This is a genomic window from Mesorhizobium sp. WSM4808 (genome assembly GCF_055811675.1).
Genome location: NZ_JBVVQX010000018.1, coordinates 61,059 through 115,387, shown reverse-complemented (window position 1 = coordinate 115,387; position 54,329 = coordinate 61,059). Strand labels below are relative to the sequence as shown.

Below are 54,329 nucleotides of genomic sequence, written 5' to 3'. Positions count from 1 at the left end.
GTCCGGCAGGACATGAACCATGTGAGGTCACGTCAGGGCGGACGGCTGTTGCGTTCGACTGTGACTGTCGCCAGGCATGGCGCGGTGACCTTTCCGCTTGCGGGTTCGCGTTTTTACTATCTGCAAGCGGGCGCAACATAGGAGCGCGCCTTGCCGTGTCAATCGCGGTGAGGAGGGAAAATGCCGACGAGCGGCCAAGATCGCGAGACTGTGATCGCCGGCCGCCGTTCGCCTCGGCAGACCGGGGTGGAATAACCGTTATTTCTGCTTCAGCCGGCGCGAGAAACGCAGCCACTTGTCTTCGACCGGCCTTGGGACCGGCCTGGGCTGCACGAGAATGGTGGTGAGCTCGGCGGGCAGGGTCGGAACCAGCGGCTTCTTGGTGGCGACGCCGTCGGCGATCGCGACGATGCTGTGATAGAATTCGCTGCCGCTCATCGATCTCGGCGCAACCGCTTCGTGCATGACGCTGATCACCGTGACATCGGGGCAGTTGTCCTTGATGGCCTGGTGGAAGGCGACCTTGCCGTCGGGGTCGAGCGCGCCGGTCGCCTCGTCAAGGAACAGCAGCCCCGGCTGCTGCAGCACGATGCGAGCCACCACCAGCTTCTGCTTCTGGCCGCCCGACAGCACCTGGTCCCAGCTTTTGCCTTCGCGGCTTTCGTCGGCCATGTGCTCGATGAAGTCGCCAAGCCCGGCCTTGTGCAGCGCCGACGCCACCTGCGCGTCGCCATGGTCGTGCTCGGAGCCCGGCAGGCAGACCAGTTGCTTCAGCGACACAGGCTGCAGCTTAACCTCCTGGGCGGCATAGAAACTCTTCACGCCTTCGGGGAAGACGATGGTGCCGCGGCCATAGGGCCACAGGCCGTTGATCGCCTTGATCAGCGAGGTCTTGCCGCAGCCGGACTCGCCCTTCAGGAAAGTCCATTCGCCGCGCCGGAAGCGCAAATTGGCGGCGCTGAGGAAGGGCGTCGCATCCTCGCCTTGATGCGCCAGTTCGAGCTTCTGGATGGTCAGGCCGAAAACCGGGTTCTGGCTGGTGTAGTGGAAATCGGAGCGGCCGGTCTGGCTGTAGAATTCCTGCGGATGCTGGACATTCTCGATCGCGTTGGCCAACTCGGTGACACGCTGGCTGTTGGCGCGCAGCGTGGCGATGGCGGGCATGACGTGGATGAACCACGAACACTGGCCGATCAGAGAATTGACCAGCTCGGAGCCGGTTATATAGCCCTTCAGATCGAGGCGGTTGTGGATGAACGGCACGAGGCCCGGTCCATAGGCGACAATGCGGGCGCCGATGAAATTGTAGATCAGCTCGAACGACATATAGACGGTGTTGACGATGTTCAGCCGCGTCCAGGTGCCGTCGATATCGACATAGAGCCGGCCATGCATGGTCCTTTGCACGCCTTCGCCCTGAGACGCCGCGACATGGAAGGAGCGGCGCAGGAACGTCGTCAGTTCGCCGCGATAGCTGCCTTCGGCCTTCTGCATCCTGACGTTGAGGCGCTCGAGCAGGCCGCCGAGCTTGACGGCGATCCATGTGTTCAGCGGCACATAGGTGGCGACGGCCAGGAAGGCCAGGATGGCGCTGCCATAGCTGCCGAGGAACTCCAGCCCCTTCACCTCGACGGAGTTTTCGAGCAGCTTCTGGCCGACGAAGAAGAGCGAGGTGGCGACGGCCAGTACGCCCATGGCGAGCCCGATGGCGCCCCCGGTCATGTCCTTGATGGATTCCTGGACACGCTGGTCGATGTTGTCGGGGGCCGGTGCGCCGCTGCCGGTCGATGCATGCTGGGCATGGAAATGCGTATGGTTGCCATCCAGCAGCGCTTCATTGAAGCGGCTGTCCAACCAACCGCGCCATTTGCGGTGCAATGTCGCCGAGACAAGATTGCGGACGCCGGTGAAGCCAGCGTCCTTGAGTACCACCAGCAGCACGAGGACGCCGGCATTGATCAGCAGCGAGCGAAGCGGCGTGGTGTTGGCGGCGTCATGGAAGAAGGCGATCGAATTGACCAGTTCGCCGGAGGCTTCGGCGAACCAGACACCGGCCTTGCTGGACAGCGCCGTGAGCACCGCGATCACCAGCGTCAGCGTCCAGGCTTCCTTCCAGCGGTCGGAAACCCAGTAGGCCCGCATCAGGCCCCAGAAGCTGCGCATCGACGACACCGGCGTCAGAAGCGATCGCCCTGCGGCATCGCGAGGTGTTTTTTCCGGTACTGACTCTTGCGATGGTCTACCGACCCGAATCACGATCCCGCCCAAACCTTTTTTCTTTTGTTACGGATGGTAACACCAATTGATCATTTTCCATTAATTTAAAAACCGGCCCGACCGGATTGCCCCGGCAGCCGTTGCCGTGAGGCAACAGATTACACGCTGAAATGTAGCGACAACGGTCGGCAATAATCAGAATATCGATATTGATTTCAGATACTTGATCTTCAATAAAATGCCGTCGATGGAGCTTCCCCTGGGGAAGGCTTTCACACGGTTTCGTGAACTCGAAGTCGTGTCGAGCGATCGGTTTTCTCACTGCGGACGGCCCAGAGAGCTCGAAAATTTGCGGTTCGTGACTCGCCAGGAATGCCGTGGTCGTCCTTGCCAGGGGCAGGAAGTGACGGGAGAATCGATCGAGCGGCGCGTTCCGTCTTGTCCGGTCAGCTGAGGGACTGCGTTTGACAATTCATCCACCTGGGATTGAACCTTGCCCGGCATCGTCGACATTCATGCATATTCGGTTCTCCAACAAGGAAGCTCCCAATGCTTGCACGCGCGGCCGCAATCCTGTCCCTCTTCGCCTGGCTGCCCCTCGTACCTTTGGCGCATGCCGGCGCGCAGAGCATCCCGGCCAGCGCCGAAGGCCAGATCGAGTTCAACACGCCGTCCGGCAACATCGGCTGCATCACACGCCCAAAGGCGGCACCGGCACCTATGAGCCAAAGGATGGCGGCCCGGAGCTGAGTTGCTCGCGCGTCGAGCCGAGCTACGTCACGATTATCCTGGGTCCGAAGGGGCCAGCCACTCTGATCAAAAACCCAGGCGAGCAGGGCTGCTGCAGCGATGTCGACAAGCTTGGCTACGGCAACAGCTGGAGCGCCGGGCCGTTCTCGTGCCAGTCGTCAACCAAGGGACTGACCTGCACGGCCACGAACGGCCATGGATTTTTCATCAGCAAGGCCAAGGCGACGGTGAAGTAACGTTTGCTGCTGTCGCGGAGAGGAGAGGGCGGTCGGCTCAGCCGGCCTTGTCCAGTTCGCCGCGCGCCTTGGCGGCGGCCACCTGGCGAATGGCATCGGCCAGCGTGTCGGCATCCTGTGCGCCCATGACCGCGTACTTGTCCTCGAGCAGGAAGCACGGCACGCCAGAAATGCCCATGCGCGACGCGGTGGCGATCTCGGTGCGCACCGCCTCGACATCGGCCTCGGTCGGCAAAAGCGTGGCGACCACGGACGCATCCATGCCGGCCTCTCGCGCCGCCTCGACCAGCACGGCATGATCGCCAATGTTGGCGCCTTCCTCGAAATTCAGCTGGAACAGCCGGCGCACAAGCCTGTTCTGAATGGCTTCGCCGGCGGCACCTGCCCAGCGGATCAGCCGGTGCGCATCGAGCGTGTTCGGCGCCACCTTGATGGCGTCGAAGACAAAGGAAATGTCTTCCGCTTCGCCCAGCGGCTCGATGCGGGTGTGAATCTCGCGGATGCGCTCATCACTGCCGAATTTTGCCAGCATGTATTCGCGGCGGTCCTTGCCTTCAGGCGGAATGGTCGGATCGAGCTGGAACGGCCGCCAGCGGACATGCACGTCGACATCGCCGACGGCGGCAATCGCCCTGTCGAGCCGCTTCTGGCCGATGAAGCACCAGGGGCAGACGACATCGGACACCACATCGACGGTGATGGCGTTCAATTCGCTCATCTCGATCTCCTGATCCCTCAGTTGGGTTTGCGCCACCATGTTGGCAGTTGATACCCGAATATGGGCGTCTTTTGCGGATGTTCCAGGTAGTTCCAGTAGGCAATCCATTGCTGCGTGTTGTGCTGCATCGGCACCATGTAGTTGCCGGAGATCAGCAGCCGGTCGAGAACGCGAACGGCGGCAACATAATCCTCCTTGGAGCGGGCGCGCAGCATCGCCTCGATCGCCGCGTCCACAGCCGGATCGGCGACGCCTGCGAGATTGAACGAGCCTTCCGTCCTGGCCGCGGCGGAACTCCAGCGCCCGCTCTGCTCGATGCCGGGCGACAACGAATTGTTGAAGCCGCTCGATCCGATCAGGACCTCGAAATCGAAGCGCTGCTTGCGCGACTGGATCTGGTCGCCGTCGAGGCTGCGAATGGTGAGATCGATACCGATCTTCTCCAGCGTGCGCTGGTAGATGCCGGCAAGGCGCTCCTCGTCCTGCGATGCGGTCAGGATTTCGAAGCTGAAGGGTTTGCCTTCGGGATCGAGCATCGTTCCATTCTGCACGTGGTAGCCGACACTTTTCAAAAGATCGAAGGCTGCCTTCAGCACGCGGCGGTCCTGGCCCGATCCGTCGGTCACCGGCGGCCGCCATGTACCGTCCATGACATCGGCCGGGACGCGGCCGGGGTAGGGCGCCAGAAGCGCTTTCTCCCTGTCGTCGGCCGGATGGCCGATCGCGGAAAGCTCGGAATTCTGCCAGTAACTCATCGTGCGCGTGTATTTGCCGCCGAACAGGTTCTTGTTGGCCCATTCAAAGTCGTAGAGCATGCCGAGCGCGCGCCGCACGACAGGGTTGGCGAATTTCGGCAACCGCGTGTTGAACAGGAAACCGGTCACCACGGGCGGAATGCCGGTGTCGAAGGTTTCGGCGACGACGTCGCCCTTGTGGAAGGCCGGAAAATCGAGATCGCGCTCGCGCTTCACCGGATCACTGTCGTCGTCGATGGCGCAAAGGCCTTTCTTGAACGCTTCGAGCTTGGCGTTGGCGTTGAGGAAATACTCGATGGTGATCTGGTCGTAATTGTCGAAACCGCGCTTGGCCGGGACGTCCTTGCCCCAGTAGTCCGGGTTGCGCTTGAACACGATGCGCTGGCCGGGCTGCACCTGCGCGATCCTATAAGGGCCGCTGCCGATCACCGGCTTGAGCGTCGTCCTGTCGAAAGTCTCCTTGTCGAAGGCGTGCTTCGGGATGATCGGGGTCAGCGCGATGATCAGCGGGAATTCGCGATCGGCCTTGTCGTTGAAGGTGAAGCGCACGCTGTGATCGCCGGTCTTTTCGAGCTTGGCGACCCTGGCCATGCGATCGCTGTAAGGCGGGCGGCCTTTCTCGGTGTAGACGTCATAGCTGAACAGCACGTCCTCCGGCGTCACCGGCTGACCGTCCGACCATTTGGCCTTCGGATTGAGATGGAATTCGATGCTCTTGCGCTCCGGGTCCATGTCGGCGCTGTCGGCCAACAAACCGTAGAGCGTGAAAGCCTCGTCGGCATTGCGCTGCATCAACGGCTCGAAGACCAGATTGCCGAAGATCGTATCCATCATGCCGCGCGCCGTCGTGCGCAGGCTCTTGAGGATGAAAGGGTTCAGATTGTCGAAGCTGCCGACGACGCAATAGGTGATCGAGCCACCCTTCGGCGCGTCGGGATTGACGTAATCGAAATGCGTATAGCCGGGCGGTAGCGCCGGCTCGCCCTGCATGGCGATAGCGTGCTTCGGCTCCGATGCGGCCGGCTGATGCGAAAGGGCGAGAAACGATATCCCGGTGATCAGCCAAACAACAACGCGGCCCATGACCGTCTCCTTACTGGGTCGGCTTGATGATTCGGTGTGCACCCTAGCATGAGGCGGCTGCGCGCCGGCCAACCGCGCGTTCAACAATTGCTGACGCCGGGCTGGATTCGGCCTCGCTTGCAGTGTAACACGCCCTCCGAAGTCATTCTGTTGCCTCATTTCGGCAACAGGTAGCTGGACCACACGGCACGAAGAAGCCGGTCCCGGGATCATTTGAGAGGAAGTGCACGACATGACGAGCCTGAACAGCAACGCGTACCGCCTGTCGGTCATGGCCGCTGGCGTGGTCGGCTTTCTCGGCGCAGGACTTCCCGCTGCTTCCGCACAGCAGCAACAGCAGATTCCGCAAGGCTGGTTCAAGGCCTGCACCAAGCAGGAAGACGTCGACATCTGCAATGTCCAGAACATCACCACCGCCGGCAACGGCCAGCTGGTCACCGGCGTCAGCCTGATCGAGCTGAAGGGCAAGGTGAACCGCAAGGTGTTCCAGGTGACGGTCCCGACCGGCCGTCTGGTGCCTCCCGGCATCGGCCTGCAGATCGACACCGGCAAGGCGCAGAAGCTCGACTATGTGATCTGCTTCCCGGATCGTTGCGTGGCGGAAGTGCCGCTGACCGATCAGCTCGTCGCCGCGTTCAAGAAGGGCCAGGCGATCACTCTGACCTCCGTCAATTTCCAGAACCAGCCCAATCCGATCAAAGTCGCCCTGCAGGGCTTCAGCGGCGCCTATGACGGACCGGCGCTGCAGCAGTCGGACATCGAGGACCGGCAGAAGAAGCTTCAGGACTTCGTCGCCAAGAACAACCAGGATTTCGCCAAGAAGCTCAAGGAAGAGCAGGACAAGGCGAAGACCGCCAACTGATCGGCCGATATCGCCGAGCCACAAAAAAGCGGGGTCATGCCCCGCTTTTTTTGCGCCCATCTCTCCGCGGGTTAATGCCTCGACTGCCGTTTCGGCTGGTAGCGCCCGTCCGGCTTCTTGTCGAACATCTCCTTGATCTGCGGATGCCGGACCGGCTCCCCCGACTGATCCTCAAGCAAATTCTGCTCGGAGACGTAGGCGATGTACTCGGTCTCCGAATTTTCGGCGAGCAGATGATAGAAAGGCTGATCCTTGTGCGGCCGCACGTCGGCGGGGATGGCTTCGTACCATTCGTCGGTGTTGGCGAATTGCGGATCGACATCGAAAATGATGCCCCTGAATGGAAACAGCCGGTGGCGAACCACCTGTCCGATTGCGAATTTGGCTGTTTTCATCGTACTCACCACTGAATTCCTTGGGCTTATTTGGCGCAGACCGCGCATCAATTCAATCCCGAGGCGCTTGACGCCCTATTAAGCAACGGGCTAGCCCGGCGCCAGGGTTTCGGACCAGCATAAAAATGTCTGACGTCATCGGTCTTGTTCTTCCGTTCTTCGGCTTGATTTTTGTCGGGTTTCTGGTGGCGCGCATCACCAGGCAGCCGCTGGAGGCGCTCGGCTGGATGAACACGTTCATCGTCTATGTCGCGCTGCCGGCACTTTTCTTCCAACTGCTTGCCAAGACGCCGTTCGAAGACCTGACGGAATGGCGCTTCATCTTCGGTTCGGTCGTCTCGACCTTCATGATATTTTCCTTGATGTTCATGGGGTCGATCCTGACCTCGCGCGGCGAGATAGCGCAATCGACCATCAAGGCGCTCGCGGCCGCCTATGGCAATATCGGCTATATGGGACCGGGGCTGGCATTGCTGGCCTTCGGCGAGGAGGCGGCTGTGCCGGTCGCATTGATCTTCTGTTTCGAGAACATCATGCATTTCGCCATCGCGCCCATGATGATGGCGCTGTCGGGCGACGACAAGACCACGCCTCTCCGGCTTGCGCTCGGTGTCGTGCGCAAGATCGTGCTGCACCCGTTCATCATCGCAACCGCCCTGGGCGTCGGCGCCGCCTATATCGGCTTTCGACCGCCCGTGCCGGTGGAGCGATTTCTGGAATATCTTTCCCGGGCGGCCGCACCTTGCGCGCTGTTCGCCATGGGCGTCACGCTGGCGCTCAGGCCGCTCAATCGCGTCCCGCACGAGATGGTTCCGATTGCGGCGCTGAAACTGATCCTGCACCCGTTGCTCTGCTATGTCGTGCTGAGCTGGATCGGCAATTTCTCTGAGACATGGGTCTTCTCGGCGGTGCTTCTGGCGGCGTTGCCGACCGCCACCAACGTCTTCGTCATCGCCCAGCAGTATGGCGTCTGGGTACAGCGCGCGTCGGCCAGTGTGCTGATCACAACCTGCCTGTCGGTCGTGACCGTCACCGGGCTGCTCTACCTGATCCGGCACGATATCCTAGCGCCGGACCTGTTTCCCTAACCCGCCGGCAAGCGCGGCAAAACCGCTGCCGGGACGAAGCCCCTCGCGCATGAAAAAAGCCCGAAGCGGCGCGAAGCCACCGAGCACGCCGAGCCCGGCCACGCGGGCCATCTGGGCCGGCAGCATGTCGGAAAGCAGCGACATGTTGAGCAGGTTGACCGCGCCGCTACGCGCCAGAATATCGGGGCGGCGCTTGAAATCGTAAGCCGCAAGCGCCTTGGCTGCACCCGGGTCGGCTCGATTTTCACAAGCGATTCCAACCAGATCATCGACGTCCCTGATGCCGAGATTGAGGCCTTGCGCACCAATCGGCGGAAACACATGGGCGGCTTCGCCGACCAGCGCCACCCGATCTCGGGCGAAACGCAGTGGCGTCACCGCCGAAAGCGGATAGATCTGCCGGCCCGGCTCGACCGTCACCCGGCCCAGCATCGACTGCATCTGCTGTTCAACCCGCTGAGAAAGCGTCGTATCGTCCAGTGCGGCGAGGTCGGTCGCGGTCTCGGGCTTGACCACCCAGACCAGGCTGGAGCGATTGCCGGGCAATGGGACCTGCGTGAACGGACCGGTCTCGGTGTGGAATTCGGTCGAGGTGAAGGCGTGGTCGCCGCTATGGCCGAAATTGAGGACGAGAGCTGCCTGCGGGTAGGACCGGGCCGAGGTCGAGATGCCGGCCGCCTGGCGCGCCGGTGACAACCGCCCATCGGCGGCGACCGCAAGCGATGCGTCGACCGTGCTGCCGTCGGCCAGGACGGCACGGGCGTGCTCGGCATCGAGACGCCAGTTCGCCACTATCGACATCAGCCGGTCGATGCCGGCATGCGCGGCAACGGCGCTGGCGAGTGCCGGGTTGAGGACGCTGTTGGGAAGGTTCAGCCCGAATTGGTCCTCGTCGATTTCGCTGGCACGGAAGGTGACGACCGGGCTGCGGATCAGCCGGCTGGTGGCGTCGACGATGCGCATCACTTTCAGGGGCGCCGCCTTGGATTTGACGGTTTCGAGCACGCCAAGCCGGTCGAGCACTTTCAACGCAGGGTTCATCAGGGCCGTCGTGCGGCCGTCGGGGGCAGTGGGCTCCGGCCCGACCAGCGTCACCGGGAAACCTTCGGCGGCAAAACCGAGCGCCGCGATCAGCCCTGCCGGCCCCGTGCCGGCAACCAGTATCCGCGCAGTTTGCTGATGCTCCAAGATCGGCTTCCGGCTTGCAATGCGAGGCCGGTCCACCCGACCTGCCGTTCGATGAGCATATAGGTCAGATCATGCCGCTTGATCAACGCGGCGATTCGGCCCATTCGGATGTCATGACCGGCCAGCAGGACGACTTCAGCCATCTCGACCGCGCCGGCCGCGCCATGGCCGGCATCGCGCGCAATCCTCGCGTCACGGTAAACGTCGTTGTCGCCGCTTGCATCCTGCTTGCCTGGCTGTCTCTTGCGGCGATGGCAATCCGCGGGGCTGAAACAGGGATTGCGGGCGTCGGCGCCCCTGGCGACACGATCCTGCGCAGCCTGCCGCAACTGCCGCTGCCCGATTTCCTGGAACGGTTCTTTGTGCTGTGCCTCTCACCGGTGCCCTTGGACGCAGATCTCGGCTTGCAGGCCGGCGCGCTCGTTTTCATGTGGCTCCTGATGGCGGTCGCGATGATGCTGCCTTCGGCGGCGCCGATGATCCGCACCTATTGCGAAATCACTGACACGGCTCGCATCAAGGGCGAACCGGTCGTTCACCCGCTGGTGCTGGTCGCCGGTTACCTAAGCGTCTGGCTCGCCGCTTCAATGATGTTCGCGGCGCTGACCTTGGCCGCCCATACATTCGCCTCATCAGCCGGGATGCTCGATCCGGTCGCCGGCCTTGCCGGTGCGCTCGCTCTCGTGATTGCCGGCCTCTACCAGTTCAGCGGCCTCAAGGAAGCTTGCCTGAAGAAATGCAAGAACCCGTTCTCGGTCCTGTTTTCGAACTGGAGCGCAAGGCCCCTTAACATCTTTCGGCTCGGTGTCGCGCAAGGTCTGTGGTGTCTCGGCTGCTGCTGGGCCTTGATGCTGGTGATGTTCGCCGTTGGCGTCATGAACATTTTCTGGATGGCGTTGATCGGGCTGTTCACCCTGATCGAAAAACAAACAGCCAGCAGGGTTCCAACCCGGCTGGCCGGTGCGATACTGCTTGTCTGGGCAGCCGCGCTGCTAGTAGTCTCGCTATGAGTGGGGGAAAATCGATGGCAGACCAGAGCTGGGCGATGAAGGGAGAGCTCGTACTCTCCTGCAATTGCACGGTTTTTTGCCCCTGCGTGCTATCGCTTGGCAATCATCCGCCGACCGAAGGCTATTGCCAGACCTGGGCGGGGTTTCGTATCGATGCAGGCCATTTCGGTGAGGTCGATCTGTCCGGCCTCAATCTCGGGCTGATTATGGAAATCCCCGGCCACATGAGCCGCGGCAACTGGACCGCCGGCCTGTTCATCGACAGCCGCGCATCGGTCTACGCGGTCAAGGCGCTGACCAAGATCTTCACCGGCAAGGCAGGCGGAACCACATCGCTGCTCTCCATCCTGGTCGGCAAATTCCTCGGCGTCGAACAAGTGCCGATCACCTATGAGACGCGTGACAAGACACGTATCTTCCAGATACCGAAGATCATCGACGGGGCGGTGACACCCATCCCCGGCAAGGATCGCGGCAAGGATACGGTGATCAGCAATTCGGAATACTGGATCGCGCCCGAGATTATCGTGGCAAGGTCTGACAAGAGCAAGATGCGGGCTTTCGGCCGCAACTGGAATTTCGCCGGCCGTTCGGCCGAAATCTGCAAGCTGGATTGGCGGGGCCCGTGAGCAAGAACACAACGGCCCGAAAAGCCGCCAAAAAGATCACGGACCGGATTCCCAGGCCGAAGAAGAAGGTCACCTGGCCACAGGCGCGGGCGTTCTCCGTCCATCTCTTGACCGCATCAGGCTCGTTCCTGGCCTTCCTCTCGCTTGTGGCGGCGAGCGAAGAGCGCTGGACCGCAATGTTCTGGTGGCTCGGGCTGGCATTGTTCGTCGACGGCATCGATGGACCGATCGCCAGAAAGCTCGAGGTCAAGGAGATCCTGCCGACATGGTCGGGCGAACTGCTCGACAACATCATCGACTACGTGACCTACGTGCTGATCCCGGCCTTCGCGCTCTATCAGCGCGGCTTCATGGGCGAGGGCCTGTCTTTCCTGTCGGCGGCGATCATCGTCGTGTCCAGCGCCATCTACTATGCCGACACCGGCATGAAGACGAAGGAGAATTTCTTCAAGGGATTCCCCGTGGTCTGGAACATGGTGGTGTTCACCCTGTTCGTCATCGAGCCCGGGCAATGGGTTTCGTTCGCTGTGGTGGTGGTGGCCGGCGTCCTGACTTTCGTGCCGATCAACTTCATCCACCCGGTGCGGGTGGTGCGGCTGCGGCGCATCAACCTTGGGATGACCCTCTTATGGTGCGCTTTCGGCGCGCTCGCCCTGGCCCAGGCGGCACTCGCTGCCTTCTACGATCAGATCGGCGTGCTGGGCGAACAGGTCAGCACCTTCACCAAGATCGGCATTACCATCACCGGGCTTTACCTTGCCTGCATCGGTGGCATCATGCAGTTCTTTCCCAATCTCGGTGCCAAAAAGGCTTGATCAGCCGCTCCCACAGGAAGCCTAGCCCACAGGAAGCCTAGCAATGTCGAAAGCGATCCGCATTCACGCCAATGGCGGCCCGGAAGTTCTGACCTATGAGGACGCTGACCCCGGCCAGCCGGGATCCGGGCAGATCCTGGTCCGGCACACCGCGATCGGCCTCAATTTCATCGATGTCTACCATCGCTCTGGCCTCTACCCGCCGCCTGGCGGCTTCCCGCTCGTGCCAGGCAGCGAAGCCGCCGGCGTGGTGCTGGAGGTCGGCCAGGGCGTCGACTGGCTGAATCCGGGCGATCGCATCGCCTATGCCGTGACGACGGGCGCTTACGCGCAACAGCGCGTCATCGATGCCAGCCGCGTCGTCAAGGTGCCGGATGGCATCAGCGACGAACAGGCCGCAGCGATGATGCTGAAGGGCATGACCGCGGAATATCTGCTGCGCCGGACGTTCAAGGTGAAGGCCGGCGACACGATCCTGTTCCATGCCGCGGCAGGCGGCGTCGGGCTGATCCTCGGCCAATGGGCAAAACACCTCGGCGCCACCGTCATCGGCACCGCCAGCTCGTCCGACAAGATCGAGCTCGCCAGGGCGCATGGTTTCGACCATGTCATCAACTACAAGGAACAGGATTTCGTTGCCGGCGTCGCCGCCATCACCGGTGGCAAAAAATGCGACGTCGTCTACGATTCGGTCGGCAACGACACATTTCCGGCTTCGCTCGACTGCCTGCGGCCGCTTGGCATGTTCGTCAGCTTTGGCCAGTCCTCGGGACCCATACCGCCATTCAGCATGTCATTGCTGGCACAGAAGGGCTCACTGTTCGCAACGAGGCCGACACTGTTCGTCTACAACGCAAGACGCGAGGACCTCGACGCTTCTGCCGCCGCCCTGTTCGAGGTCGTGCTCAGCGGCGCGGTCGAGATCAAGATCAACCAGCGCTACGCGCTCAAGGACGCCGGCAAGGCGCATTCCGACCTCGAGGGCCGCAGGACCACAGGGACGACCATTCTCATCCCTTAGTTCGTTCTGCCTTGCTATCCCTTGAATTTCCGCTGAAATTCTTGAAGCTCTTTCAAGACGCGTGCCGCTTTCCGATGAGAGCCGGCCGCGCCTACCATGCCTGCGGGAACACAGAACATGTCTGGCTAACCAGATGGGAGGCACTGTGAGTGCAAATCACGACGGCACGAACCTGCTTGGGGTTCGTGGCCTCACCAAGATATTCGGCACGCTGACGGCGTGCGATCATATCGATCTCGACATCGCCAGGGGTGAGATCCACGCCCTGCTTGGCGAAAACGGCGCCGGCAAGTCGACGCTGGTCAAGATGCTGTTCGGTTCGCTGGAGCCCAATGCCGGCGAGATCTTCTGGAACGGGCAGGCCGTCAGGATTTCCAGTCCCGGCGTCGCGAAAAAACTCGGCATCGGTATGGTATTCCAGCACTTCTCGCTGTTCGAGGCGCTGACCGCGGCCGAAAACATTGCCCTGTCGCTGGACGACGGCTCGCCGATCAACAGCATCGCTGCGAAGGCGAGGGCGCTTTCCTTCAGCTACGGCCTGCCGCTCGATCCTGAATCGCTGGTCGGCGACCTGTCGGTAGGCGAACGCCAACGCATCGAAATCATCCGTTGCCTGTTGCAAACGCCTCAGCTCATCATTCTGGACGAGCCGACCTCGGTGCTGACGCCGCAGGAAGCCGACAAGCTGTTCGAGACGCTGGAGCGCCTGCGTTCGGAAGGCAAATCCATCCTCTACATTTCGCACCGGCTCGAAGAGGTCAAACGCATCTGCGACCGCGCCACCGTGTTGCGCCACGGCAAGGTTGTCGGCCACTGCAATCCGCGCGAGGAAACCGCCTCTTCGCTGGCTCGCATGATGGTCGGCAACGAGGTGCAGGCCGTGGTGCGCGCGCCGGTCGAGGGCATCGACAAGGCGCAGCCGCTGCTCGAAATCCGCAATCTCAGCCGCAAACCGGCAACGCCGTTCTCGATCCCGCTCAAGGGCATCAGCCTGAACGTCCGGGCGGGCGAGGTGATCGGCATCGCTGGCGTCGCCGGCAACGGCCAGGGCGAGTTCTTCGAATCCGTCTCCGGCGAAGTGCCGCAGCAGGATGCATCCTCGGTGCGCATTCGCGGCAAGGACGCAGGCGGCCTCACCATCACCGGGCGCCGACTGCTGGGCGCTGCCTTCGTGCCGGAGGAGCGCCTCGGCCACGGTGCGGCACCGCGCATGAAGCTTTCCGAAAACCTGCTGCTGTCGCGCCATGCCACCGACGGCAAGGCGTTCGTCGGTTCCGGCGGGATGATGAAGAGCGGTGCCATCCAAGCCGCGTCCCAACGCATCATCGAGGCGATGGATGTGCGCAAGAGTGCGCCGGATCCGGAGGCCGCGGCCCTTTCTGGCGGCAATCTGCAGAAATTCATCGTCGGCCGTGAACTCGACCGCCGGCCAAGCGTCATGGTGGTGAACCAGCCGACCTGGGGCGTGGATGCGGGCGCTGCCGCTCATATCCGCCAGGCCTTGATCGAGTTGTCGCGCAGCGGATCGGCGGTGCTGGTGATCAGCCAGGATCTCGACGAGCTGTTCGAGATATCGGATGCGATCGCGGTCATGCACAATGGCGAGCTGTCGAAGCCTATGCCGATCGCCGAGGCAACCTTCGAAAAGGTAGGTTTGCTGATGGGCGGCGCCGAACCAGGCCACGCCGAACACTCGCTGGAGACGGCATGATGCGCCTCGAACTCGTCAAACGCCCGCAGCGTTCCATGCTGTTTTCGGCCCTGTCGCCGTTCATCGCCTTCGCGCTGACCATCATTGCCGGCGCCGTCATGTTCGCGCTGCTCGGCGTCAATCCGCTGACCGCGTTCAATATCTATTTTGTCGAGCCGATCAGCCAGGTCTGGCAGCTGCATGAGCTGGCGATCAAGGCAGCGCCGCTCATCCTGATCGCCGTCGGCCTGTCGGTCTGCTACAAGGCCAACATCTGGAACATCGGCGCCGAAGGCCAGTTCATCCTCGGCGGCATTGCCGGTTCGATGGTTCCCGTGCTGTTTCCGCAGTTCGAAGGTCCGCTGGTGCTGCCGCTGATGCTTTTGCTCGGCATGGTCGGTGGCGCGGCCTATGCGGCGATCCCGGCTCTGCTCAAGACCCGCTTCGGCACCAACGAGATCCTGACCAGCCTGATGCTGGTCTACGTCGCGCAGCTCTTCCTTGATTGGCTGGTGCGCGGACCCTGGCGCGATCCGCAGGGCCATGGTTTCCCGCAGACCATCCAGTTCAACGATTCGGCCGTGTTGCCGGAGCTGATGCCGGATGCCGGGCGAGCAAACTGGGGTTTTGTCTTCGCATTGGTCGCCGCGGTGCTGGTCTGGATCCTGATGAGCCGCATGCTGAAAGGTTTTGAGGTGCGCGTGCTGGGCTCAAGCCCGCGGGCAGGGCGCTTCGCCGGCTTCGGCCTCAACCGCATGGTCTTTTTTGCTTTCCTGCTGTCAGGCGCTCTGGCGGGTCTCGCCGGCATCTGCGAGGTCTCGGGCGCCATCGGGCAACTGCAGCCTGTCATTTCGCCCGGCTATGGCTTCACCGCCATCATCGTGGCTTTCCTTGGCCGCCTCAACCCGCTCGGCATCGTTGCCGCCGGTCTGGTGCTGGCGCTGACCTATCTCGGCGGCGAAGCGGTGCAGAGCGCGCTCGGCATCTCCGACAAGGTGGCGCGGGTGTTCCAGGGCATGCTGCTGTTCTTCGTGCTCGGCTGCGACACGCTCATCCACTACCGCATTCGCCTGGTCGGCCTGGCGCTGACCAAGCCGGAAGGTGCCGCGAAACTCGAAGCCGCGCCGAAGTTGAAGGAAGCCCGTTGATGGACATCACCGTAAACATCCTTCTGACCATCGCCACGGCGGCAACGCCCCTGTTGATCGCGGCAATCGGCGAACTGGTGGTCGAACGCTCCGGCGTGCTCAATCTCGGCGTCGAGGGCATGATGATCATGGGCGCTGTCGGCGGATTCGGCGCGACCTATCTCACCGGCTCGCCCTGGATCGGCCTTTTGGCGGCAATCGCCATGGGCGCGGTGTTCTCGCTGCTGTTTGCCGTCATGACGCTGTCGCTGGCCACCAACCAGGTGGCGACCGGCCTGTCGCTGACGCTGCTCGGCCTTGGCCTGTCCGGCATGATGGGCACCAGCTTTGTCGGCCAACCCGGCGAAAGGCTGCCCAACCTCTACATTCCCGGCCTGACGGAAATGCCTGTCGTCGGCAGGCTGCTGTTCGGTCAGGACCCGATCTTCTACATTTCGATCGCGCTCACCGCGGCCGTCATGTGGTTCCTGTTCAAGACAAGGACCGGCCTGACGCTGCGCTCGATCGGCGACAGCCACACCTCGGCCCATGCGCTTGGCATCCAGGTCATCCGCTATCGCTATCTCGCGGTGATCTTCGGCGGCGCCTGTGCCGGGCTTGCCGGCGGCCATCTGTCGCTGGTCTACACGCCGCAATGGGTCGAGAACATGAGCGCCGGCCGCGGCTGGATCGCGCTGGCGCTGGTGGTGTTCGCCTCCTGGCGGCCATGGCGGGTGCTGGCCGGCGCCTACATCTTCGGCGCGGTGTGGATCGGCCAGCTTCATGCACAGGCTTTTGGCATTCCGGTGCCTTCACAGTTCCTTTCTTCGCTGCCCTATCTGGCAACCATCGTGGTTCTCGTTCTAATCTCGCGCAACAAGCGTCTGACGATGATGAACACGCCGGCTTCCTTGGGGCAGCCATTCGTTCCGGATCGTTGACAATAAAAACAAACGGGAAGCTCCAAGGCTTAACTCAGAGAGGTAACACAATGAAAAAACTGCTTATTGCCCTGATGACCACGACCGCCGCCATGTCGCTGGCAGTGACGGCGGAAGCTGCGGACAAGCTGAAGGCATGCTGGGTCTACACCGGCCCGATCGGCGACTTCGGCTACTCCTACCAGCACGACCAGGGCCGTCTCGATGTGGAGAAGGCGCTCGGTGACAAGGTCGAAACAGCCTATCTCGAAAACGTCTCGGAAGGTCCCGACGCCGACCGCGCTTTCGAGCGCCTGGCGCGCGAAGGCTGCAAGCTCATCTTCGGCACCTCCTTCGGCTTCATGGATCCGGAAGTGAAGGTCGCCAAGAAATTCCCCAAGGTGATGTTCGAGCACGCCACCGGCTACAAGACCGCTGACAATCTCGGCATCTACAATGCGCGTTTCTACGAAGGCCGCTACGTGCTCGGCCAGATCGCCGCCAAGGAATCGAAGGCCGGCGTTGCCGGCTACATCGTTTCCTTCCCGATTCCCGAAGTGGTGATGGGCATCAACTCCTTCATGCTCGGCGCACAGTCGATCAACCCGAACTTCAAAGCCAAAATCGTTTGGGTGAATTCCTGGTTCGATCCGGGCAAGGAAGCCGACGCCGCCAAGGCGCTGTTCGACCAGGGTGCCGACATCATCGTCCAGCACACCGATTCGACCGCTGCCCTGCAAGTGGCCGAGGAGCGGGGCCTGAAGGGCTTTGGGCAGTCATCGGACATGATCAAGTTCGCGCCCAAGGCGCAGCTGACTTCGCTCACCGATGATTGGGGTCCCTATTACATCAGCCGGGTCCAGGCAGCCCTCGACGGCACCTGGAAGCCGGGCAATGTCTGGCTCGGCATCAAGGACGGCGCCGTCAAGCTCGCTCCTTATACCAACATGCCCGACGACGTGAAGGCGATGGCCGAAGCCACCGAAAAGAAGATCGCCGACGGCTGGAATCCCTTCACCGGGCCGATCGCCAAGCAGGACGGCACGCCATGGCTGAAGGATGGCGAAGTCGCCGACGACGGCACGCTGCTCGGCATGAATTTTTATGTGAAGGGCGTCGACGACAAGCTGCCGAAATAAGCGCGCGCGAGACATGAAACGGAAGGGCGCCGCGAGGCGCCCTTCTTCATTCGGCGGGCTGTGCGCCGGCAGAGGGGCAATGAAACCGCGTTCGTCCGGCATCGACCACACGGCCGAGCCAAAACCTGAGCAACCGCTGTACCGGTCGTTCGCAGGTGCGCCAGATCGCCCACGAAATGAAAAGCATGAGCACGACGCAACCACGGGCGGCAATCCATTTGCCGACAATGGGCGTTGCCGCATTGATGGCGAGATAGCCGATCTCCTGATGCAGCAGATAGAGCGGATAGGTCAGCCCGCCCAGCGCCAGGGTGAGCGCCGATGCCCTCACACGGTGGCGCAGCAGCACCGCGCCGATCAGGGCCGCGTGCATGACGGCGTTGGCGAGGACAAGATTGGCCGAGGAGACGGCAATGCCGTAGTGGCCGAGCATCCAGCGCTGCGTCACCGACAGCGTTCCGCAGGAGATCAGGAACGCGGCGGCGAGCAGCAGCAGGGCCGGCACAGAACGGCCATGCGAATGGATGTGGTGGACCAGCACGCCGGCGGCGAAGAACGGGCCGAACTCGGTGAGGAACAGCAGCCTGGCTCCGCCGCTGCCGATGAAGAACTCGTTCAAGGCCGAGATCGCCAGCCAGATGAAGATCAGCTCCAGCTTGCGTTTCTGGAAGAGCCCGGTGAACAGGGCCAGCGTGATCCATCCGTAGAACACCAGTTCAAGCACGATCGACCAGTAGACGCCGTCCATGAAGGGTTGGCCGAAGACCGGCGCGAACATCGACAGGTTGGCGACATACTGGCTGAAAGAGGCTGGAAGCAACGGCGTGCCGGCAAGGGTGAGAACTGCGAAGGTGATCGTCATGCAGAACAGAAAACCCGGATAGAGGCGAACGAACCGCGCGATCGCAAACTGATCCCAGCTCCGGTTTTCCGCCGACCAGGCAATGACGAAACCGCTGATCAGGAAGAACAGATTGACGCCGAGATAGCCGTAGAGGGCGAACGGTGCGGCAAGCGGATAGCCCTGCGCGAGGTAGCCTTCGGCGGCCGCGCCGCGAAAGAAATAGTGAAAGAACACGACAGCAAGTGCTGCCGCCAGCCTGAGCAAATCCAGCGTCGCGATGTAATTTTGTTCCGCAGATCTGGTGTTCATCCGCATTCCCCCGCATCTCCGGTCCCCAAACCATAGAGCGGATCGCGGCTGAGCGGGTTAAAAGGCTGAACTATCGCCAGATGTAGTAAATACGGCCCTCAGACCGCCGAACCATAAAGGTCATAGGCGTCGGCGCGGTCGATCTTGACGGTGACGATATCGCCCTGGCGCAAAGGGCGGCGCGACTGGATATGCACCGAGCCATCGATCTCGGGCGCGTCGTATTTGGTGCGGCCCTTTGCCGACGTGCCATGCGCCTCGTCGATCAGCACCGGCAGGCGCTTGCCGACCTTCTTGGCCAGCTGCGTTGCCGAAATCTTCTGCTGGCGCTGCATGAAACGGTGCCAGCGCGCCTCCTTGATCTCCTGGGGAACCTGTTCGAGACCGAGATCGTTGGAGCGGGCGCCGCGGACCGGCTCGTATTTGAAGCAGCCGGCGCGATCGATCTTGGCCTCGTCGAGCCAGTCGAGCAGCATCTCGAAATCGTCGTCCGTCTCGCCGGGAAAGCCGACGATGAAGGTCGAGCGGATGGCCAGATCCGGGCAGACCTCACGCCAGCCGCGAATGCGCTCGAGCGTCTTTTCGCCGTGTGCCGGCCGGCGCATGTTCTTCAATACCTGCGGCGAAGCGTGCTGGAAGGGGATATCCAGGTAAGGAAGGATCTTGCCCTCTGCCATCAGCGGGATGACGTCGGCGACATGCGGGTAGGGGTAGACATAGTGCATGCGCACCCAGATGCCGAGCTTGCCCAGTTCCTCGGACAGATCGAGGAATTTTGCGCGCACCTCACGGTCGCCGAACATCGACGTCTGATACTTGATGTCGATGCCGTAGGCGCTGGTGTCCTGTGAGATCACCAGAAGTTCCTTGACCCCAGCCTTGGCCAGTTTCTCGGCCTCGCGCAGCACATCGGCCGCCGGCCGCGAGACGAGGTCGCCACGCAGTGCCGGAATGATGCAAAAGGTACAGCGGTTGTTGCAGCCTTCGGAAATTTTCAGATAGGCGTAGTGGCGCGGCGTCAGCTTGACACCCTGCGGCGGCAAAAGATCGACATAAGGGTCGTGCGAAGGCGGCGCGGCCTCATGCACGGCAGCCATCACGCTCTCATAGGCCTGCGGCCCGGTGATCGCCAGCACATTGGGGTGCTTTTCGCGAATGACGTCCGGCTCGGCGCCCAGGCAACCGGTGACGATCACCCGGCCGTTTTCCGAAAGCGCGGAGCCGATGGCGTTGAGCGACTCGTCGCGAGCGGAATCGAGAAAGCCGCAAGTGTTGACGACGACAAGGTCGGCGCCGTCATGCTTGCGGGCGATTTCGTAACCTTCGGCGCGCAGGCGCGTGATGATGCGCTCCGAATCCACAAGGGCCTTCGGGCATCCAAGACTGACAAAACTCACGCGTGGAGCGGACATAGAGCGTTTCCGGGCTTTTCAGGATTGCCGGCGCAGTACCACACTTATTGCGGCATTGGTATGGGCACGCCCGCGATGCGGCAAAACGCACGGCGGTCTTGCTTCCACGGCGTGAAGATGCCGATGTCCGCCAGCCTCAGCCGACCGCACCGTTTACATGCGGCCAAACCTCCACCGCGCCACGATAGATCATGTCCACAGCCACATAGAAAATGATCAGCAGGCCGACATAGGCAATCCAGCGGTGGCGATGCAGCAGCTTGGCAATGAAAGTCGCGGCCAGCCCCATCAGGGCGATCGACAGCACAAGGCCGATGATCAGCACCGGAAAATGGTCACGCGCCGCTCCAGCCACCGCCAGCACGTTGTCGAGCGACATCGACACATCGGCGACGACAATCTGCAAGGCAGCCTGGCCAAGGGTCTTGCGCTTCGTCTTGCCGGCGACCGCCTGGTCGTTGTTGAGGTCCGAATTCGACAGTGCCTCGGTCGCTTCCAATTCATCGGCATGGGACGTACGCAACTCGCGATACATCTTCCAGCAGACCCACAGCAGCAGGATGCCGCCGGCGAGCAGCAGGCCGACGATCGCCAGCAGCTTGACGGTAATTGCGGCAAACCCGATGCGCAGCACCGTTGCCGCCACCACGCCGAGAAGAATCGCCTTCTTGCGTTGTTCGGCAGGCAGGCCGGCCGCGGCGAGGCCGATGACGATCGCATTGTCGCCAGCCAGCACGAGATCGATGGCGATGACCTGGAGCAGGGCGGTCAGACTGGCAGCGCTGAAAAAAATGTCCATCGACAGGAAGCCCTTGCTGATTTGCCGAGTGTTCGTCGATTATCCAGAGGCCCTAACTTGGTGGTCCCCTGGCGTCAAGGGATCACGCGTGGCTGCATCACCGAAGCAGCGTTGCGTCAAGCCGGATCAGGCTTTGCGGCACTCGCCGGCAGCCGGGCAAAACCATGGCCGATCACAAATCAATCGTAGAGATTGTACTTTGCCCAGTCGGCTTCTGGAATCTCGTCCCCGATCCGGTAACGGAGCTGCAGAACTTCCATATGGTCCGGCGCGGTCTGGCACTTGAATTTCAGCCGGTACCACTGCCCCTTGCTGCGAAACGCAGCACCCGAGCTCTTGATTGCATCGGCGTCCATCTCGGGCGTGGCGAAGGCGTAGGCGACGACGCGATCGGCTTTGAACTTGCGATCGTCATGGGTGATGCGGTCGAGCACTTCGGCGTCGCAACGCTGTTCAAGACGGGTTTGGGGATCGAGTTTCATCAGACCGGCGCGCAATGCATTGTCCATTGCGCTGGCTGGAAAACTCAGTGTCACTGACGCCAAGGCGGTCATGCAGAGCTTCTTCATGGGCGGGACAACCAACATATTTTGTCGGAGAAATCAACCGAGCGAACCGCCTCGGACGCCGCGGGAATCTTCAATCATATGGCCGGTGCGTTCAAAATTGCGTGTCGGGATTCGTCGTGCGATGCCTGCGGCCAACGGACCAAAGACGCACGGCCGGCATCGGTGAGATCGTAAAGGCCGCGGTCGACGCGCGCGAACCAGCCATAGACATTGTGCTGCAGGATTTTCGGCGCGATCGGCGTCACCGCCTTCAGATCTCGCGGCCGCCTGGGTCCGTCCACCATGGCGGCAGCGCAGGCGAGGGCGCTTTGGCGATAGGCCGTCATGATCGGATTGCGCGATCCTCCTCCGGCAACCGGATCGCCGCGACGGCGCTGGTGCTCGTCGACCAGACGAGAGCGCCGGCGGGCATTCTTGCGCGGCGCCGGCGCGATCGGGCTGAGAAGCACCTCGACCCGGTCCGTCGCGGTCACACCGAGCAGGCCGAAGCCAAGACGGCGGCAGAGATTGCGGAACCTGGCATCGCTTTCGCGGCCCTTGCCGCGGGCCGACATGCGCGCGGCCAGCCACACCTCGTCGCAGGCCGCCGCGCGATCGACACCTTGCAGCACCAGTTCGAGATTGAACTGCAGCTTCAACTCGCAGATGACGACAACCGGCGGCTCCCCCTCGCGCAACGCAACGACATCGCAGCCGCCGATCTCGCCTTTGACGACGAAGTCGAGGCTTTCGAGGAACCGCTTCACCGGCGCATAGAGTGAGGTTTCGTTCATGCCTCAAGGTTTAGCCGATTCGAAGCGAAAAGCCTTCCCGGGGTTCGGCGTTCCACGGCCCGAAAGCGGATCGGGTGGATACCGCACCGTCGGGCTGTCAGGCTTCGGTGTTCGGCACTGCCCGGTTCGGCAGCTTCCTGCGGCGCAGGAGGGGATAGCCGATCTGACCGAAATAGGTGGAAGGGATCGGATCGTCGACGCCGTACTTTTCCGGCACCTTGTCGCCGGTGGGATTGTAGGTGCCGAACAGCATGTCGAGGAAAGGCAACTGCCCGGCGAAGTTCTTGTCATAGGCTTCGCGCTGGTTGGCATGGTGCCAGCGATGGAACTGCGGGCTGGCGATCAGCCACTTCAAAGGGCCGAACGGAATCCGCACGTTTGAATGCACAAGCAGCGTATGTCCAAGGTAGATGGTCGAAAAGACGGCGATCGAGGCTTCCGAGAAGCCGAGGAAAAAGATCGGCGTCAGCGATATCGCCTTTGTGACGATGGCGTCGACAGGGTGATTGTGGAAGGCCCCGAGCCAGTCGAGTTCCTCAATGCCGTGGTGAACGGCATGGAACTTCCAAAGCGCGGGGATTTTGTGGAAGGCCCGATGTGTCCAGTAGACGCCGATATCGGTGATCACGATGATTTCGGCAACCTGCAGCCAGACGGGCTGGCCGCTGACGGCCTGCGTTATCGCCGGCGGGACCAGGAGCGCAGCGGCACCGAGCGCGCCTGCCGCCATCATGACGATGGCCAGCTTTATGATGAAGCCGTTGAACAGCAGATAAATCAGATCGACAGCGAAGCCATTGCGGAAGATCTTCTGCGGCCGCTCGGCAAACAGATGTTCGAACGGAATGAAGATCAGCGCGCAGATCAACAGTGCCTTGATGCCAAAGATATCCATCGATTCGCCTCTGCGCGTCGTCTGCGCCTCCGAGAGGAACCACATCTCCCTTTCCAAAGGCTAAAGGCTCTGTAAGGGCGCTGACGCACGGAATGTGCAAGCAATGTCGCCGAACGCAATGGCTCGTAGCAATGGGACCGTCGAACGCGGTTCTTTGACACGGCTTCGAACCGTTCGTGTCCTAGCCGTCAAGACCCCAAAGATCCGGGTTGCGTTTGAAATACTCAATCAGCATCTCGGTGAGCACGCGCACTTTCCGCGTAGGATGCTGCCCCGGCGGGCGTACGACATACGCAGCTCCCGGAGGTACCGGATAGCGTGTCATGATCGGGACCAGCGCGCCGGAGGCCACATGTTCATGTGTAATGCAATCGGGGAGCCAGGCGATGCCGAGACCCGCCGCCGCCGCCGCGGCAAGCGCCGTGGCGCTGTCGGCCTTGAACCTGCCCTGCGGCTGGACCGTAACAATCTTGTCGCCATCCATGAACTGCCAGGCTTCCGTTCCCTGCATGAGGGCCTGATGGGTGACGAGTTCGTCCGGAGTCTCGGGTGACGCGTGCGCTTTGATGTAATCCGGGCTCGCGACAAGCTTTCCATGGATAGGCCCGACGCGCTTCGCGATCAGGGTGGAGTCCTGAAGGTAGGCGCCCCGGATCGCGCAATCGAAACCCTCTGCGATGAGATCGACGAAGCGATCGCTGTATGAAGTATGGATGTGAAGATTCGGGTGCAGACGCGCCATTTCCGCGAGCACGGGGGCAAAATGGGTCGCGCCGAAAGTAAGCGGCATGGCAACCCTCAGGCGGCCGCGTAGCTCACCGGTGGGGAAGATCGCTTCCCTGGCCGTATCAATCTCGGCGCTGGCTCGGGCCGCATGATCTCTGAAAGTAATTCCCGCCTCCGTGAGCGCGGCGCCGCGGGTCGTTCGTGCAAGAAGCTGGACGCCAAGCTCCGCCTCGACCCGAAAGAGCCGCCGACTGACGATCGACTTGGAGACGCCGAGTCGGCGGGCGGCGGCCGATACGCCCCCGGCATCGGCCACTACGACGAATGTCTGCAGATCTTCGATGTCCAATCGGCGTTCCTCGTTTCGCGACACAGCTTGCCTGAATATGGCACTATCGCATCATTAAAAGGAACAGCAAATTGCGTTTCGGCAACGTCGCCCGCTGGCGCATGTCTCCCGAAAACCCATGCCGTCAGACGGCAGAGAAAGGAAGTCTTGATGACCCCTCGTAACGGCCTTGCTTCGCTTCTTCGTCCCGAAGACTCGGTACTCGTTCTTATCGACCACCAGCCCTACCAGCTCTCGAACCTGAACAGCCACGACCCGCATGCAGTGGTCAACAACTCAACGGCCTTGGCAAAGGCCGCGAAGGCCTTCGGCGTTCCCACCATCCTGACGAGCGTCGTTGCCGATCGGGGCGGCCTGATCTTCCCCCACATCACCGACGTATTTCCCGGCCAGGAGGTCATCGACCGGACGTTCATCAATACCTGGGAAGACAGGAAGGTCGTGGACGCGGTCAAGGCGACCGGCCGCAAGCAGCTCATCATCGCCGGCTTGTGGACCGAGATCTGCGTCGCCATGCCGGTTATCCAGGCGTTGGGCGAAGGCTGGGACGTCACGGTCATCGCCGACGCCTCGGGCGGCACGTCGGTCGAAGCGCACGAGGTCGCCATCCAGCGCATGATCGCGGCCGGTGCGAACATGATGACCTGGCTGGCGCTGGCCTCGGAATGGCAGCGCGACTGGGCGCGGACTGAGCACGTCGGCGAGCTGACGGAAGTGCTCAAGCAGCACGTCGCTGGCAGCGGCATCGCGCACCTCTGGGAGCAGCAACTGCTCAACACGCCTGTGCCAAGCACCGCGGGCTGAACTGGGGGAGGTAACGAAACCTGGAGCGACCCAGCGCCAACACGCTGGCTGCTTGTCGAACCGCGTCATCCCGCTCCACAAGACGGCCGCCCATGCCTGAATGCAGGGCGGCCGGTGTCATCAACGATCACTTCCTCCAGCCATTGACCGCGACTTGCAGCCGGCGCAGCCTGACTATCTATCGCCTCATTGAAAGGACCATGGAGATGTTCGGCGGAGCGCTCCCGAGAGGAAATGACCGTCATCCATTCGAACTTCAAAGTCAGCCTGACGCAACCGGACTTGGAACAGAGGACCTTGCAACCAAGCACGAGGTTGTCATCGTGTCTTAGGTACAAACTGCTACCCATGTCTCCGGGCTGGACAATTCGACGTCTGGCGGAGGAAGTGGGATTCGAACCCACGGTGAGCTTGCACCCACGCCGGTTTTCAAGACCGGTGCCTTAAACCGCTCGGCCATTCCTCCAACGTGGTTTATCAACCACTTGGGCAGCGCGGGGCCAACTCGTTTGGCCTGTTGGCACCGGATTGGCACCGAAGGCGTTCCCGGCTGGTTCGCGCTTCATTCCTGTAGAGCGGCATTGTGGGCTGCGTCAACCACCGCTGCGTCGCTTCGTGCTGTCCTGGGCAGACTCTGAGCGTGTCGGGATCGAGCGCCGGGACTAGCGCGGTCCAATGGTGCATGAAGAAGAAGCCCGCCGCGGGCGTTGCCCGAGATGTGAGGCGCTGCAGTGCTTGCATGCAGGGGCCCAGGCAAGAGCGCGATCCGGCTATCGACCGGAACCACCAAGCAACCGGGCGAGCGGGTTAATCCTCACAGGGCCAACCTCTTGGGACGGCTGCGGTATTTCCCCAAAAGTTTAGTTCGCCAAGGGAACAGCTGCTGGTGAAGAAGGCCGAAGCTGCAATTTGGCTCCGGCCTGAGCGGTCCTCAGTCTTTGCAGCTTTCATCGGCCTTTGCCGCCGCGGCCTTATCACCATGCTGCTGCGCCTCAATGTCCTGCTGCGAGGTTGCGAGATTCTTGTCGCCGCCGCCTTCAGCGCCCGCCAATGGCATTGTGGCGCCATCCTTGGCGGCTGGCTTGCCCGCGCTGTCCGTGGCTTTCGGGGCCTCTAAGGGCGCGTGAGTTCCATCTTTCGAAATGCCGGCGGTCTGCTCGGCATCCGTCCCGGCATTGGAAGCCGACTTGTCCGGGCATGCGGCGATCGCAGACCCGGCAGAAAGTGACATTGCGATCGCGATTGTCAATGAAGCCATTTTCATCATGCTCATCCTTCTGTTCGAGTGCCCTGCGGATGAAACTAGCGGCGCATTTCTTTGTTCCGGACTGTCGGTCCGCTGCCCGACAAAGCCTGTCAACGGGCAGGTATCGCCGGCAGGAGCGAAGCCAGGCTCTCTGTGGCAGAGGGCATCACATCTCTCGCGGGAAGCGCGAAAATCGTTACTTTTCAGAGGGCTCTCGCGGTGGAGACGCCACAATCTTGCCCGGTTGCGGCCACAATCGGTTAATACCGTGATAAGCAATTCCTGCGCACAAAGGATCGGGGTTCGAAGGCGTCGCTGGTATTGGTCGGGTGAGTGTTTCGGCTTCTTCGACGGTTGGATACGACGTCTAGGCAAGACTGAAGGGGACATCAGGAAAATGCAGGCTGTGACGCAACCGCGTCTTCGTCGCGCTGCTGCAGTCGCGTTGTTCGCCATGTCGGCCGCCTTGCTGGCGGCTTGTGCGTCGCAGCCCGAGCCGAAAGCGATGGTCTACAAGAAGACCCGCTCCAAGGAATATTTCGCCGAATCCGAATATGGCGTGAAGGCAAGCCCGCGCGTGATCTCCCAGAATGGGCGCATCCAACGTGGCGGCGGCAGGGATCAGCTCGGCAAACCTTATCAGGTCCGCGGCAAGTGGTATTACCCGAAGGAAGACAAGCGCTACGCCAAGGTCGGCCTGGCCTCCTGGTATGGCGACGCCTTCCATGGCCGGCTTACCGCCAATGGCGAAGTCTACGACATGACCCACCTGACCGCAGCGCACCCGACCATGCCGCTGCCAAGCTATGCCCGCGTCACCAACCTCAAGACCGGCAGTTCGGTCATCGTTCGCGTCAACGATCGCGGCCCATATCACGAAGGCCGCATCATCGATGTGTCGGAGCGCGCTGCCCAGATGCTTGACTATGCCAACACCGGCACCGCTCAGGTGAAGGTCGAATATGTCGGCCGCGCGCCGCTTGACGGCGATGACGACCAATATCTGATGGCTTCCTACCATCCCGGCAACAGAGTGCCCGACCCGTCGGACGGACTGCCGACCGGCGTCATGGTCGCCATGAACGGGCCGTCGCCCAGCCTGCCTGCGGGCAGCGCGGCCGTGCCGTTTCCGGGCCAGTTGACCGATTCCGGTTCTGTCCAGCCGGCCATGTCGGCGCAGCCGTCGGCGTATGGCGATCTGGCGCTTCCCGATTTCGGGCCCATCGTGCCGGAACGCCCGCAGATCAATCTGCCGCCGCAATCGCCGTTTGCCGTGGCCTCGCTGTCCTACGCCGACGAACGGGTCGAACGCGCCTCAAGTGCCTTCGCTGCGCTGGGTGGCGACGGCATGTCGCCGGCCGACGTGCTTCAATCGTGGAAGCGGCAGCCGCCACCGGCCGGTCCGTCCACCGACTATGTCGCTGCCGGTTCGTTCGAGGACGCCGGAGAAGCCAAGCGTATTGCCGCTCAGCTTGCCGCCTTCGGCAAGATCGAGATCCAGCGTTCGGAACTCGACGGCGAGGATTGGTATTCGGTCAATCTCTATCCCGATGGCCACCGCAATCTGGACGAGATGTTGCAGGCTGCCTGGTCGCATGGCGCTCCCGATGCGCTGGCTGTGCGCAACTGAGCACAAGCCAGGCTGGATTTCCGCTACGCGGTTGATCCGCCGTGCAAAAAGCCCGATACTTTTTGCGGGCTTGCCGGCGGTGCCGGCCAACGGGTCGAACATCATGCAATTTCGCTTGCTCCCGCTCGCCGGGCTTCTGGTTTTTGGCCTGCTGCTGTTTTTCCAGGCTCCGGCCGGTGCACAGCTGTTCGAGACCAAGGCCGCACAGGCCTTCATGATCGACGCCGAGACCGGGACGGTGCTGTTTTCCAAGGATGCCGACAAGCCGATACCGCCGGCCTCGATGGCCAAGCTGATGACCATGGAAGTGGTTTTCAACGCCATCAAGTCTGGTCGCCTGAAGCTCGACGATACGTTCGTTGTCAGCGAAAACGCCTGGCGCAAGGGCGGCGCGCCTTCCGGAACATCCACGATGTTCGCCAAGCTCAAGTCGTCGATCCGGCTCGAAGACCTGATTCAGGGCGTGACCGTGCAGGCGGCCAATGACGGCTGCATCATCATCGCCGAAGGCATGTCGGGATCCGAGGACAATTTTGCCGCGCAGATGACCGAACGGGCCCGCCAGATCGGCCTCAAGACGTCGACTTTCGTCAATTCGACCGGCCTGCCGGCAGATGGCCAACAGACGACCGTGCGCGAGCTGGCGCAGCTCGCCCTGCACCTGTGGCGCGATTATCCGGATTTCTACCGCTATTACGGCCAGAAGGATTTTACCTGGAACAAGATTTCGCAGAGGAACCGCAATCCGCTGCTGGCGATGGACATCGGCGCCGACGGCCTGGCGGTCGGTGCGAGCGAGGCAGCCGGCTTCGGCATCGTCGGTACAGTCAGTCACAACGGCACACGGGTGATCGCGGCGATGAGCGGGTTGGCCTCGGACAAGGAGCGTGCCGAAGAGGCGCGAAAGCTGCTCGACTGGGGTGTCCGCTCGTTCGAGAAGACCGAAATCTTCGCCAGGGACGAGGTGGTTGGAGAAGCCCAGGTTTTTGGCGGCGCCAAGCCCGGGGTGATGCTGAAGGCCAAGGGTCCGATCGACATCTTCCTGCCGATCACCAACCGCGACAAGCTGACGGCCAGGATCGTCTATGACGGCCCGATTGCAGCACCGGTGGAGGAGGGGCAGCCGGTGGGTGCGCTGCGCGTCTGGATCGGCGATACGCTGAGCCAGGAGACGCCGCTTTTCGCAGCCGAATCGATCGGCGTCGGCACGCTGCCGCAGCGCGCCCTCGATGCAGTCAAGGAACTGGCGGTCGGCTGGCTGCGCTAAGGCACGTCGCTCAAATCTGGCCATGGTTTTGGCGAACGACATGCATGAAAGCAAAAAATGACGGCATGGACGTTTGGCCGAACGCGGACTATCTAGAGCGCTACAATCCCATTCAGCCATGGACAAGAAGGCCTCTCGGTTGGCACGCGGTTTTTTCATCACCTTCGAAGGCGGCGAGGGGGCAGGCAAGTCGACGCAGATCGAGCGGCTGGCCAGGAAGATGCGCGCCAAGAAATACGATGTGCTGCTTACCCGCGAACCTGGCGGCTCGCCGGGCGCCGAAGCCGTCAGGCATGTGCTGCTTTCGGGCGCGGCCGAACCGTTCGGACCGAAGATGGAAGCGCTGCTTTTCGCCGCCGCGCGGTCCGATCATGTCGAGCAGCTCATCCGGCCGGCGGTCGAGCGTGGCTCCATCGTGCTTTGCGACCGCTTCCTCGATTCCTCACGCGTCTACCAGGGCGTCACAGGCGGCATCGATCCGGCGTTCATGGATGCGCTGGAGCAGGTCGCCATCAACGGCATGATGCCGGACATGACGCTGATCTTCGACATCGATCCGGCGGAAGGCCTGAGGCGCGCAACGCTGCGGCGCGGCACCGAGGCAGTCGCCGACCGCTTCGAAAAGGAGACGCTGGCGATCCATCAGGCCCGCCGCGAGGCGTTTCTGGCGATCGCCAAGGCCGAGCCGGAGCGCTGCATCGTCGTCGACGCAGCCGCCGAGCCCGACGCGGTCGAGAACGTCGTCACCGCGGCGGTGTTCGCGGCACTGGCGGCGAGAACGCCGGCACGCGACAGGCAGGCAACGCCGGCATGATCTTCGAGCGCATCGCACCCGAGCAGCACGACACGCTGGACGGCGTGCCGGAGCCCGCCGAAACGCCCCTTCTGGTTGGGCACAGCCAGGCTGCGGGCGTGCTCACCGCTGCCTATCGGGCGGGCAAGCTGCCTCATGCGCTGATCTTCTCCGGACCGATCGGCATCGGCAAGGCGACACTGGCCTTCCATCTTGCGCATCATCTGTTGAAGCACCCCGATTTTGCGCAGGCGCCGGAAAGCCTTGCCGCTCCCGATCCGGCTTCGTCGCTGTTTCGCCAGATCGCCACCGGGGCGCATCCTTCCGTGCTGCATCTGACCCGGCCGCTGAACGACAAGACCAAGAGTTTCAAGACAGTCGTCACCGTGGATGAGATACGCAAGGTCAGCCGCTTCCTGTCGCTGACCTCGCACGACGGCAGCTATCGGGTCGTCATCGTCGACCCCGCCGACGACATGAACACCAATGCGGCCAATGCGTTGCTGAAAAATCTTGAAGAGCCGCCGGCACGGACGCTGTTCATCCTGATTGTCCACGCGCCGGGCAGCCTGCTGCCGACAATCCGGTCGCGCTGTCAGGTGGTGCGATTGAACCCGCTCGACGCCGACGACCTGATGACGGTGCTGGAAACGACCGAGCCGGCGCCGCCTGGCGATCCGGCGGCTCGCGCGGCACTGGTCGGGCGGGCAGGGGGCAGCGCCCGCAACGCGATCCTGTTGACGCAGTATGGCGGGCTGGAGATCGCCTCCACGCTCGACGCTCTGGTCACCGGCAGAAAGAGCGATGTCGGCGGCGCGTTTCGCCTCGCCGAAGCCGTGGCCGGCCGCGATCAGGCGATCCAGTTCGATATCTTCAACCGCCGGGCGCTGGACCTGTTGTCGGACGCGGCAAGTCAGGCAGCACTGGCGGGCGATCTCGCACGGGCCAAAAAATTGTCGGACACTTGGCATGAGGCGCTGGACGCTATATCTGAGACCGATACCTACAATCTCGACAAGAAGCAGCACGCCCTGATCATGATCGACCGCCTGAATTCTGCAATGCGAATGTGACGGTTTTCCCGATGCATGCCGTTGTCCCGAAAACCGGGGCCACTTTTGGGCGGCATGCATTGGCATCGGGATGGCAAATGCTGCCTCGATACGATATCCACCGCCACGCCTTTCCATTCAGACATTCATGACGGTTCATTCATGTCACGCGACAAGTTCTACATCACCACCCCGATCTTTTATCCAAACGGCAAGCCGCATATCGGCCACGCCTATACGGTCATTGCAACCGACGCCCTGGCGCGCTTCCAGCGCCTGGATGGCAAGGACGTATTCTTCCTGACCGGTACCGACGAACACGGTCTGAAGATGCAGCAAACGGCCGAGAAGGAAGGCATAACGCCGCTGGCGCTGGCCGACCGCAATTCGGCGATTTTCCGCGCCATGACCGAGGCGATGGGTGGCTCGAACGACGACTACATCCGCACGACGGAACCGCGCCACTACGAATCCTGCCAGGCAATCTGGAAGGCGATGGCCGCCAATGGCGACATCTATCTCGACCGCTATAGCGGCTGGTACTCGGTTCGCCAGGAAGCCTATTTCGACGAAGGTGAGACGATCGTCGGCGACGACGGCGTGCGTCGCGAACCACTTGGATCGCCCGTCGAATGGAACGAGGAAGAAAGCTACTTCTTCAGGCTTTCCGCCTATCAGGACAAATTGCTGGCGCTTTATGAGAGCCAGCCCGACTTTGTCGGTCCGACCGAGCGCCGCAACGAGGTGCTCAGCTTCGTCAAGTCCGGGCTGAAGGATCTGTCGATCTCGCGCACGACCTTCAAATGGGGCGTGCCGGTGCCGGGCGACGACAAGCATGTGATGTATGTCTGGGTCGATGCCTTGACCAACTACATCACCGCCGCCGGCTATCCCGACACAAAGGCCGAGCAATGGCGCTATTGGCCGGCTACGCACATCATCGGCAAGGACATTGTCCGCTTCCACGCGGTCTATTGGCCGGCCTTTCTGATGTCGGCGGGCATCGAGTTGCCAAAGCGCGTTTTCGCGCATGGCTTCCTGTTCAACCGCGGCGAGAAGATGTCGAAATCGGTTGGCAACGTCGTGGATCCATTCGCGATGGTCGAGCACTACGGTCTCGACCAGGTGCGCTACTTCTTCCTGCGCGAGGTGCCGTTCGGCAACGACGGCAGCTACAGCCATGACGCGATCGTCAACCGCACCAATGCCGACCTTGCCAATGGTCTCGGCAACCTGGCGCAGCGCTCGCTGTCGATGATCGCCAAGAACTGCGGCGGCGTGGTGCCACAGCGCGGCGACCTGACGGATGCCGACAGCGCGATCCTAGACCAGGCCGTCGCCGCTCTCGACACCGCGCGCAAGGCGATGGCCGAGCAGGGCATCCATCTGGCGCTGGCGTCGATCTTCGGCGTGGTGGCGGAAGCCGATCGCTACTTTGCCGGAGAGGCGCCATGGGCGTTGAAGAAGACCAACCCGGTGCGCATGGAAACGGTGCTGTGGACGACCGCCGAAGTCGTGCGCCGCGTGGCGGTGCTGTGTCAGCCCTTTACTCCGGGATCAGCCGCCAAACTGCTCGATCTGCTGGCGGTGCCCGCGGACAGCCGCGATTTCGCGCATGTCCACGCGGACCATGCGCTGGTGCCGGGCACCGCGTTACCCGTGCCGGAAGGGGTTTTCCCACGTTACGTCGAACAGCCGGACGCGAACGTCTGATGCTCGTCGACAGCCACTGCCATCTGGATTTTCCAGATTTCGCCGAGGAGCGGGCTGCTGTTGTCGCTCGCGCCAAGGCGGCCGGTATAGGCCGCATGGTGACGATCTCAACCCGCGTGAAGAGATTTCAGCAAATTATTGAAATTGCAGAGACTTTCGACGAAATATACTGTTCGGCCGGCACCCATCCGCACAATGCCGCGGAAGAGCTAGACGTAACATCTGCCGATCTCGTGCGGCTGGCCGCCCACCCGAAAGTGGTGGCGATCGGCGAGGCCGGTCTCGACTATTTCTACGACAAGGCGCCACGCGATGCGCAGGCACAAGGCTTTCGCAATCACATCGCCGCCGCACGCGAAACGGGGCTGCCGCTGGTCATCCATTCGCGCGATGCCGATGCAGATATGGCTGATATTCTTGAGGCCGAAACGGGGAAGGGCACCTTCCCCTTCATCCTGCACTGCTTTTCTTCCGGGCGTCGGCTTGCCGAAATTGGCGTCGCTCTCGGCGGCTACGTGTCGTTCTCGGGTATCCTCACCTTCAAGAATTCGGCTGAGTTGCGCGCCATTGCCGCCGATGTGCCGCATGACCGGCTGCTGGTCGAAACCGACGCGCCCTACCTGGCGCCCGTGCCGTTTCGCGGCAAACGCAACGAGCCGGCCTATGTCGCCCATACCGCCAAGGTGCTGGCCGAAACCATCGGCGTCAGCGAAGCTGAAATCGCTGATCTGACGACGGATAATTTCTTCCGGCTGTTCGGCAAGATGCCGCGGCCTGTAGAGCAAAGCGCCTGAACGATGACCGACCGGCTGCGCCTCACCATTCTCGGCTGCGGCTCGTCGCCAGGTACGCCGCGCATCACCGGCGACTGGGGCAATTGCGACCCCGACAACCCGAAGAACCGGCGCACGCGTGCCGCCGCACTCGTCGAGCGGATCGCGTCGAATGGCGGCCGCACGACTGTGGTCATCGACACGGGGCCGGATTTTCGGCACCAGATGCTGCTGGCCGGCGTTAAACGTATCGATTCGGTCGTCTATACCCACCCGCATGCCGACCATATCCATGGCATCGACGATCTGCGCGGCTTCGTTCTCGATCAGCGCCAGCTGATCGACGTTCATGCCGACAGGGCGACGATGCTTCGGCTGCGGGAAGCGTTCGGATACTGTTTCGAGACGCCGCAAGGCAGTTCCTATCCGCCGATCGTCAGGCCGCATCTCATCGACCACACCAGGCCGGTGGTCATCGAAGGAGAGGGGGGTACCCTCACCCTCGAGCCGCTGCCGCAGATCCACGGCGACATCGTATCGCTCGGTTTCCGCATCGGCGGTCTCGCCTATTGCCCCGACATCAGCGACTTTCCGGAGCCCACCGCCGAACGGCTGCGCGCCCTCGACGTGCTGATCATCGATGCGCTGCAATACCGGACGCATCCTAGTCACCTGTCCCTTGGCGAAGCGCTTGATTGGATCGAGCGGCTGGCGCCGATACATGCGGTGCTGACGCATATGCACGTGCCGCTCGACTACGCAACGGTGGTGGCCGAGACACCAGCCAATGTCGAACCAGCCTATGATGGGATGATGATTGAAATCCCTTATGAATCAGTGTGATGCGAACAGAGCTTCATACGGTCTTCCGGCTCCTTGACGCAAATATCAGCAGCGTTCCGATCCGCTCGTAGCCCATCCGGGGATAAAGCAGCGCCCCGGCGTGGGTTGCAGCCAGCGCCGAGTACCTCGACCCACGCGCCCGATCGTCGTGCAACATTCTCGACATCAAAGCCTGGCCAATGCCGCGACGCCGGTGCGACGGCTCGACATACATGCTCGAACACCATGTGGCTCCCAGGGCATCAAGGCTGCGTACGCGCCCAACGATATCGGCGCCATCGACTGCCACATACTGACGGAATGGCGCGCTGTCGCCGAGCAAATCGTCTGGGATCGGCTGCCTGCGGATGATCTTTCCCAACTGCGCCGCCCGTTCGGCTGTCTGCACGCGTTCGATCGAAGCAACCGCCGGCGGGCTGGGAATCCGGCGCAATCGGTGGACAAAAAAGCCTTCGGTCCGAAGCAGCCGGTAGCCGAGAGCTTTGTAGGCGGTTCGTGTCGGCCCGTCCGGATCCTCGTGGGCGATCACAACGGAAATGGCAAAGCCCGGCCGTGCATGCTGCCGCACGATGGCATCGGCCTCTTGAGCGGCGACGTCATGGACGACCCATTCTTCGCCGCGGTAGTCGCGAGGATTCTTGCGCTCGGCGTCGCGCATCAGCCACAACACGGCTGGCCACGTAAGGAAAGGTGCGGCTTCTGTCGGCGCTGAAGCCTTGCACGAACACTTCAATCGCCGCTTCGATCTCGCTGTTTGCCATCTTCATCTAGACAGCCTAGCGTTGGCTATTCGCCCAAGGCAAGACGCCACGAACGCTCAAGCCTATGAGAATCAGCGGCAATTTACAGTTCCTGGCCCATGTGTTAGTTCCATAATCTATCTTATGCGACTTCCTGATGTGGCGGCGATAGAGTCGCCACGGGCCTTGGATTCAGATGCGCCTCTGGTAAGAACCTCTCTCATGGAAACCCTTGAGGCTCAGAAACCCAGAGTATCGGTTCGCAAGCGTGCGGCTGCGGTCAAATCGTTTCGCTGCAAGAACTTGGTAGCCGTTGTCGAAGATCCGAATGATATCAGGAACATCGGAACGGTAATTCGAAACGCAAATGCCCTCGGCGTTGAAAGAGTCTATATCGTCGATCCACGCAAAGCACTTCCTGATGACTGGCAGCAAATGCGCCAACGGAAATCGCTTTCGGAAACGTCTGTATCAGCCGTCAAATGGACGTTTGTGAAACGATTCGACAGCACTGACGCCTGCCTCAGCCATCTGGAAAAACATGGCTTTGTGTCCGTCGTCACGTCGCCGCATATAAAGGGAAAGACCAGCGTTTTCCTGCACGAGGGCGATTATACCCAGCACACCAAACTCGCTGTCTGGTTCGGCAATGAGAAACGGGGCATCAGCACCCTCCCGGTCGAGCGCAGCGAGATGTGCGTAGCAATTCCAATGTTCGGGATGATCGAGAGCCTAAACCTCGGAACCAGTTCGGGTATCGTACTCTACGAAATCGCGAAACAGCGACGCGAGTATCAGAGCAAATACCGCCGCGGTAGCCGGAAGGGAAAACGCGCTGAGCCACTACCTACTGTAATGCGTCGCGAAATTGGCGGCTTTGCTTCGAGCGAAACCGAAGGACAGACCTGAGCTGACGCGAAGCTCAACCGACCGTTGGCCGGCTCTACTTCCGTATAATGGCTCCGGATGTGCGGCTGTCGGCGGCGCGCTCGACCCGTTTCAGTTTGTGGGGCGATCTCGCCCCTACTCCAGCATGACCACGGCTTCCACCTCGAAAAGCATGGGGTCGATTGCAAGCTTGGGAACGGGAACCAGTGTCTGCGCCGGCAGCGCCTCGCCGAACATGTCCTTGACGTTCCTGGTCAACACATCGAGCTTGGACATGTCGTGGTCGACCACGAAGACCGTGAGCTTCGCCACCTGATCCGGCCTGGCGCCGATGCCCTCGAGCGCCGCATGCAAATTTGCGTAGGCCTGCTTAACCTGGACAGCGAAATCGGGTGACAAGGCTCCTGTGCTGTCTTGGCCGCCCTGCCCGGAGATGTAGGCAATCCGAGCTCCGCGCGGTGCGATCACGGCGGTGCTGTAGCCATTCGGCGACGGGTCGTAGAGCGTCTGTGGATTGACGATGGTCAGCTTGAGGTCGTTCCCAGTCGCTGTAGCCGCAGCGGAAACTGCCATGGTCATGATGATTAGCCCTCCGGTAAGCAGATGCTTGATTGCGCGTGACATGATTTCTCCTGGCTCTGCTGACTGCGAATAACGCACTCGCGGCCGGCATGAACTTTAACCAGATCGCTCATACGATGAATCGTGCGATGTACGAGTCATCGTATGGTACGTCGTACTAGTCAAGCGATCAGCGTCGACATTCCTGACGGCGCCTGCCAAAATCGACGTTCGGCCAGCAAGGAAGACAGATGGCAGCCAAACCCCGCAGTGCCAGCAAACGATCGCAACGGACAAAGCTTCCACCCATGCAGGAAGCGAGCAGCGAGCCGCCGCTGTCTCGAGAGCGTATCGTGGCGATCGCGGTGGAACTGCTGGACGCCCAGGGCATAGACGGATTGACAATGCGTCGGCTGGCGGATCGCCTTGGCTCGGGTGTGATGAGCCTGTACTGGCACGTCGACAACAAGGAGGATGTCTTTGATCTGGCACTCGATTCGGTGCTCGAATATCGCGGATCGCCTGAAACAGGTGAGTCTCCGGACTGGCGCGGAGACGTCGTTCATATGCTCGAAAACTGGCGCGCCAGAATGTTGCGCCATCCTTGGTCGGCATCGCTGTTGCCGCGCCGGGCGCTCGGCCCGAACATTCTCAGTCGCCTGGAAATGCTGAGCAAGACCTTGTCCAGAGCCGGTGTTGCGGACGCGGATCTCAACGCCGCGATATGGTCGCTCTGGAACTATGTGATGGGCGCCACCCTCACCCGGGCAAGCTTCGACCTCTCGGAAGAAGACAGAGCAGCCGCGCAGCAGCGTCTTACACGTCTCAGCGAACACTATCCGACAATCGAACGCTCTCGTCTGCTGTTGGACAACGATTGGGACGGCACTTTCCGAAAAGGCCTGGACTTCCTGCTCGATGGCCTCTCGCCAAGATAGATTCCGGCGGCTACGCCCGGAGCAGACCGGATGGCGCTGCTTTGCGCACGCCAGTTTGACGCAATAGCTCCCAATCCACATCATCACATTTGGCTCGCTGCCAAGGCGGCACAGGCAACGGGCAAGCCCGGGTGCTCGACCCCATCGGCGGCGGTGGCTGGCGCGGCTGCATTGCAGCTGAATTGGTGCAACTGGCGATGTCGTTGTTACGCGTTGCCAAACGCTGGCCGGAATCTCTCGATCTTTTGCGCAAACCTTTTTGCCTGACATGCGTTGTTTCCTCTCCAAGCCAAGGAGACGATCATGCAGATGAAGTCGGAAATAGCCGGTGAAGCGGCAAAACAGCGCCATATCCAACGTGGCGTCGATGCCAAGGACAAATCGAAAGGCGATGGGAAGCAGCAAGGCGCCATGCAGGCTGGCGCCCGTGAATATCCCGAGCCCCCCTTCCCCGAGCAACATCAGCCCAAACCGGGGCACGAATGGGCACTAGAGCCGGAGCCTTTGTATGATGCGCCGTACTATCTCGGATCGAAAAAACTCGACCAAAAGGTAGCACTCATCACGGGCGGCGATTCCGGCATCGGCCGCTCGGTGGCGGTGTTGTTCGCCCGCGAGGGCGCCGACGTCGCGATCGTCTATCTGGCCGAGGACAAGGATGCTGAAGAGACCAAATCAGCGGTGGAAAAGGAGGGACGACGCTGCATCCTGGTCAAGGCCGATGTCAGCGAACGCAGCCACTGCCACAAGGCGGTCATGGAGACCGTTGAAAAATTCGGCCGCATCGACGTGCTGGTCAACAACGCCGCGTTCCAGATCCATTCCAGCGATTTCGGCGAGCTGACCGAAGAACATTTCGACACGACGCTGAAGACCAATCTTTACGGCTATTTTCATATGGCGCAGGAAGCGGTGCCGCACATGAAGCCCGGTTCGGCGATCATCAACACCGGTTCGGTAACCGGTATCGACGGTTCAAAACAACTGGTCGACTATTCGATGACCAAGGGCGGCATACATGCCTTCACGCGGGCCTTGTCGGGCAATCTCATCGGCAAGGGCATAAGGGTGAATGCGGTCGCACCGGGTCCGGTGTGGACGCCGCTCAATCCGTCGGACAAGGAAGCCGACGACGTCTCGAAATTCGGCGCGGACACGCCAATGAAACGACCCGCGCAACCGGAAGAACTCGCGCCGGCCTATGTGTTCCTCGCTTCGCCGCACTGCTCGAGCTACATCACCGGCGAGATCTTGCCGGTCGTCGGAGGTTACTGAGGATGGCCGAAACGAAATCCGTAACCAAGGAGTAGGATGGATGGGCCGTCTGCTTTTCATGGTGGCGCTCGCTTGCGTAGCGTACCGCATCTACACGGAAACAGCAGGATCTGCTCGGCATGTGCCGCAAGATGACGATGAGGCGCTGCGCAAACCCGTCTCGCTGACGGAGTGGAAACCTGCCGGCAATCCGGCCGGCCGAGTTATCAGCCGGCCGGATTGCAGCCTTATTCGGCTGCCTGCAGGTTGATCTTGCTTTCCGCCATTTCGGTGAGCTTGCGATCGGTCGCCTGTTCTTCCCTGAGGTTCTTGGTCAGCACATTGGCGCAGTCCGTGCGGCCGAGTTGCTTGGCCCAGGCGATGAGCGTGCCGTAGCGTGTCATCTCATAGTGTTCGACGGCCTGCGCCGAAGCAATCAGCGCCGCATCGAGAACCTCCTTGTCATCGACGTCACCGCTCACATCGTCGGCCTCCTCGAGAATGCCGTCAATTGCCGGACAGTTGACCTCCTTGGCCTTGACGCCATGCAACTCAAACACCTGTTCGACGCGCTCGATATGGCCTCTCGTCTGATCGAGGTGTTTTTCAAATCCGGCTTTCAATTGCGGGTCGGTTGCCTTGTCGATCATCTTCGGCAGCGCCTTCTCGATCTGCTTTTCGGCGTAATAGATGTCGCGCAGCGTGTGCACGAAGAGATCGTCGAGTGTCTTGATGTCCTTCGAAAAGAAGCCCATGGCCTTACCTTTCATTGCACTTGGTGTGGATTTCGGCGACGGGGTTTGCACGCCGCCAGCAAAGACCGGGACGGTTCCCGGCTTGTCTGGTCAACGTACCGGCGCCGAAGGAGTTCCTGATTTCCGAGGGCGAACCGCCCCTTCTCCAGACCTGCGATCCGGTCGGTGGGGAGCCTTTGTCTCGATCACACGTTCTAGCCGCAGGGCAACCGGAACGAGAAGGGTCGGCGGAATGTATTTCATGGCATTGGCGGCAGACTATGACGGCACGCTGGCTCATGATGGGATCGTCGCCAGGAAGACGCTCGCCGCGCTTGAGCGGTTCAAGAAAAGCGGCCGCAAGCTGGTTCTCGTCACCGGGCGTGAACTGCCCGATCTCAAACGCGTCTTTCCCGAGCTTAGCCTCTTCGACAAGGTCGTCGCTGAGAATGGCGCGATGATCTACACGCCGGCAAGCGAGGAAGAACGGGTGATCGCCCCATCGCCCGAGCCCAAATTCGTCGCCAGATTGAAGCGGCAGGGCGTCAAGCCGCTTTCGGTCGGGCGATCGATCGTCGCGACTTGGGAACCCCATCAGGCGACCGTCCTCGATATCATCAAGAAGATGGGTCTCGAACTGGAAATCATCTTCAACAAGGGCGCGGTGATGATCCTGCCGAGCGGCATCAACAAAGCCACCGGGCTCGCTGCGGCCCTTCAGGACCTTCGACTTTCGCCGCACAACGTCGTCGGCGTCGGCGATGCCGAGAACGACCACGCGTTCCTGCAGGCCTGTGGCTGCAGCGCCGCCGTCGACAATGCAATTCCGGCGGTCAAGGATACAGCCAACCTGGTCATGCGTGGCGCCCGCGGCAAGGGCGTGGAGCAACTCATCGCAAAACTGATAAAGCGTGATCACGCGATAGTGCCGAAGCGCCATGACGGCATCGTTCTTGGATCGTCTGGCGGCGATGATGTCTACCTGTCGCCGAGCGATACGATCCTCATTGCCGGGAGTTCCGGCATTGGCAAATCCACCTTGGCCACCGCGCTGACGGAACGCTTCGTCGAAAGTGGTTTTCAGTTCTGCGTCTTCGATCCCGAAGGCGACTATGACGGCCTCGAAGGCGCCGTTCGCCTGGGAGACGGCTCAAGCGCGCCGACAAAGGCGCAGGTGCTGGATCTGATCGCCAAGGCCGACAGCAACATTGTCGTCAATGGATTGGCCCTGCGCGTCGACGAGAGGCCGGATTTCTTTGCCGACCTGCTGCCTGGCCTGAGCAGTTTCCGCCGGCGCACCGCGAGACCGCACTGGCTCGTCATCGATGAAGCGCACCATCTTCTGCCCAAGCGGCGCGACGATACGCGGGCGGTCCTGTCATTGGAATTGCCGGGCACAATCCTGATCACCGTTCACCCCGAGGCGATCTCGACAGACGCCTTGCGCCTTGTCACAGCCATCATTGCGCTTGGCCCCAAGGCGAAGGACGTGGTGAAGGTCTTCTGCAAGGAAACTGGCATTGAGCCGCCAAAGGACATTCCAAGGCCCAAAGGCGCTCGCGTGCTGTTCTGGCGGCCGCAGTCGGGCAAGAAAGTCAAGACGGTCAAGGTGGTTGAACCACGTCAGTCACTCAAGCGGCACAGCCGGAAATATGCCGAAGGCCAGCTCGACGAAGCCGGCAGCTTCTATTTCCATGGCCCTGACAATGCGATGAACCTCAGGGCTCACAATCTGATGATCTTCGCTCAGATCGCCGAGGGGATAGACGACAAGACCTGGGAGTTTCATTTGCGCACCGGCGACTATTCCAAATGGTTCCGACATCAGATCAGGGACAAGGACCTGGCGCGCGAAACCGCCGAGGCGGAAGAGGACAAGACCCTGTCGGCGCAGGATAGCCGCAAGCGGGTGCTTGACGCTGTACGCCGCCGTTACACGGCTCCGGCCACAGCCCCGGAGTGACACTCGAGAGCCAAGGCGACTAAGCTATCGCTGCACGCGAAAACTTTTCAGTCGGACAACGCCGCCACCGCGACAATTTCGATGACGATGTCGGCTTGTGAAGCCCCTCCTCTCAGAGCTCTTGACCCTCAGCCTATCAAATCATCTATTCTGATCGGCAGATCGCGAATGCGCTTGCCGGTGGCATGATAGACGGCACTCGCCACGGCAGCAGCCGTTCCGACATTGCCGAGTTCGCCCAAGCCCTTGACGCCGGCAGGATTGACCTGGTGGTCGATTTCGGGGACCAGGATAACGTCGACCTGTTTGATGTCGGCGTTGACCGGCACCAGATAGTCCTGCAGGTCGCGATTGACGTAGCGCGCGTGTCGCTGATCGATTTCCGTGGCCTCGTGCAACGCCTGGCCGATGCCCCAGATCATGCCACCCATCAGCTGGCTGCGCGCGGTGCGCGTGTTCATGATGCGCCCGGCAGCGAAGGCTCCGACAATGCGCGGCACCCGGATTTCGCCTGTATAGCTGTTGATGCGCACTTCGACGAACTCGGCGCCAAAGGCATATTTGACCGAATCTTCGTCGTTCTCTCCACCATGAAACTCCGATTGTCCGGCATAGAGTTTGCTGAGGGCTTCAGGCGAAGAACCCTTCGGCGCAAACTCGGCATATTCTTCGATGGCGCCGACCTGCATGGCCTTGAAGACATCGGCCAGCTTGGCGGACTTGCCGGTCTCGGTGACGACCTCTTCGTCCTTCAAATCCAGCTTCGCATTGCCCGAACCTGCCAGCGGAGCCCCCTTGCCCGCAGCGGCGGCAAACAGTTTTTCGCGTATCGCGTCGCAGGCTTTCATGACTGCGGAGCAGACGCTGGCGGTCGAGATCGATCCGCCTGACACGGGAGCCGGCGGCAAGGCACTGTCGCCCATCTCGACGCTGATCTTGTCCATGCCAACCCCCAGCCTTTCGGCCGCCATCTGGCCGGCGATGGTGCGAACGCCGGTGCCGATTTCATGCGAGCCGCACTGGACCCGAACCTCGCCATCGGCGGTGAGACGAACCCGGGCCGCGCAAGGCGCGGCGGCTGTCGGATAGATTGCCGTCGCACAGCCCATCCCGACCAGCCAATCGCCGTCGCGCATCGAGCCGACCCTGGGATCGCGTTTCGACCAGCCAAAGGCCTCCGATGCCTGGTCATAGCACTTGATGAGTGAGCGGCTGGAAAATGGCTTGCCTCCGATCGGCTCCTTCTCCGGTTCATTGATGCGACGAAACTCGACAGGATCCATGCCGAGGGCCACGGCCATTTCGTCCATGGCGTTTTCCAGCGCGTAAACATAGGGCGTCTCCGGCGGCGATCGCATGTAGCCAGGCGTGTTGCGGTCGGCATGAACCAGCGAAACATGCGTCAGAACGGAGCCGTAATTGTACATGCGCGCGGTGGCGGACGTGCCGCCGACGACATAAGGGTCAGGGCGTGACGTCACCTCCCAGGCCTCATGTCCGAACGCCGTGATGCGGCCGTCCTTGCCGGCGCCCATGCGGATCCGATGCCGCGTTTCGGCTCGATAGGTCTGCGTACCGAAGGCTTGCATGCGATTGACGACGCAGCGAACCGGCCGGCCGATGCGCCGCGCCGCGACGGCAACGATCGCAGTGCGTGCCGTCATCGGCCCCTTGGAGCCGAAGGCGCCGCCGATATAGGGACTGACGATCCGCACATTGGCCGGATCGAGCTTCAGTTGGCGTGCCAGTTCCACCTTCCAGCCCGTAACATTCTGGCTGGGCTCGTGGATCGTCAACTGGTCGCCCTGCCATATGGCCGTGGTCGAAAACAGCTCGATCGGATTATGATGTTGGGTCGGCGTCGAATATTTTTCGTCGATCTTCACCGTCGCATCCGCCCAAGCGGCGTCGAAGTCACCGGCCTTCGCATCCTCCTTGAACATCGGGCTTTTGCCGGCAGCCGGTTCCATCTTCACGCCCTTGGAATCAAAGCTGGCGCTGGGCCGTTCGTCCTCGTAGTCGGCGCGGATCAACATCGCTGCCTCCTCCGCCGCCTCGAAGGTTTCGGCGACCACCAGAGCGATGATCTGACCATCGTGAAAAACCGTCTTGTCGTGCAAAGGCCCAATCGAACTTGCGCCGGTGTTGCCGAATTTCGGCATGTCGGTCTTGTCCAGATCGCCATAGGTGACGATGTCCAGCACACCGGGTACGGCCCTGGCGTCTTTCGTGTGAAGTTCGGAAACCTTGCCCCGGGCAATGCTGCTGGTGGCAAGGGCACCGTGGGCGACGTTGGCCGTGACGATGTCGGCGGGATAGCCGGCCTGTCCGGTAACTTTTAGCAGGGCGTCAATGCGAACAACGGGATCGCCCTGGTTTTCCCTTGGAGCGGGTGCAGCTTGGTTCATGGCTCAGCCCTTCATATCCCGGGTTTCGAGCAGCGCCCGCACCAGCGTGCGCTTGCCGAGCGGTATCTTGAATGCGTTATGCTCGCGCGGTCTGGCATCGGCGAAAGCCGCCTCTGCGGCCTCCTGCGCCGTGGCTTCGTCAAGCACTTTGCCCTGTAGCGCGTCCTCTGCTTCGCGCGCACGCCACGGCACCGTCGCCACTCCGCCGAGCGCAATGCGCGCACTCCTTACCGTCTCGCCATCCATGTCGAGCGCGACAGCCGCGGACGCCAGCGCAAACGCGTAGGATTCGCGATCGCGTATCTTCAGATAGCGCGACCGGCTGGCCCATCGTGCGAGCGGCACTTCGATGGCGGTAATGAGCTCGTCGGCGGCCAGATCCGTCTCGATGTCGGGCGTCTCGCCCGGCCGTCTATGCAGCTTGGCAAAAGTGAGCGTGCGCCTTCCCCGCGAACCTTCGACATCGACGGTGGCGTCCAGCGCAACCAGCGCCTGCGCGAAATCACCATGATACGTGGCAATGCAGGCAGCGCTCGTACCCAGCACGGCATGCTGGCGATTGGACCCTTCCATCGCAGCGCAGCCGGAGCCCGGTTCGCGCTTGTTGCACGGCCAAGATATCTCTCGAAAATACTCGCAGCGCGTACGTTGCAGCACATTGCCGCCCAGGCTCGCCATGTTGCGAAGCTGACCGCTGGCAGCGAATTTCAGGCTGTCGGCGAGGACCGGGCAACGGCGCCTGACATCATTGTTGTCTGCTGCTTCACCCATACGGACCAGCGCACCAAACCGGATCTTATCATCGTCTATCCTGATCTGCCGCAAGGCCGGCTCGGCAAGAGTGTTGAGGTCGAGCAGTCGCTCCGGCCGCGCGACACCGAGCTTCATGTAGTCGGCTAGATTGGTGCCGCCGGCGATGAACTGCGTGTCGGCACCGGTTGGCGGAACATGCACAGTATCGGGACGGGACGCCATGGCGATTGCCGCGGAGACGCTGGTTGGTCTTTCATATACGAATGGGCGCATCCTAAGCCCTCCTGGTCTCGTCGCGTGCCTGGACGATCGCCGCAACGATGTTGGGATAGGCCGCGCAGCGACATAGATTGCCGCTCATATATTCGCGAATATCGTCTTCCGACCCAGCATGGCCTTCGTTGATGCAACCGATGGCGGACATGATCTGACCCGGTGTGCAATAGCCGCATTGAAAGGCATCGTGGTCGACGAAGGCCTGCTGGACCGGATGCAATTCCCCTTCCGCCGAAGCCAGGCCTTCCACCGTTGTGATCTCTCGGCCCTGGTTCATGACGGCAAAGCTCAAGCAGGACAGTACCCGCTTTCCGTCGATCAGCACCGTGCAGGCACCACACTGACCGTGATCGCAACCTTTCTTGGTGCCGGTCAGGCCGACATGGTCGCGCAGCGCGTCAAGCAGGCTGGTTCGGTTGTCGAGCGCGAGGTTGTAGGTTTGCTTGTTGATACGCATCGAAACCGCCGACAAATCGCGCGGTTCGGCCGGTTTTGCGGGCGCGGGCTGGGCAGCTCTCGTTGGGGAATTTACAAGCGGCATCACCGCCGCCGCCGAAACAGAGGCCGTCATGAACATGCGTCTGCTCAGGCCACTGGAAATCTTGGCATCGGACATGGCTGGCTCCGGGCTGGCTGGGTCTCAAGCGGCCCAAACCACTCGCGGAGGGCAAAGTTCCCTCCTCACGAGCCTGTGATCCTTTTTTCTGTCGGCGGGATCGACGCAATCGGAACCTCCCCGGTCAAGCGCTGGTTGTGTGCCAACAGCCGGAAGGAGGCGATCATGAGCGATGGTCGGCATGGCAAGGACGGTGACAATGGACCCGTATTCTCTGCGGAGCAGGCGAAACAAGGCGAGATCATCCTGCGAACGCGCACGCGTCGGGTCGTCTTCATAGCCGGCTTGGTCGGCGTCGTGATCCTGGCCCTCGTCGTCAGGTTGGCAATCGGCTGAACCAATCCCCCTCGCCTTGCTGCTGCACTCTCCCCGGCCCGAAAGGCGCTAGCTTGGGCGGCGCGGCGGTGTTTGGCCATGCATCGCGATGCGCCATTGGCTACGCGACTTCTGTTGGAACCAGCGCGTCGAGTCGACGTTCAGCCCTTATTCAACAGGAGGAACAGGCCATGCCACGAGGCGAGAAATCGAAATACACTGACAAGCAGGAGCGCAAAGCCGACCACATTGCCGAAGGCTATGAGAAGCGCGGGGTTTCCGACAAGGAGGCAGAGCGGCGCGCATGGGCTACCGTCAACAAGGACGATGGCGGCGGCAAGAAGGAAGGCGGTTCCGGCCGCGGCAAACACACGGGCCATCCTGCAGCGCACAAAGGCGGCAAAAGCGGCGGCAAGGCATCGGCATCACGGTCTGCCGCAAGCCGATCGGAATCGGCAAGGAAAGCTGCGGCGACCCGCAAGCGCAATGCGGAACACCGCGCACATTGATATGAGGCCGGCACTGAATGCGGCGGGAGCACAGGGATGAAATCGCAGCTCGTCAATGAGATCGGCGGACAACGGACATTCGTCGTGGTGCTCGACCCAGGCGAAGAAGCGTTCGCGGCACTGACCGCCTTCGCGGTCGACCAGAAGATCGGCAGCGCGTCCTTGACCGCCATAGGGGCTTTCGAGAAAGCCACGGTGGGCTGGTTTGATCCGGCCTCGAAGACCTACCGCAAGATCCCTGTCGACGAACAGTGCGAGGTTCTAAGCGCGATCGGCGATGTCGCACTGGGCGACGACGATAAGCCCAGCCTGCACGTCCATGCGGTGCTTGGATTGAGCGACGGCACCACTCGGGGTGGACATCTGCTTGACGGCATCGTTCGGCCAACGCTCGAAATCACCCTGGTGGAAGCACCCGGTCATCTGCGTCGCAGCAAGCGTCCGGAGCTCGGTGTCGCGCTGATCGATCTGGACGATTGATCTACAGCCCTCTAGAGCAATTCCAGGAAAAGTGTGATACGGTTTTCCGTCTGGGAAACAAAGAGTTAGAGTGGGTCGCCGTTTCCATGAAACGGTGAACTGCTGGCTCGTTCTCACGTTTTCTTGCTCCGCTCAGCTGATGCAGTGTCCGGCGGCGCTTCCCAGCCAAACACGCTGCGCCCGCCGAGCTGATGCGACTGGTCGAATTCTCCCGCGACAATTTCCTTCAGGCTGGGGCCGGTCACGTATCGTTCGACTTGCCGCGACTGATCGTCGAGCCGCCTCAAGGCACCGATTTCTTCATCGCGACCGAGCTTTGCCTTCTGCACGGCCGACTTCAGAACCCCGATCGTCTCGTCATAGACCTTCAGCGGTACCGGAAATGGATGCCTGTCCTTGCCGCCATGCGCCAGCGAGAAGCGGCCGGGATCGGAAAACCGGCAAGGCGCGCCATGCACCACCTCGGCAACGAGGGCCAGCGCGCGCACCGTACGCGCGCCGACGCCGGGGACCAGAAGGAGCTCGGCGAAATCGGTGGGACCGCGGTCCGCGGCGGCTGCGATATTGCCGTGAAGACGATGCATGACGACATCGCTTTCGCGAACATCATGGTGGGCCGGCATGACCAAATGCGGCAGCAGCGGCTGCTCCGGTTCTTGCCGGCGCGTCGGCTCCGCGCAACGCTCCAATGCTGCAAGCTCGCCCAGGATGCGATCGGGTCCGAGGTCTTGCAAAAGGTTCAGTTGCCCTTGGCGCGACGCGTCGGCGCGCCTGTCGGTCAGGTTGACGATCTCACCTTGATGGACGCCCTCGATGGCGGCATGCGGCTGCTCGACAAAACTCTTGAGGCCCTCGGAGAGCCAATGGTAGCGGCGCGCCACCTTGCTGTCACCGTTCATGCCTTGCTGCACCACGACCCAGCGACCGTCATCGGTGACGATGAAACCATGCAGATAGAGATCGAAACCGTCCTGGACAGCGGCGCTGTCGACCTTGGCGACAAGCCGGCTGACGGTGGCCAGGCCCGCTCCGTCGAAGCCGACGCGTTGGCCGATGGCCTCCAGCTCATGCGGGGTTTTGCGCGAATGCACGCCGCGACCACCGCAGACATGAATGCCGAGCTCGCCGGAAAGCGGCGTAAGGCCACGCTTCAAAGCGCCCACGACGCTGGTCGTGATCCCCGACGAGTGCCAATCCATGCCCATGACAGCACCAAAGGACTGGAACCAGAATGGATGCGCCAGCCGCCGCAGCAGCTCGTCTCGACCATAGTGATGAATAATCGCCTCGCACATCACGGCGCCAAGACGCGTCATGCGGTCGCCGAGCCATTTTGGCACGCGCCCGCCATGGAGTGGAAGATCAGCACTTCCCGATCGTTGCGTCACGTCTGCTACCTGTTCTGGTGTCCGTCATTCTCTTAACAGATAGGCAGCCCAACCGCGCAAGGAAGCATGGACACTTCCACTCGGGCCGGGTTAGCGGACGTCAAGTCCAGTTCGAGAGAACCGTTTCCATCTCAACCGTCTCGACCTGCTGCGCGAAACGTTGGTGATAAACCGTCAGCAGTGCATCATGGGTTGCGTCGGAAGAACTGCACAGCGCGTCCGTGACGAGAACCACGCGATAGCCGAAATCGATGGCCCCGAGCACGGTGGCGAGAACACAAACATCTGTTTCGCCACCGGTAATGACCAGCGTATCGATGCCGCGCTCCACCAGAAGGGCTCTGAGGCGCCCTTCGAACCAGGGCGAATAGATGTGCTTGTCGATGATCGTTGCTGGCGGGCAGTAGCCGGCTAAAGACGGCAACAGTTCGGTCATTTCGGGCCCGATCGTCTCGATCGTCAGGGAAGCCCAGCGCTCATAATAGCGCTTCCATGTGCCGACGCCCTGCCCCGGCTTTTCGGCTGGCATGAAGCGTGTAAAGACCGTCTGTGGCGCGCGTCTTTCGACCAGTCTCTCGATCTGCGGGAGAACCCGGGTGATCCAGGGCGTTGCCCATTGAGACGGCTCGGCAAACAGCCGCTGCATATCCACGCAGACATGCATGCATCGATCGCCGAGAGGTCCGTATGCCAGCCCCGGCATCGACATCAGCGCTTCTCCGACCGACGATGCATTTCCCTGTTTCCTCCCATTGTCGGCAAAGACACGCAACGCCGCGCGCAAGCACTGGTTCCTGAGATAGCCACAGGAACCGACGCAAATGGCTGGCGTTTCCGCTGAGATGAATGGAGGTGCTCGCATGAGACCGCGCGATGGACGTTGGAGCCGCAAGTCAACCGGGGCGCCAAAATGGAACTGAGCGGAGGATGTCTCTGCGGCACGATCCGCTTCCGCGTTGGAAGCGAACCGAGAGTGCATTATTGCCATTGTGATATGTGCCGGCGAACGACCGGCAGTGCGTTCGCGGTTCTGGCCTGGGTGCCTTCCCAAAGCGTGACCTGGACCAATGCGACGCCGACCTATCGCAGATCTTCACCGATTGCCCGGAGGGGCTTCTGCTCCGCCTGCGGATCGCCGCTCAGCCTTGCCTATGACGCATCGCCCGGAGAGATCGCGCTACATGTCGGAACGTTCGACGATCCGGCTCGCCTGGAGCCGCGCTACAATTATGGATCGAGGCAGCGACTTGGCTGGGTTTGCTGCGGAATAGACCTGCCGCACCACGATACCGAGGAGCGATGGTAAAACCATGTCTGAAGGGCAAGCCAGATGAGCATCTTTTACCGGGCGGCCAAGATTGCCGAAGAGGTACACGCAGCACAGCGCGACAAGACCGGGCGACCGTATATCGAGCACTGCCGCCGGGTCGTCGACGTGGTCGAAACCAGGGACGAGAAGGTCGTCGCCTATCTCCATGACGTCGTGGAAAAGGGCGAAGGCTGGAACCGGACCAGGTTGGACGAGGCCGGTTTTGGCCCGACGATCGCTTCGGCCGTCGACGCCATGTCGCGCAGGGATGGCGAGGACTACTTCGCGTTCGTGCGACGAGCGGCATCGAATCCATTGGCGCTGCCGGTGAAGCGCGCGGATCTGGCGGACAATATCTGGCAGGCCCGACAGGTTGGGGCATCGACTGTAAAATATGAGGAGGCACTACGCATCCTTGATGACGAGTTTCCGCGCCGTCAGCACCAGCCTTGAATTCAGATCGCCCCGCTGCGAACGGGCAATCTACTCCGGGACGTGGGTCGTGTGCCGTCTGTCCTCCTCGGGCTCAGCATCGATGCGCGCCTTTTCCGGATCGAATGCACCATGACGTGCAATGGGCCGCGCCGCGGTTTCAGGCGTCTCGTATGCCCACATGAAATCGTCAGCCGAGCTGCCCACCGCATGGACGCGCCAGTAGCTCGCGGTGCCTTTCGAAGGGGAGCGGCTGGTGGTGTTCGTCTTTTCGAAAAGGTCGAAATAGATGTCTTCGAAAGGGATGTAGAACACGGGCTCATGTCCTTCTTCCTGCAGCACTTTCGCCCGTTCCGTAGCAGCGACTATGGCGTCGGAAAATCGTACCGTCACCGTGCCGACAAACGGTTCTATGGCCAGCTGGCCAGTATGGTGTGCTGACATTGCGTCTGAAGCTTGCATTCAAATTCTCCCTGGCTGCCGATTGATTGCGAGACCGCATTTCGGTTCGTCTTGCATGGAGACGAAATGCGCGGCGATGCGTCAGGTTCCCGCCTCTACTATGAGGTCGGATGACGACCCCACTTCAGCGTTTGCCATGGCTGTCGAGAAACGCAGCCAACAATCGCGAAACCTGATCAGAAGCCTCACGCGTCGGGAAGTGTCCGATGCCATCCAGCACCACCCGCCTGTAGAACGCGGTGAAATGCTCTTCGAGCCCCTCTGAGGACTGGGCAAACACAACGCGGTCCGCGCCACCATGAAGCGTCAGGATCGGCACCGTGATGATCTTGACCGCTGCTTGCCGGCGGGCGAGTTCGGCATAGCGGGGATCGGGCTCGGCCTCTTCCCATCGGACCCGATAGGAATGCAACGTCACATCCGCCCAGTCAGGATTTTCGAACGAACTCGCGACACCATCGAAAATAGCGTCGTCGAACCAGCCTGATGGACCCCAGCTGTCCCACTGGTATCTGGCGAATTCCTTGCCGTTGTTTCGTACGAACTCGGCGCCCCGTGCCGTTGCCATGAACCATTGATACCAAAATGCTTTCGCTTGTCCGGGCGCCGGCGTTGCTGGTTTGCCTGGTTGCCAGCCGAGCGACAGCGCAGCACAGCACTTGATGCGGTCCGGGAAAACCGACGCGAGCAGATAGGATATCCGGGCACCCCAATCGTGTCCGACGACCGCAAAGCGGCTGAGGCCAAGCGCATCGGCAAAATCCAGCACATCCTGCGCCATCGCGGCAATCTCGCCCGAGCGCATGATTTCTTTTGACAGGAACGATGTCGGCCCGAAGCCTCGCAACCAAGGCGAAAACGTCCGGAAGCCAGCTTCATGAAGGACCGGTGAAATCCGAGCGTATGTCGTCGCGTCGTCGGGCCAGCCATGCAGCAGGATAACCGGGGCGCCGTCCTGCGGTCCACCATCGAGATAGGCGACGCGCAGCAGAGGTGTGTCGCAATGTGAGACGGAGTTCATTAGCTCTGAGGCGCAATAGCTGGCTTATCATCACCAGTCGCGGACTCTGGCCTGGCGGCCTGGTCAACTTGTGGGTTCTTGTTGATGGGGCCGGTGTTGGCTTTCATCGGCTCGATATTGTTGTCGCAGGCGCCGAGCGTAAGGCCAGCGGCCAGGACCAGGAGTGAAAAGAACCTCTTCATCGAAACCTCCTCTGGTTGCTGTCCGGCAAACGAGGTTCCACCAATTTGGTTGCCTGATCGTCCTCTCAAGACGCCACGGCATCTGACGATCAACGCTTCAAGCTATTGGAATCGGCTGCAACTGTCGGATCAGGCAAAACCGGGCCACGTTCAGTCTCCGAACCCTCAGCCTCGATCTCCTGCACGGCCTGGTCCCAGTGCTCCTGCTCGCGGCCAGCCGGCCGGCCCTCTTGTTCCCAGATTTCATGGGCTCGCCGTTTGATCTTTTCTTCCCTGCTGTCCATGACCAGATCCTCCAATTCGTCAGTCTCAATTCCGGGCCATATTTTTTGTTCCTCCTCTGTCGGGAACAGCCGCTGCCGGAGCCGCGATTTCGGGGAAGGCGCTTGTGGATTGCGTGGGACGAAACCGCTTGGTAATTTTCGTACTGATATTTTTTCGTGACACACCGATGCCCGCAGCTTTATGAATCTGGCTATCGGCCAGCGCCGAGCACGTCCCTCTCCGATCCCACTGCCCGGCGCTCAATGCCTGATCGCCCGCCGCACCGATATGGCGGGCTGTTGCTTCGATTGGAGGTGACGCCCATGCGGGAATTGCCGAAAGACATCGACGCCGATGTGGTCATCGAAATCAGCAAGCTGCTGGACGACAGCCCGCTTTTCGTCCCGGTGCGGGTCCATGAACTTGCGGCCAGGGTGAGGCAGAGGGTGAAGACCGGCCTGCCGGATCTTTCGATCGAGGAACTGATCGTGGAGATGGCCTCCGTACGTCAGCTGGCCATGGCCTTCGATCTGCCTGGATCGGAGAATGTCGTGCAAATCCCGGTGCGGTATAGCCGCTAGCACCGCGGCATCACACGCTCCATCCGGAGGTCAGGACAAGCGATGCCTCAAACATCTGCGCACCGATCTCATCGCGTACTTTGACGGTTACCTTGACGAAATCGCAGTCGGGCATTTCGTCTTGGGCAACATCCTGGAAAATACGAATTGCTTCCGCTCTGGCTTGTTCCCGGGATTCGAACAGCTGCCCGTTATCATCGGGTATCGCGCCGTCACCGTTTTGAAGATCGAAATAGTACCGCTTCATTTTCGGGCCACGCTGGAAACATCTGGCGGGTCAATGTTTTCGCTTTATTGGTGGTTCCTGCCCGCTCGGCGGCCGTGCTGGTGAAGACGTGGTCGTTCAACGCACCGCAGCGCGAAGCGCCGATAGGAAAAGCACAAGCAACGCCAAGGCGTTGAGGCCGGCGGCGATGGCATGCGAATACTCCCATTGGCGCCGCAGCAGCTCCCAGTTTTCAGGCAGGACAGTCCAGTTCCGGGTCGCCTGATTGATTGGATAGGTCAGCGTCCAATTGTGTGGCGCCGATGCTGAGAAAGGCGACAACAACCAAGCCGAAAGATGCACTCGCTCGGTAGAGCAGGATCGCCAGGGCGGCCGTAGAGAGCAATGCTCCCAGCACTACGATGGCGAACAGGCTCCATCCATCATAGGCGCGTTGCGCAGCCAGATAGTTCGGCCCGTCGAGCTTCATTTTGTTGAACATCGTGAAGAAATGCGCGGCGGCCGGAACGAAAGCCAATACAACGAAAATGAAGCTGACCACTCTCAGACTATAAATTGCCATATCCGGTCTCCTCTCAGGAGAGAGCTAGGGCAATCGGCAGAGTTGAAAAGGTCGTTTTAGCGGCGGCTTTCGCCCGCGATCGTATGATCTCAAGCGAGGTCGTTTTTTAGCCCTCACTCAACTATCTCGGAACATTTTTTTTGGGTGCTGGTTCTACGCACTGAAGGGACGAACCTTACCCAGGGAGATTTCCCCATGAAACATGTTCTCATTACCAGCATGCTGGCGATCGGGCTCGGCTGTGGAACGGCGATGGCTCAGACACAACAGCCCGAAAGCCAGTCTGGCGCAGACGCCAATTGCGCTTCCGGGCAAGCTGGCTGCCAGAATGGTTCCAAGATGGGCGAGCAGGCTCAGGACAAGACCAAGCTGAAGACCGACGAGCAGGCTCAGGGCAAGGCCGGCACAACCAATCAGCAGGCCCAGGACAAGACCAAGCTGAAGACCGACGAGCAGGCTCAGGGCAAGGCCGGCACCACCACCGACCAGCAGGCTCAGGACAAGGCCAAGATGCAAACCGACGAGCAGGCTCAAGGCAAGGCCGGCACCACCACCGACCAGCAGGCTCAGGACAAGGCCAAGACGCAAACCGACGAGCAGGCCCAGGGCAAGGCCTCGACGCAGGATACGACGTCGACCGGTTCCATCAACAACGTGACGGTGGAGCAGAAAACCGAAGTCACCCAGATCATCCGGGAGACGAAGGTCGAGCCTGTGTCCAACGTCGATTTTGACATCACCGTCGGCGTCGAAGTTCCGCGGCAAAAGGTCAGGCTGCATCGTTTGCCGGCTCGTATCGTCAAGATCGTTCCCGCTTACGAAAGCTACGAGTATTTCGTGCTTGCGGACGGCCGGATCGTGATCGTTGATCCGGATACGTTCAAGATCGTCCTGATTTTGACCTGATATGTCCGAGCAGTGGTGGGCCCCCCCCAAGGGGGGCCCCCCAAAAAGGGGGGGGATTTTTTTAAAAAAAACCCCAAAAAGGGCAGGAAACCCCCCGGGGTAAACCCACACCCCCCCAACC

59 protein-coding genes and 1 tRNA gene are annotated in these 54,329 nt (G+C 61.4%); 32 read left to right on the top strand and 28 right to left on the bottom strand.

The genetic code is table 11. From position 1 onward, the window contains the following. Nucleotides 1-258: 258 nt before the first annotated feature. Entirely contained in the window at nucleotides 259-2,163 is a 1,905-nt protein-coding gene (locus AC0L2U_RS27700) for an ABC transporter ATP-binding protein/permease (RefSeq protein ID WP_292335606.1), read from the bottom strand. A gap of 603 nt (nucleotides 2,164-2,766) precedes the next feature. On the opposite strand from AC0L2U_RS27700, the gene AC0L2U_RS27695 reads away from it, so the two are divergent. Then, entirely contained in the window at nucleotides 2,767-2,967 is a 201-nt protein-coding gene (locus AC0L2U_RS27695) for a hypothetical protein (protein ID WP_473602912.1), read from the top strand. A 273-nt stretch (nucleotides 2,968-3,240) separates the two neighbouring features. On the opposite strand, the gene AC0L2U_RS27690 is transcribed toward AC0L2U_RS27695, so the two are convergent. Both AC0L2U_RS27690 and AC0L2U_RS27685 read right to left on the bottom strand, forming a co-directional pair. Continuing rightward, complete coding sequence (locus AC0L2U_RS27690; protein WP_127810379.1) at nucleotides 3,241-3,921, bottom strand: DsbA family oxidoreductase; 681 nt, start codon at nucleotides 3,919-3,921, stop codon at nucleotides 3,241-3,243. Nucleotides 3,922-3,938: 17 nt separating this feature from the next. Beyond that, nucleotides 3,939-5,759, bottom strand: coding sequence for an extracellular solute-binding protein (locus AC0L2U_RS27685; RefSeq protein ID WP_127810378.1), 1,821 nt, complete (start codon nucleotides 5,757-5,759; stop codon nucleotides 3,939-3,941). Between the two features lie 232 nt (nucleotides 5,760-5,991). On the opposite strand from AC0L2U_RS27685, the gene AC0L2U_RS27680 reads away from it, so the two are divergent. Then, nucleotides 5,992-6,621: an invasion associated locus B family protein gene (locus tag AC0L2U_RS27680; protein WP_127270670.1), complete on the top strand. Its 630-nt coding sequence runs from the start codon at nucleotides 5,992-5,994 to the stop codon at nucleotides 6,619-6,621. Nucleotides 6,622-6,692: 71 nt separating this feature from the next. Here the strand turns inward: AC0L2U_RS27680 and hspQ are convergent, their stop codons facing one another. Continuing rightward, on the bottom strand, nucleotides 6,693-7,016 hold the full coding sequence (gene hspQ / locus AC0L2U_RS27675; protein ID WP_164762658.1) for a heat shock protein HspQ: 324 nt from the start codon (nucleotides 7,014-7,016) through the stop codon (nucleotides 6,693-6,695). Nucleotides 7,017-7,141: 125 nt separating this feature from the next. Here hspQ and AC0L2U_RS27670 point away from each other — a divergent pair, with 125 nt between their 5' ends. Next, a complete protein-coding gene (locus tag AC0L2U_RS27670; protein WP_127810377.1) occupies nucleotides 7,142-8,104 on the top strand; it encodes an AEC family transporter in 963 nt (320 codons plus the stop codon). Here the strand turns inward: AC0L2U_RS27670 and AC0L2U_RS27665 are convergent. Continuing rightward, nucleotides 8,081-9,292, bottom strand: coding sequence for a UbiH/UbiF family hydroxylase (locus AC0L2U_RS27665; protein ID WP_127810376.1), 1,212 nt, complete (start codon nucleotides 9,290-9,292; stop codon nucleotides 8,081-8,083). The genes AC0L2U_RS27670 and AC0L2U_RS27665 overlap by 24 nt on opposite strands. 71 nt (nucleotides 9,293-9,363) lie before the next feature. On the opposite strand from AC0L2U_RS27665, the gene AC0L2U_RS27660 reads away from it, so the two are divergent. The 8 genes from AC0L2U_RS27660 (at nucleotide 9,364) to AC0L2U_RS27625 (ending at nucleotide 17,643) form a co-directional block, all read left to right on the top strand. After that, nucleotides 9,364-10,302 carry a DUF2182 domain-containing protein gene (locus tag AC0L2U_RS27660; RefSeq protein ID WP_292133273.1) on the top strand — a complete coding sequence of 313 codons (939 nt, stop codon included), beginning with the start codon at nucleotides 9,364-9,366 and terminating at the stop codon, nucleotides 10,300-10,302. A gap of 14 nt (nucleotides 10,303-10,316) precedes the next feature. Then, the gene (locus AC0L2U_RS27655; RefSeq protein ID WP_127397798.1) at nucleotides 10,317-10,931 is read left to right on the top strand and encodes a DUF1326 domain-containing protein; all 615 of its coding nucleotides are present in this window, start codon (nucleotides 10,317-10,319) and stop codon (nucleotides 10,929-10,931) included. Continuing rightward, nucleotides 10,928-11,746, top strand: coding sequence for a phosphatidylcholine synthase (gene pcsA, locus AC0L2U_RS27650; RefSeq protein WP_023811884.1), 819 nt, complete (start codon nucleotides 10,928-10,930; stop codon nucleotides 11,744-11,746). Before AC0L2U_RS27655 ends, pcsA begins: the two co-directional genes overlap by 4 nt. A gap of 43 nt (nucleotides 11,747-11,789) precedes the next feature. Beyond that, nucleotides 11,790-12,767, top strand: a complete 978-nt coding sequence (locus AC0L2U_RS27645; RefSeq protein WP_127810373.1) for a quinone oxidoreductase family protein — start codon at nucleotides 11,790-11,792, stop codon at nucleotides 12,765-12,767. 133 nt (nucleotides 12,768-12,900) lie between these two features. Next, the gene (locus AC0L2U_RS27640) at nucleotides 12,901-14,478 is read left to right on the top strand and encodes an ABC transporter ATP-binding protein (RefSeq protein ID WP_164895711.1); all 1,578 of its coding nucleotides are present in this window, start codon (nucleotides 12,901-12,903) and stop codon (nucleotides 14,476-14,478) included. Beyond that, nucleotides 14,475-15,605, top strand: coding sequence for an ABC transporter permease (locus AC0L2U_RS27635; RefSeq protein ID WP_473602911.1), 1,131 nt, complete (start codon nucleotides 14,475-14,477; stop codon nucleotides 15,603-15,605). The genes AC0L2U_RS27640 and AC0L2U_RS27635 overlap by 4 nt, the downstream gene beginning before the upstream one ends. Beyond that, the gene (locus tag AC0L2U_RS27630) at nucleotides 15,605-16,525 is read left to right on the top strand and encodes an ABC transporter permease (protein WP_127268999.1); all 921 of its coding nucleotides are present in this window, start codon (nucleotides 15,605-15,607) and stop codon (nucleotides 16,523-16,525) included. The genes AC0L2U_RS27635 and AC0L2U_RS27630 overlap by 1 nt, the downstream gene beginning before the upstream one ends. A gap of 50 nt (nucleotides 16,526-16,575) precedes the next feature. Further along, nucleotides 16,576-17,643, top strand: a complete 1,068-nt coding sequence (locus tag AC0L2U_RS27625) for a BMP family ABC transporter substrate-binding protein (RefSeq protein WP_127323146.1) — start codon at nucleotides 16,576-16,578, stop codon at nucleotides 17,641-17,643. Nucleotides 17,644-17,689: 46 nt separating this feature from the next. Here the strand turns inward: AC0L2U_RS27625 and AC0L2U_RS27620 are convergent, their stop codons facing one another. The 7 genes from AC0L2U_RS27620 to AC0L2U_RS27590 all read right to left on the bottom strand — a co-directional run bounded on the left by AC0L2U_RS27620 (nucleotide 17,690) and on the right by AC0L2U_RS27590 (nucleotide 24,319). Further along, entirely contained in the window at nucleotides 17,690-18,796 is a 1,107-nt protein-coding gene (locus AC0L2U_RS27620) for an acyltransferase family protein (protein ID WP_473602910.1), read from the bottom strand. A 98-nt stretch (nucleotides 18,797-18,894) separates the two neighbouring features. After that, nucleotides 18,895-20,208: a 30S ribosomal protein S12 methylthiotransferase RimO gene (gene rimO, locus AC0L2U_RS27615; protein WP_127380321.1), complete on the bottom strand. Its 1,314-nt coding sequence runs from the start codon at nucleotides 20,206-20,208 to the stop codon at nucleotides 18,895-18,897. A gap of 136 nt (nucleotides 20,209-20,344) precedes the next feature. Next, entirely contained in the window at nucleotides 20,345-21,007 is a 663-nt protein-coding gene (locus tag AC0L2U_RS27610) for a TerC family protein (RefSeq protein ID WP_127271063.1), read from the bottom strand. Nucleotides 21,008-21,186: 179 nt separating this feature from the next. Next, complete coding sequence (locus AC0L2U_RS27605) at nucleotides 21,187-21,594, bottom strand: DUF930 domain-containing protein (RefSeq protein WP_164873846.1); 408 nt, start codon at nucleotides 21,592-21,594, stop codon at nucleotides 21,187-21,189. Nucleotides 21,595-21,650: 56 nt separating this feature from the next. After that, nucleotides 21,651-22,349 carry a DUF2161 domain-containing phosphodiesterase gene (locus AC0L2U_RS27600; RefSeq protein ID WP_127810369.1) on the bottom strand — a complete coding sequence of 233 codons (699 nt, stop codon included), beginning with the start codon at nucleotides 22,347-22,349 and terminating at the stop codon, nucleotides 21,651-21,653. A gap of 97 nt (nucleotides 22,350-22,446) precedes the next feature. After that, the gene (locus AC0L2U_RS27595; RefSeq protein ID WP_473602917.1) at nucleotides 22,447-23,244 is read right to left on the bottom strand and encodes a sterol desaturase family protein; all 798 of its coding nucleotides are present in this window, start codon (nucleotides 23,242-23,244) and stop codon (nucleotides 22,447-22,449) included. A 181-nt stretch (nucleotides 23,245-23,425) separates the two neighbouring features. Beyond that, nucleotides 23,426-24,319 (bottom strand): LysR family transcriptional regulator, encoded by an 894-nt coding sequence (locus AC0L2U_RS27590; protein WP_128362400.1) that lies wholly within the window; start codon nucleotides 24,317-24,319, stop codon nucleotides 23,426-23,428. Nucleotides 24,320-24,469: 150 nt separating this feature from the next. Here AC0L2U_RS27590 and AC0L2U_RS27585 point away from each other — a divergent pair, with 150 nt between their 5' ends. Next, nucleotides 24,470-25,123: a hydrolase gene (locus AC0L2U_RS27585; protein WP_473602909.1), complete on the top strand. Its 654-nt coding sequence runs from the start codon at nucleotides 24,470-24,472 to the stop codon at nucleotides 25,121-25,123. Nucleotides 25,124-25,499: 376 nt separating this feature from the next. Here the strand turns inward: AC0L2U_RS27585 and AC0L2U_RS27580 are convergent. Both AC0L2U_RS27580 and AC0L2U_RS27575 read right to left on the bottom strand, forming a co-directional pair. Then, a tRNA-Ser gene (locus AC0L2U_RS27580) sits at nucleotides 25,500-25,589 on the bottom strand. Between the two features lie 465 nt (nucleotides 25,590-26,054). Then, nucleotides 26,055-26,396: a hypothetical protein gene (locus AC0L2U_RS27575; RefSeq protein WP_245463800.1), complete on the bottom strand. Its 342-nt coding sequence runs from the start codon at nucleotides 26,394-26,396 to the stop codon at nucleotides 26,055-26,057. A 370-nt stretch (nucleotides 26,397-26,766) separates the two neighbouring features. Here AC0L2U_RS27575 and AC0L2U_RS27570 point away from each other — a divergent pair, with 370 nt between their 5' ends. The 7 genes from AC0L2U_RS27570 (at nucleotide 26,767) to AC0L2U_RS27540 (ending at nucleotide 34,440) form a co-directional block, all read left to right on the top strand. Continuing rightward, nucleotides 26,767-27,999: a septal ring lytic transglycosylase RlpA family protein gene (locus AC0L2U_RS27570; protein ID WP_127399039.1), complete on the top strand. Its 1,233-nt coding sequence runs from the start codon at nucleotides 26,767-26,769 to the stop codon at nucleotides 27,997-27,999. 103 nt (nucleotides 28,000-28,102) lie between these two features. After that, nucleotides 28,103-29,266, top strand: coding sequence for a D-alanyl-D-alanine carboxypeptidase family protein (locus AC0L2U_RS27565; RefSeq protein WP_174800326.1), 1,164 nt, complete (start codon nucleotides 28,103-28,105; stop codon nucleotides 29,264-29,266). A 139-nt stretch (nucleotides 29,267-29,405) separates the two neighbouring features. After that, nucleotides 29,406-30,080: a dTMP kinase gene (tmk, locus tag AC0L2U_RS27560; RefSeq protein ID WP_164895655.1), complete on the top strand. Its 675-nt coding sequence runs from the start codon at nucleotides 29,406-29,408 to the stop codon at nucleotides 30,078-30,080. Further along, nucleotides 30,077-31,132, top strand: a complete 1,056-nt coding sequence (locus AC0L2U_RS27555) for a DNA polymerase III subunit delta' (protein ID WP_127810364.1) — start codon at nucleotides 30,077-30,079, stop codon at nucleotides 31,130-31,132. The genes tmk and AC0L2U_RS27555 overlap by 4 nt, the downstream gene beginning before the upstream one ends. 141 nt (nucleotides 31,133-31,273) lie before the next feature. Beyond that, a complete protein-coding gene (gene metG / locus AC0L2U_RS27550; protein ID WP_128288695.1) occupies nucleotides 31,274-32,824 on the top strand; it encodes a methionine--tRNA ligase in 1,551 nt (516 codons plus the stop codon). After that, nucleotides 32,824-33,618 carry a TatD family hydrolase gene (locus tag AC0L2U_RS27545; RefSeq protein WP_128288696.1) on the top strand — a complete coding sequence of 265 codons (795 nt, stop codon included), beginning with the start codon at nucleotides 32,824-32,826 and terminating at the stop codon, nucleotides 33,616-33,618. Before metG ends, AC0L2U_RS27545 begins: the two co-directional genes overlap by 1 nt. 3 nt (nucleotides 33,619-33,621) lie before the next feature. Continuing rightward, on the top strand, nucleotides 33,622-34,440 hold the full coding sequence (locus AC0L2U_RS27540) for an MBL fold metallo-hydrolase (RefSeq protein WP_128362405.1): 819 nt from the start codon (nucleotides 33,622-33,624) through the stop codon (nucleotides 34,438-34,440). Between the two features lie 13 nt (nucleotides 34,441-34,453). On the opposite strand, the gene AC0L2U_RS27535 is transcribed toward AC0L2U_RS27540, so the two are convergent. After that, on the bottom strand, nucleotides 34,454-35,098 hold the full coding sequence (locus AC0L2U_RS27535) for a GNAT family N-acetyltransferase (RefSeq protein WP_292695779.1): 645 nt from the start codon (nucleotides 35,096-35,098) through the stop codon (nucleotides 34,454-34,456). Nucleotides 35,099-35,402: 304 nt separating this feature from the next. Between AC0L2U_RS27535 and AC0L2U_RS27530 the strand changes: the two genes are divergently transcribed. Next, nucleotides 35,403-36,089: a TrmH family RNA methyltransferase gene (locus tag AC0L2U_RS27530; protein ID WP_473602908.1), complete on the top strand. Its 687-nt coding sequence runs from the start codon at nucleotides 35,403-35,405 to the stop codon at nucleotides 36,087-36,089. 114 nt (nucleotides 36,090-36,203) lie between these two features. Here the strand turns inward: AC0L2U_RS27530 and AC0L2U_RS27525 are convergent, their stop codons facing one another. Next, nucleotides 36,204-36,692: a RidA family protein gene (locus AC0L2U_RS27525; protein WP_189367287.1), complete on the bottom strand. Its 489-nt coding sequence runs from the start codon at nucleotides 36,690-36,692 to the stop codon at nucleotides 36,204-36,206. 188 nt (nucleotides 36,693-36,880) lie between these two features. Here AC0L2U_RS27525 and AC0L2U_RS27520 point away from each other — a divergent pair, with 188 nt between their 5' ends. From AC0L2U_RS27520 to AC0L2U_RS27505, 4 genes are all read left to right on the top strand, one after another. After that, nucleotides 36,881-37,567, top strand: a complete 687-nt coding sequence (locus tag AC0L2U_RS27520) for a TetR/AcrR family transcriptional regulator (RefSeq protein WP_128288699.1) — start codon at nucleotides 36,881-36,883, stop codon at nucleotides 37,565-37,567. Nucleotides 37,568-37,698: 131 nt separating this feature from the next. Further along, nucleotides 37,699-37,899, top strand: a complete 201-nt coding sequence (locus AC0L2U_RS27515; protein ID WP_292681794.1) for a hypothetical protein — start codon at nucleotides 37,699-37,701, stop codon at nucleotides 37,897-37,899. Beyond that, nucleotides 37,871-38,842: an SDR family oxidoreductase gene (locus AC0L2U_RS27510; RefSeq protein ID WP_127320807.1), complete on the top strand. Its 972-nt coding sequence runs from the start codon at nucleotides 37,871-37,873 to the stop codon at nucleotides 38,840-38,842. The genes AC0L2U_RS27515 and AC0L2U_RS27510 overlap by 29 nt, the downstream gene beginning before the upstream one ends. Before the next feature lie 40 nt (nucleotides 38,843-38,882). Continuing rightward, nucleotides 38,883-39,092, top strand: coding sequence for a hypothetical protein (locus AC0L2U_RS27505; protein WP_292681793.1), 210 nt, complete (start codon nucleotides 38,883-38,885; stop codon nucleotides 39,090-39,092). On the opposite strand, the gene AC0L2U_RS27500 is transcribed toward AC0L2U_RS27505, so the two are convergent. Continuing rightward, nucleotides 39,070-39,576, bottom strand: coding sequence for a YciE/YciF ferroxidase family protein (locus AC0L2U_RS27500; protein ID WP_128288701.1), 507 nt, complete (start codon nucleotides 39,574-39,576; stop codon nucleotides 39,070-39,072). The genes AC0L2U_RS27505 and AC0L2U_RS27500 overlap by 23 nt on opposite strands. Nucleotides 39,577-39,808: 232 nt before the next feature. Here AC0L2U_RS27500 and AC0L2U_RS27495 point away from each other — a divergent pair, with 232 nt between their 5' ends. Continuing rightward, nucleotides 39,809-41,518: an HAD family hydrolase gene (locus AC0L2U_RS27495; RefSeq protein ID WP_473602906.1), complete on the top strand. Its 1,710-nt coding sequence runs from the start codon at nucleotides 39,809-39,811 to the stop codon at nucleotides 41,516-41,518. Nucleotides 41,519-41,646: 128 nt separating this feature from the next. On the opposite strand, the gene AC0L2U_RS27490 is transcribed toward AC0L2U_RS27495, so the two are convergent. Genes AC0L2U_RS27490 through AC0L2U_RS27480 form a run of 3 tightly spaced genes read right to left on the bottom strand, consistent with a single transcriptional unit; the run spans nucleotide 41,647 to nucleotide 45,571 of the window. Continuing rightward, entirely contained in the window at nucleotides 41,647-43,926 is a 2,280-nt protein-coding gene (locus AC0L2U_RS27490; protein ID WP_292681787.1) for a xanthine dehydrogenase family protein molybdopterin-binding subunit, read from the bottom strand. Nucleotides 43,927-43,929: 3 nt separating this feature from the next. Further along, complete coding sequence (locus AC0L2U_RS27485) at nucleotides 43,930-44,952, bottom strand: FAD binding domain-containing protein (RefSeq protein ID WP_127810356.1); 1,023 nt, start codon at nucleotides 44,950-44,952, stop codon at nucleotides 43,930-43,932. A 1-nt stretch (nucleotide 44,953) separates the two neighbouring features. Then, nucleotides 44,954-45,571 (bottom strand): (2Fe-2S)-binding protein, encoded by a 618-nt coding sequence (locus tag AC0L2U_RS27480; protein ID WP_127810355.1) that lies wholly within the window; start codon nucleotides 45,569-45,571, stop codon nucleotides 44,954-44,956. A gap of 165 nt (nucleotides 45,572-45,736) precedes the next feature. On the opposite strand from AC0L2U_RS27480, the gene AC0L2U_RS27475 reads away from it, so the two are divergent. From AC0L2U_RS27475 to AC0L2U_RS27465, 3 genes are all read left to right on the top strand, one after another. Next, entirely contained in the window at nucleotides 45,737-45,907 is a 171-nt protein-coding gene (locus tag AC0L2U_RS27475) for a hypothetical protein (RefSeq protein ID WP_127810354.1), read from the top strand. Between the two features lie 170 nt (nucleotides 45,908-46,077). Continuing rightward, a complete protein-coding gene (locus AC0L2U_RS27470) occupies nucleotides 46,078-46,395 on the top strand; it encodes a plasmid stabilization protein (protein ID WP_127329054.1) in 318 nt (105 codons plus the stop codon). 36 nt (nucleotides 46,396-46,431) lie between these two features. Then, a complete protein-coding gene (locus AC0L2U_RS27465) occupies nucleotides 46,432-46,875 on the top strand; it encodes a PPC domain-containing DNA-binding protein (RefSeq protein ID WP_127810353.1) in 444 nt (147 codons plus the stop codon). A 113-nt stretch (nucleotides 46,876-46,988) separates the two neighbouring features. Here AC0L2U_RS27465 and AC0L2U_RS27460 read toward each other — a convergent pair whose 3' ends face one another. Next, nucleotides 46,989-48,263 carry a DUF763 domain-containing protein gene (locus AC0L2U_RS27460; RefSeq protein WP_128288703.1) on the bottom strand — a complete coding sequence of 425 codons (1,275 nt, stop codon included), beginning with the start codon at nucleotides 48,261-48,263 and terminating at the stop codon, nucleotides 46,989-46,991. A 100-nt stretch (nucleotides 48,264-48,363) separates the two neighbouring features. After that, nucleotides 48,364-48,972, bottom strand: coding sequence for a cysteine hydrolase family protein (locus AC0L2U_RS27455; protein ID WP_292630927.1), 609 nt, complete (start codon nucleotides 48,970-48,972; stop codon nucleotides 48,364-48,366). A gap of 201 nt (nucleotides 48,973-49,173) precedes the next feature. Between AC0L2U_RS27455 and AC0L2U_RS27450 the strand changes: the two genes are divergently transcribed. Both AC0L2U_RS27450 and AC0L2U_RS27445 read left to right on the top strand, forming a co-directional pair. Further along, nucleotides 49,174-49,569, top strand: coding sequence for a GFA family protein (locus AC0L2U_RS27450; protein ID WP_127380382.1), 396 nt, complete (start codon nucleotides 49,174-49,176; stop codon nucleotides 49,567-49,569). A 24-nt stretch (nucleotides 49,570-49,593) separates the two neighbouring features. After that, nucleotides 49,594-50,025 (top strand): HD domain-containing protein, encoded by a 432-nt coding sequence (locus tag AC0L2U_RS27445; protein WP_473602905.1) that lies wholly within the window; start codon nucleotides 49,594-49,596, stop codon nucleotides 50,023-50,025. 30 nt (nucleotides 50,026-50,055) lie between these two features. Here the strand turns inward: AC0L2U_RS27445 and AC0L2U_RS27440 are convergent, their stop codons facing one another. The 4 genes from AC0L2U_RS27440 to AC0L2U_RS27425 all read right to left on the bottom strand — a co-directional run bounded on the left by AC0L2U_RS27440 (nucleotide 50,056) and on the right by AC0L2U_RS27425 (nucleotide 51,968). Continuing rightward, nucleotides 50,056-50,466, bottom strand: coding sequence for a DUF427 domain-containing protein (locus AC0L2U_RS27440; RefSeq protein ID WP_473602904.1), 411 nt, complete (start codon nucleotides 50,464-50,466; stop codon nucleotides 50,056-50,058). Nucleotides 50,467-50,590: 124 nt separating this feature from the next. Further along, nucleotides 50,591-51,487 carry an alpha/beta fold hydrolase gene (locus AC0L2U_RS27435; RefSeq protein ID WP_127267545.1) on the bottom strand — a complete coding sequence of 299 codons (897 nt, stop codon included), beginning with the start codon at nucleotides 51,485-51,487 and terminating at the stop codon, nucleotides 50,591-50,593. After that, nucleotides 51,487-51,669, bottom strand: a complete 183-nt coding sequence (locus AC0L2U_RS27430; RefSeq protein ID WP_473602903.1) for a hypothetical protein — start codon at nucleotides 51,667-51,669, stop codon at nucleotides 51,487-51,489. The genes AC0L2U_RS27435 and AC0L2U_RS27430 overlap by 1 nt, the downstream gene beginning before the upstream one ends. An 89-nt stretch (nucleotides 51,670-51,758) precedes the next feature. After that, entirely contained in the window at nucleotides 51,759-51,968 is a 210-nt protein-coding gene (locus AC0L2U_RS27425) for a DUF2934 domain-containing protein (protein WP_245486638.1), read from the bottom strand. A gap of 288 nt (nucleotides 51,969-52,256) precedes the next feature. Here AC0L2U_RS27425 and AC0L2U_RS27420 point away from each other — a divergent pair, with 288 nt between their 5' ends. After that, a complete protein-coding gene (locus AC0L2U_RS27420; protein WP_127267547.1) occupies nucleotides 52,257-52,514 on the top strand; it encodes a hypothetical protein in 258 nt (85 codons plus the stop codon). A 10-nt stretch (nucleotides 52,515-52,524) separates the two neighbouring features. On the opposite strand, the gene AC0L2U_RS27415 is transcribed toward AC0L2U_RS27420, so the two are convergent. Then, on the bottom strand, nucleotides 52,525-52,761 hold the full coding sequence (locus AC0L2U_RS27415) for a DUF6894 family protein (RefSeq protein WP_127810350.1): 237 nt from the start codon (nucleotides 52,759-52,761) through the stop codon (nucleotides 52,525-52,527). A gap of 211 nt (nucleotides 52,762-52,972) precedes the next feature. Beyond that, entirely contained in the window at nucleotides 52,973-53,302 is a 330-nt protein-coding gene (locus AC0L2U_RS27410; RefSeq protein WP_245486639.1) for a hypothetical protein, read from the bottom strand. Between the two features lie 195 nt (nucleotides 53,303-53,497). Here AC0L2U_RS27410 and AC0L2U_RS27405 point away from each other — a divergent pair, with 195 nt between their 5' ends. Continuing rightward, a complete protein-coding gene (locus AC0L2U_RS27405) occupies nucleotides 53,498-54,208 on the top strand; it encodes a DUF1236 domain-containing protein (protein ID WP_128288707.1) in 711 nt (236 codons plus the stop codon). The last annotated feature ends 121 nt before the right edge of the window (nucleotides 54,209-54,329 follow it).

Coding starts and splice junctions, on each gene's coding strand:
- AC0L2U_RS27700 (WP_292335606.1), bottom strand. CDS start 2,163: ATGCGCAGCTTCTGGGGCCTGATGCGGGCCTACTGGGTTTCCGACCGC.
- AC0L2U_RS27695 (WP_473602912.1), top strand. CDS start 2,767: ATGCTTGCACGCGCGGCCGCAATCCTGTCCCTCTTCGCCTGGCTGCCC.
- AC0L2U_RS27690 (WP_127810379.1), bottom strand. CDS start 3,921: ATGAGCGAATTGAACGCCATCACCGTCGATGTGGTGTCCGATGTCGTC.
- AC0L2U_RS27685 (WP_127810378.1), bottom strand. CDS start 5,759: ATGGGCCGCGTTGTTGTTTGGCTGATCACCGGGATATCGTTTCTCGCC.
- AC0L2U_RS27680 (WP_127270670.1), top strand. CDS start 5,992: ATGACGAGCCTGAACAGCAACGCGTACCGCCTGTCGGTCATGGCCGCT.
- hspQ (WP_164762658.1), bottom strand. CDS start 7,016: ATGAAAACAGCCAAATTCGCAATCGGACAGGTGGTTCGCCACCGGCTG.
- AC0L2U_RS27670 (WP_127810377.1), top strand. CDS start 7,142: ATGTCTGACGTCATCGGTCTTGTTCTTCCGTTCTTCGGCTTGATTTTT.
- AC0L2U_RS27660 (WP_292133273.1), top strand. CDS start 9,364: ATGCCGCTTGATCAACGCGGCGATTCGGCCCATTCGGATGTCATGACC.
- AC0L2U_RS27655 (WP_127397798.1), top strand. CDS start 10,317: ATGGCAGACCAGAGCTGGGCGATGAAGGGAGAGCTCGTACTCTCCTGC.
- AC0L2U_RS27645 (WP_127810373.1), top strand. CDS start 11,790: ATGTCGAAAGCGATCCGCATTCACGCCAATGGCGGCCCGGAAGTTCTG.
- AC0L2U_RS27640 (WP_164895711.1), top strand. CDS start 12,901: ATGGGAGGCACTGTGAGTGCAAATCACGACGGCACGAACCTGCTTGGG.
- AC0L2U_RS27635 (WP_473602911.1), top strand. CDS start 14,475: ATGATGCGCCTCGAACTCGTCAAACGCCCGCAGCGTTCCATGCTGTTT.
- AC0L2U_RS27630 (WP_127268999.1), top strand. CDS start 15,605: ATGGACATCACCGTAAACATCCTTCTGACCATCGCCACGGCGGCAACG.
- AC0L2U_RS27625 (WP_127323146.1), top strand. CDS start 16,576: ATGAAAAAACTGCTTATTGCCCTGATGACCACGACCGCCGCCATGTCG.
- AC0L2U_RS27620 (WP_473602910.1), bottom strand. CDS start 18,796: ATGAACACCAGATCTGCGGAACAAAATTACATCGCGACGCTGGATTTG.
- rimO (WP_127380321.1), bottom strand. CDS start 20,208: ATGTCCGCTCCACGCGTGAGTTTTGTCAGTCTTGGATGCCCGAAGGCC.
- AC0L2U_RS27610 (WP_127271063.1), bottom strand. CDS start 21,007: ATGGACATTTTTTTCAGCGCTGCCAGTCTGACCGCCCTGCTCCAGGTC.
- AC0L2U_RS27605 (WP_164873846.1), bottom strand. CDS start 21,594: ATGTTGGTTGTCCCGCCCATGAAGAAGCTCTGCATGACCGCCTTGGCG.
- AC0L2U_RS27600 (WP_127810369.1), bottom strand. CDS start 22,349: ATGAACGAAACCTCACTCTATGCGCCGGTGAAGCGGTTCCTCGAAAGC.
- AC0L2U_RS27595 (WP_473602917.1), bottom strand. CDS start 23,244: ATGGATATCTTTGGCATCAAGGCACTGTTGATCTGCGCGCTGATCTTC.
- AC0L2U_RS27585 (WP_473602909.1), top strand. CDS start 24,470: ATGACCCCTCGTAACGGCCTTGCTTCGCTTCTTCGTCCCGAAGACTCG.
- AC0L2U_RS27575 (WP_245463800.1), bottom strand. CDS start 26,396: ATGAGCATGATGAAAATGGCTTCATTGACAATCGCGATCGCAATGTCA.
- AC0L2U_RS27570 (WP_127399039.1), top strand. CDS start 26,767: ATGCAGGCTGTGACGCAACCGCGTCTTCGTCGCGCTGCTGCAGTCGCG.
- AC0L2U_RS27565 (WP_174800326.1), top strand. CDS start 28,103: ATGCAATTTCGCTTGCTCCCGCTCGCCGGGCTTCTGGTTTTTGGCCTG.
- AC0L2U_RS27555 (WP_127810364.1), top strand. CDS start 30,077: ATGATCTTCGAGCGCATCGCACCCGAGCAGCACGACACGCTGGACGGC.
- metG (WP_128288695.1), top strand. CDS start 31,274: ATGTCACGCGACAAGTTCTACATCACCACCCCGATCTTTTATCCAAAC.
- AC0L2U_RS27545 (WP_128288696.1), top strand. CDS start 32,824: ATGCTCGTCGACAGCCACTGCCATCTGGATTTTCCAGATTTCGCCGAG.
- AC0L2U_RS27540 (WP_128362405.1), top strand. CDS start 33,622: ATGACCGACCGGCTGCGCCTCACCATTCTCGGCTGCGGCTCGTCGCCA.
- AC0L2U_RS27535 (WP_292695779.1), bottom strand. CDS start 35,098: ATGCGCGACGCCGAGCGCAAGAATCCTCGCGACTACCGCGGCGAAGAA.
- AC0L2U_RS27530 (WP_473602908.1), top strand. CDS start 35,403: ATGGAAACCCTTGAGGCTCAGAAACCCAGAGTATCGGTTCGCAAGCGT.
- AC0L2U_RS27525 (WP_189367287.1), bottom strand. CDS start 36,692: ATGTCACGCGCAATCAAGCATCTGCTTACCGGAGGGCTAATCATCATG.
- AC0L2U_RS27520 (WP_128288699.1), top strand. CDS start 36,881: ATGGCAGCCAAACCCCGCAGTGCCAGCAAACGATCGCAACGGACAAAG.
- AC0L2U_RS27510 (WP_127320807.1), top strand. CDS start 37,871: ATGCAGATGAAGTCGGAAATAGCCGGTGAAGCGGCAAAACAGCGCCAT.
- AC0L2U_RS27505 (WP_292681793.1), top strand. CDS start 38,883: ATGGGCCGTCTGCTTTTCATGGTGGCGCTCGCTTGCGTAGCGTACCGC.
- AC0L2U_RS27500 (WP_128288701.1), bottom strand. CDS start 39,576: ATGGGCTTCTTTTCGAAGGACATCAAGACACTCGACGATCTCTTCGTG.
- AC0L2U_RS27495 (WP_473602906.1), top strand. CDS start 39,809: ATGTATTTCATGGCATTGGCGGCAGACTATGACGGCACGCTGGCTCAT.
- AC0L2U_RS27490 (WP_292681787.1), bottom strand. CDS start 43,926: ATGAACCAAGCTGCACCCGCTCCAAGGGAAAACCAGGGCGATCCCGTT.
- AC0L2U_RS27485 (WP_127810356.1), bottom strand. CDS start 44,952: ATGCGCCCATTCGTATATGAAAGACCAACCAGCGTCTCCGCGGCAATC.
- AC0L2U_RS27480 (WP_127810355.1), bottom strand. CDS start 45,571: ATGTCCGATGCCAAGATTTCCAGTGGCCTGAGCAGACGCATGTTCATG.
- AC0L2U_RS27475 (WP_127810354.1), top strand. CDS start 45,737: ATGAGCGATGGTCGGCATGGCAAGGACGGTGACAATGGACCCGTATTC.
- AC0L2U_RS27470 (WP_127329054.1), top strand. CDS start 46,078: ATGCCACGAGGCGAGAAATCGAAATACACTGACAAGCAGGAGCGCAAA.
- AC0L2U_RS27465 (WP_127810353.1), top strand. CDS start 46,432: ATGAAATCGCAGCTCGTCAATGAGATCGGCGGACAACGGACATTCGTC.
- AC0L2U_RS27455 (WP_292630927.1), bottom strand. CDS start 48,972: ATGTCGATGCCGGGGCTGGCATACGGACCTCTCGGCGATCGATGCATG.
- AC0L2U_RS27450 (WP_127380382.1), top strand. CDS start 49,174: ATGGAACTGAGCGGAGGATGTCTCTGCGGCACGATCCGCTTCCGCGTT.
- AC0L2U_RS27445 (WP_473602905.1), top strand. CDS start 49,594: ATGAGCATCTTTTACCGGGCGGCCAAGATTGCCGAAGAGGTACACGCA.
- AC0L2U_RS27440 (WP_473602904.1), bottom strand. CDS start 50,466: ATGCAAGCTTCAGACGCAATGTCAGCACACCATACTGGCCAGCTGGCC.
- AC0L2U_RS27435 (WP_127267545.1), bottom strand. CDS start 51,487: ATGAACTCCGTCTCACATTGCGACACACCTCTGCTGCGCGTCGCCTAT.
- AC0L2U_RS27430 (WP_473602903.1), bottom strand. CDS start 51,669: ATGAAGAGGTTCTTTTCACTCCTGGTCCTGGCCGCTGGCCTTACGCTC.
- AC0L2U_RS27420 (WP_127267547.1), top strand. CDS start 52,257: ATGCGGGAATTGCCGAAAGACATCGACGCCGATGTGGTCATCGAAATC.
- AC0L2U_RS27415 (WP_127810350.1), bottom strand. CDS start 52,761: ATGAAGCGGTACTATTTCGATCTTCAAAACGGTGACGGCGCGATACCC.
- AC0L2U_RS27410 (WP_245486639.1), bottom strand. CDS start 53,302: ATGGCAATTTATAGTCTGAGAGTGGTCAGCTTCATTTTCGTTGTATTG.
- AC0L2U_RS27405 (WP_128288707.1), top strand. CDS start 53,498: ATGAAACATGTTCTCATTACCAGCATGCTGGCGATCGGGCTCGGCTGT.